This window comes from Paraburkholderia lebeckiae, from assembly GCF_050436325.1.
Lineage (GTDB): Bacteria > Pseudomonadota > Gammaproteobacteria > Burkholderiales > Burkholderiaceae > Paraburkholderia > Paraburkholderia tuberum.
Genome location: NZ_JBNDLZ010000002.1, coordinates 1,353,970 through 1,410,163, shown reverse-complemented (window position 1 = coordinate 1,410,163; position 56,194 = coordinate 1,353,970). Strand labels below are relative to the sequence as shown.

54 protein-coding genes and 2 pseudogenes (2 of these 56 running past the window's edge) are annotated in these 56,194 nt (G+C 64.1%); 38 read left to right on the top strand and 18 right to left on the bottom strand.

Translation table 11 applies throughout. The features are described 5' to 3' along the window. The 6 genes from OKW44_RS09665 to OKW44_RS09640 all read right to left on the bottom strand — a co-directional run. On the bottom strand, positions 1-895 hold the 5' portion of the coding sequence (locus OKW44_RS09665) for an ATP-grasp domain-containing protein (protein ID WP_018424607.1). Its footprint begins 77 nt before the window's first position; the window shows 895 of its 972 coding nt (coding positions 1-895); its start codon is at positions 893-895; its stop codon lies beyond the left edge, outside the window. After that, a complete protein-coding gene (gene mch / locus OKW44_RS09660; RefSeq protein ID WP_239499256.1) occupies positions 892-1,932 on the bottom strand; it encodes a methenyltetrahydromethanopterin cyclohydrolase in 1,041 nt (346 codons plus the stop codon). Before mch ends, OKW44_RS09665 begins: the two co-directional genes overlap by 4 nt. Then, positions 1,895-3,124 (bottom strand): ATP-grasp domain-containing protein, encoded by a 1,230-nt coding sequence (locus tag OKW44_RS09655; RefSeq protein WP_018424609.1) that lies wholly within the window; start codon positions 3,122-3,124, stop codon positions 1,895-1,897. Before OKW44_RS09655 ends, mch begins: the two co-directional genes overlap by 38 nt. Before the next feature lie 11 nt (positions 3,125-3,135). After that, entirely contained in the window at positions 3,136-4,062 is a 927-nt protein-coding gene (locus tag OKW44_RS09650) for an NAD(P)-dependent methylenetetrahydromethanopterin dehydrogenase (protein ID WP_018424610.1), read from the bottom strand. A 103-nt stretch (positions 4,063-4,165) separates the two neighbouring features. Beyond that, entirely contained in the window at positions 4,166-5,191 is a 1,026-nt protein-coding gene (locus OKW44_RS09645; RefSeq protein ID WP_018424611.1) for a beta-ribofuranosylaminobenzene 5'-phosphate synthase family protein, read from the bottom strand. 273 nt (positions 5,192-5,464) lie between these two features. Then, positions 5,465-5,863 carry a 4a-hydroxytetrahydrobiopterin dehydratase gene (locus OKW44_RS09640; RefSeq protein WP_018424612.1) on the bottom strand — a complete coding sequence of 133 codons (399 nt, stop codon included), beginning with the start codon at positions 5,861-5,863 and terminating at the stop codon, positions 5,465-5,467. Between the two features lie 418 nt (positions 5,864-6,281). On the opposite strand from OKW44_RS09640, the gene OKW44_RS09635 reads away from it, so the two are divergent. The 12 genes from OKW44_RS09635 to OKW44_RS09580 all read left to right on the top strand — a co-directional run bounded on the left by OKW44_RS09635 (position 6,282) and on the right by OKW44_RS09580 (position 17,956). Next, entirely contained in the window at positions 6,282-8,099 is a 1,818-nt protein-coding gene (locus tag OKW44_RS09635; RefSeq protein ID WP_018424613.1) for a methanol/ethanol family PQQ-dependent dehydrogenase, read from the top strand. Positions 8,100-8,263: 164 nt separating this feature from the next. Continuing rightward, a complete protein-coding gene (locus tag OKW44_RS09630; RefSeq protein ID WP_018424614.1) occupies positions 8,264-8,683 on the top strand; it encodes a c-type cytochrome in 420 nt (139 codons plus the stop codon). A 31-nt stretch (positions 8,684-8,714) separates the two neighbouring features. Next, the gene (locus OKW44_RS09625) at positions 8,715-9,626 is read left to right on the top strand and encodes a substrate-binding domain-containing protein (RefSeq protein ID WP_026226551.1); all 912 of its coding nucleotides are present in this window, start codon (positions 8,715-8,717) and stop codon (positions 9,624-9,626) included. Further along, a complete protein-coding gene (locus tag OKW44_RS09620) occupies positions 9,623-10,393 on the top strand; it encodes a hypothetical protein (protein WP_018424616.1) in 771 nt (256 codons plus the stop codon). Before OKW44_RS09625 ends, OKW44_RS09620 begins: the two co-directional genes overlap by 4 nt. Before the next feature lie 5 nt (positions 10,394-10,398). After that, a complete protein-coding gene (locus OKW44_RS09615) occupies positions 10,399-11,403 on the top strand; it encodes a LysR family transcriptional regulator (RefSeq protein WP_018424617.1) in 1,005 nt (334 codons plus the stop codon). 233 nt (positions 11,404-11,636) lie between these two features. Then, a complete protein-coding gene (locus tag OKW44_RS09610; protein ID WP_018424618.1) occupies positions 11,637-12,659 on the top strand; it encodes an AAA family ATPase in 1,023 nt (340 codons plus the stop codon). A 20-nt stretch (positions 12,660-12,679) separates the two neighbouring features. Beyond that, positions 12,680-13,579: a DUF58 domain-containing protein gene (locus OKW44_RS09605; protein WP_018424619.1), complete on the top strand. Its 900-nt coding sequence runs from the start codon at positions 12,680-12,682 to the stop codon at positions 13,577-13,579. Next, positions 13,576-14,499 (top strand): hypothetical protein, encoded by a 924-nt coding sequence (locus tag OKW44_RS09600; protein WP_018424620.1) that lies wholly within the window; start codon positions 13,576-13,578, stop codon positions 14,497-14,499. The genes OKW44_RS09605 and OKW44_RS09600 overlap by 4 nt, the downstream gene beginning before the upstream one ends. Continuing rightward, positions 14,496-15,482: a vWA domain-containing protein gene (locus OKW44_RS09595; RefSeq protein WP_018424621.1), complete on the top strand. Its 987-nt coding sequence runs from the start codon at positions 14,496-14,498 to the stop codon at positions 15,480-15,482. The genes OKW44_RS09600 and OKW44_RS09595 overlap by 4 nt, the downstream gene beginning before the upstream one ends. Then, a complete protein-coding gene (locus tag OKW44_RS09590; RefSeq protein ID WP_018424622.1) occupies positions 15,479-16,024 on the top strand; it encodes a hypothetical protein in 546 nt (181 codons plus the stop codon). The genes OKW44_RS09595 and OKW44_RS09590 overlap by 4 nt, the downstream gene beginning before the upstream one ends. Then, the gene (locus OKW44_RS09585; RefSeq protein WP_018424623.1) at positions 16,021-17,016 is read left to right on the top strand and encodes a vWA domain-containing protein; all 996 of its coding nucleotides are present in this window, start codon (positions 16,021-16,023) and stop codon (positions 17,014-17,016) included. The genes OKW44_RS09590 and OKW44_RS09585 overlap by 4 nt, the downstream gene beginning before the upstream one ends. A 379-nt stretch (positions 17,017-17,395) precedes the next feature. After that, the gene (locus tag OKW44_RS09580; RefSeq protein WP_018424624.1) at positions 17,396-17,956 is read left to right on the top strand and encodes a hypothetical protein; all 561 of its coding nucleotides are present in this window, start codon (positions 17,396-17,398) and stop codon (positions 17,954-17,956) included. A 39-nt stretch (positions 17,957-17,995) separates the two neighbouring features. Here the strand turns inward: OKW44_RS09580 and OKW44_RS09575 are convergent, their stop codons facing one another. After that, positions 17,996-18,970: a GlxA family transcriptional regulator gene (locus OKW44_RS09575; RefSeq protein ID WP_026226553.1), complete on the bottom strand. Its 975-nt coding sequence runs from the start codon at positions 18,968-18,970 to the stop codon at positions 17,996-17,998. A 158-nt stretch (positions 18,971-19,128) separates the two neighbouring features. Here OKW44_RS09575 and OKW44_RS09570 point away from each other — a divergent pair, with 158 nt between their 5' ends. The 6 genes from OKW44_RS09570 (at position 19,129) to OKW44_RS09545 (ending at position 23,673) form a co-directional block, all read left to right on the top strand. Next, positions 19,129-19,806 (top strand): DJ-1/PfpI family protein, encoded by a 678-nt coding sequence (locus OKW44_RS09570; protein WP_018424626.1) that lies wholly within the window; start codon positions 19,129-19,131, stop codon positions 19,804-19,806. 107 nt (positions 19,807-19,913) lie between these two features. Beyond that, positions 19,914-20,354, top strand: coding sequence for a zinc-finger-containing protein (locus OKW44_RS09565; protein WP_018424627.1), 441 nt, complete (start codon positions 19,914-19,916; stop codon positions 20,352-20,354). 264 nt (positions 20,355-20,618) lie between these two features. Continuing rightward, the gene (locus OKW44_RS09560; protein WP_026226554.1) at positions 20,619-22,025 is read left to right on the top strand and encodes a selenium-binding protein SBP56-related protein; all 1,407 of its coding nucleotides are present in this window, start codon (positions 20,619-20,621) and stop codon (positions 22,023-22,025) included. Positions 22,026-22,033: 8 nt separating this feature from the next. Beyond that, positions 22,034-22,705, top strand: a complete 672-nt coding sequence (locus OKW44_RS09555) for a hypothetical protein (protein ID WP_035471833.1) — start codon at positions 22,034-22,036, stop codon at positions 22,703-22,705. Between the two features lie 125 nt (positions 22,706-22,830). Beyond that, entirely contained in the window at positions 22,831-22,983 is a 153-nt protein-coding gene (locus tag OKW44_RS09550) for a DUF6496 domain-containing protein (protein ID WP_018424630.1), read from the top strand. 27 nt (positions 22,984-23,010) lie between these two features. Beyond that, on the top strand, positions 23,011-23,673 hold the full coding sequence (locus tag OKW44_RS09545; protein ID WP_018424631.1) for a UdgX family uracil-DNA binding protein: 663 nt from the start codon (positions 23,011-23,013) through the stop codon (positions 23,671-23,673). Between the two features lie 21 nt (positions 23,674-23,694). On the opposite strand, the gene OKW44_RS09540 is transcribed toward OKW44_RS09545, so the two are convergent. Genes OKW44_RS09540 through OKW44_RS09530 form a run of 3 tightly spaced genes read right to left on the bottom strand, consistent with a single transcriptional unit; the run spans position 23,695 to position 25,052 of the window. After that, positions 23,695-24,576, bottom strand: coding sequence for a DUF72 domain-containing protein (locus OKW44_RS09540; protein WP_018424632.1), 882 nt, complete (start codon positions 24,574-24,576; stop codon positions 23,695-23,697). Then, positions 24,573-24,773, bottom strand: coding sequence for a hypothetical protein (locus tag OKW44_RS09535; RefSeq protein WP_018424633.1), 201 nt, complete (start codon positions 24,771-24,773; stop codon positions 24,573-24,575). Before OKW44_RS09535 ends, OKW44_RS09540 begins: the two co-directional genes overlap by 4 nt. Before the next feature lie 45 nt (positions 24,774-24,818). Continuing rightward, complete coding sequence (locus tag OKW44_RS09530) at positions 24,819-25,052, bottom strand: DUF2795 domain-containing protein (RefSeq protein ID WP_026226555.1); 234 nt, start codon at positions 25,050-25,052, stop codon at positions 24,819-24,821. Positions 25,053-25,256: 204 nt separating this feature from the next. On the opposite strand from OKW44_RS09530, the gene OKW44_RS09525 reads away from it, so the two are divergent. Then, on the top strand, positions 25,257-26,195 hold the full coding sequence (locus OKW44_RS09525) for an NADP-dependent oxidoreductase (protein ID WP_018424635.1): 939 nt from the start codon (positions 25,257-25,259) through the stop codon (positions 26,193-26,195). A gap of 20 nt (positions 26,196-26,215) precedes the next feature. Here the strand turns inward: OKW44_RS09525 and OKW44_RS09520 are convergent, their stop codons facing one another. Continuing rightward, on the bottom strand, positions 26,216-26,716 hold the full coding sequence (locus tag OKW44_RS09520; protein WP_018424636.1) for a MarR family winged helix-turn-helix transcriptional regulator: 501 nt from the start codon (positions 26,714-26,716) through the stop codon (positions 26,216-26,218). Positions 26,717-26,900: 184 nt separating this feature from the next. Between OKW44_RS09520 and OKW44_RS09515 the strand changes: the two genes are divergently transcribed. Next, complete coding sequence (locus OKW44_RS09515) at positions 26,901-27,986, top strand: Rieske 2Fe-2S domain-containing protein (protein ID WP_018424637.1); 1,086 nt, start codon at positions 26,901-26,903, stop codon at positions 27,984-27,986. Further along, the gene (locus OKW44_RS09510) at positions 27,983-28,948 is read left to right on the top strand and encodes a PDR/VanB family oxidoreductase (RefSeq protein WP_018424638.1); all 966 of its coding nucleotides are present in this window, start codon (positions 27,983-27,985) and stop codon (positions 28,946-28,948) included. The genes OKW44_RS09515 and OKW44_RS09510 overlap by 4 nt, the downstream gene beginning before the upstream one ends. A gap of 43 nt (positions 28,949-28,991) precedes the next feature. On the opposite strand, the gene OKW44_RS09505 is transcribed toward OKW44_RS09510, so the two are convergent. Then, positions 28,992-31,448, bottom strand: coding sequence for a penicillin acylase family protein (locus OKW44_RS09505; RefSeq protein WP_018424639.1), 2,457 nt, complete (start codon positions 31,446-31,448; stop codon positions 28,992-28,994). A gap of 221 nt (positions 31,449-31,669) precedes the next feature. Here OKW44_RS09505 and coxB point away from each other — a divergent pair, with 221 nt between their 5' ends. The 5 genes and pseudogenes from coxB to OKW44_RS09480 all read left to right on the top strand — a co-directional run bounded on the left by coxB (position 31,670) and on the right by OKW44_RS09480 (position 37,145). Beyond that, complete coding sequence (gene coxB / locus OKW44_RS09500; RefSeq protein WP_113061995.1) at positions 31,670-32,731, top strand: cytochrome c oxidase subunit II; 1,062 nt, start codon at positions 31,670-31,672, stop codon at positions 32,729-32,731. Positions 32,732-32,759: 28 nt separating this feature from the next. Next, the gene (gene ctaD / locus OKW44_RS09495; protein ID WP_018424642.1) at positions 32,760-34,760 is read left to right on the top strand and encodes a cytochrome c oxidase subunit I; all 2,001 of its coding nucleotides are present in this window, start codon (positions 32,760-32,762) and stop codon (positions 34,758-34,760) included. A 1-nt stretch (position 34,761) separates the two neighbouring features. Beyond that, positions 34,762-35,403: a cytochrome c oxidase subunit 3 gene (locus OKW44_RS09490; protein ID WP_018424643.1), complete on the top strand. Its 642-nt coding sequence runs from the start codon at positions 34,762-34,764 to the stop codon at positions 35,401-35,403. Continuing rightward, entirely contained in the window at positions 35,400-35,816 is a 417-nt protein-coding gene (locus OKW44_RS09485; RefSeq protein ID WP_026226556.1) for a hypothetical protein, read from the top strand. Before OKW44_RS09490 ends, OKW44_RS09485 begins: the two co-directional genes overlap by 4 nt. Continuing rightward, positions 35,816-37,145, top strand: a pseudogene (locus OKW44_RS09480) (c-type cytochrome). Before OKW44_RS09485 ends, OKW44_RS09480 begins: the two are co-directional and overlap by 1 nt. A 16-nt stretch (positions 37,146-37,161) precedes the next feature. Here OKW44_RS09480 and OKW44_RS09475 read toward each other — a convergent pair. Then, the gene (locus OKW44_RS09475) at positions 37,162-37,566 is read right to left on the bottom strand and encodes a hypothetical protein (protein WP_018424646.1); all 405 of its coding nucleotides are present in this window, start codon (positions 37,564-37,566) and stop codon (positions 37,162-37,164) included. A 173-nt stretch (positions 37,567-37,739) separates the two neighbouring features. Then, positions 37,740-38,480, bottom strand: coding sequence for a 3-ketoacyl-ACP reductase (locus tag OKW44_RS09470; RefSeq protein ID WP_018424647.1), 741 nt, complete (start codon positions 38,478-38,480; stop codon positions 37,740-37,742). A 379-nt stretch (positions 38,481-38,859) separates the two neighbouring features. On the opposite strand from OKW44_RS09470, the gene OKW44_RS09465 reads away from it, so the two are divergent. Together OKW44_RS09465 and OKW44_RS09460 are read left to right on the top strand one after the other, a co-directional pair. Beyond that, a complete protein-coding gene (locus OKW44_RS09465; protein ID WP_018424648.1) occupies positions 38,860-40,560 on the top strand; it encodes a Na/Pi cotransporter family protein in 1,701 nt (566 codons plus the stop codon). Positions 40,561-40,892: 332 nt separating this feature from the next. Beyond that, positions 40,893-41,165, top strand: a complete 273-nt coding sequence (locus OKW44_RS09460) for a hypothetical protein (RefSeq protein WP_084754487.1) — start codon at positions 40,893-40,895, stop codon at positions 41,163-41,165. A gap of 264 nt (positions 41,166-41,429) precedes the next feature. On the opposite strand, the gene OKW44_RS09455 is transcribed toward OKW44_RS09460, so the two are convergent. Then, positions 41,430-41,831: a DUF3597 domain-containing protein gene (locus OKW44_RS09455; RefSeq protein WP_018424650.1), complete on the bottom strand. Its 402-nt coding sequence runs from the start codon at positions 41,829-41,831 to the stop codon at positions 41,430-41,432. 218 nt (positions 41,832-42,049) lie between these two features. Continuing rightward, positions 42,050-42,253, bottom strand: a pseudogene (locus OKW44_RS09450) (hypothetical protein); the annotation flags it as partial. Between the two features lie 208 nt (positions 42,254-42,461). Here OKW44_RS09450 and OKW44_RS09445 point away from each other — a divergent pair. The 5 genes from OKW44_RS09445 (at position 42,462) to OKW44_RS09425 (ending at position 46,952) form a co-directional block, all read left to right on the top strand. Beyond that, positions 42,462-42,608 (top strand): hypothetical protein, encoded by a 147-nt coding sequence (locus tag OKW44_RS09445; RefSeq protein ID WP_018424652.1) that lies wholly within the window; start codon positions 42,462-42,464, stop codon positions 42,606-42,608. A gap of 480 nt (positions 42,609-43,088) precedes the next feature. Further along, positions 43,089-44,447, top strand: a complete 1,359-nt coding sequence (locus OKW44_RS09440) for an MFS transporter (protein WP_018424653.1) — start codon at positions 43,089-43,091, stop codon at positions 44,445-44,447. 71 nt (positions 44,448-44,518) lie between these two features. Further along, a complete protein-coding gene (locus OKW44_RS09435) occupies positions 44,519-45,544 on the top strand; it encodes an amidohydrolase family protein (RefSeq protein WP_026226558.1) in 1,026 nt (341 codons plus the stop codon). Between the two features lie 2 nt (positions 45,545-45,546). Then, positions 45,547-46,230, top strand: a complete 684-nt coding sequence (ligK, locus tag OKW44_RS09430; protein ID WP_026226559.1) for a 4-carboxy-4-hydroxy-2-oxoadipate aldolase/oxaloacetate decarboxylase — start codon at positions 45,547-45,549, stop codon at positions 46,228-46,230. 14 nt (positions 46,231-46,244) lie between these two features. After that, positions 46,245-46,952, top strand: a complete 708-nt coding sequence (locus OKW44_RS09425) for a substrate-binding domain-containing protein (RefSeq protein ID WP_018424656.1) — start codon at positions 46,245-46,247, stop codon at positions 46,950-46,952. 150 nt (positions 46,953-47,102) lie between these two features. Here the strand turns inward: OKW44_RS09425 and OKW44_RS09420 are convergent, their stop codons facing one another. Together OKW44_RS09420 and OKW44_RS09415 are read right to left on the bottom strand one after the other, a co-directional pair. Continuing rightward, entirely contained in the window at positions 47,103-48,110 is a 1,008-nt protein-coding gene (locus tag OKW44_RS09420; RefSeq protein WP_018424657.1) for an ATP-grasp fold amidoligase family protein, read from the bottom strand. 58 nt (positions 48,111-48,168) lie between these two features. After that, positions 48,169-49,101 carry a helix-turn-helix domain-containing protein gene (locus tag OKW44_RS09415; protein ID WP_184006650.1) on the bottom strand — a complete coding sequence of 311 codons (933 nt, stop codon included), beginning with the start codon at positions 49,099-49,101 and terminating at the stop codon, positions 48,169-48,171. Between the two features lie 807 nt (positions 49,102-49,908). On the opposite strand from OKW44_RS09415, the gene OKW44_RS09410 reads away from it, so the two are divergent. The 5 genes from OKW44_RS09410 to OKW44_RS09390 all read left to right on the top strand — a co-directional run. Then, entirely contained in the window at positions 49,909-52,230 is a 2,322-nt protein-coding gene (locus OKW44_RS09410) for a polysaccharide biosynthesis tyrosine autokinase (RefSeq protein WP_026226561.1), read from the top strand. Positions 52,231-52,289: 59 nt separating this feature from the next. Then, complete coding sequence (locus tag OKW44_RS09405) at positions 52,290-53,405, top strand: glycosyltransferase family 4 protein (protein ID WP_026226562.1); 1,116 nt, start codon at positions 52,290-52,292, stop codon at positions 53,403-53,405. Between the two features lie 18 nt (positions 53,406-53,423). After that, positions 53,424-54,881 carry a hypothetical protein gene (locus OKW44_RS09400; protein WP_204357185.1) on the top strand — a complete coding sequence of 486 codons (1,458 nt, stop codon included), beginning with the start codon at positions 53,424-53,426 and terminating at the stop codon, positions 54,879-54,881. A gap of 69 nt (positions 54,882-54,950) precedes the next feature. Then, complete coding sequence (locus tag OKW44_RS09395; protein ID WP_026226564.1) at positions 54,951-55,961, top strand: glycosyltransferase family 2 protein; 1,011 nt, start codon at positions 54,951-54,953, stop codon at positions 55,959-55,961. A 16-nt stretch (positions 55,962-55,977) separates the two neighbouring features. Continuing rightward, positions 55,978-56,194: the beginning of a lipopolysaccharide biosynthesis protein gene (locus tag OKW44_RS09390; protein WP_026226565.1), read on the top strand. Its footprint extends 1,100 nt past the window's final position; only the first 217 of its 1,317 coding nucleotides appear in the window; it begins with the start codon at positions 55,978-55,980; its stop codon lies beyond the right edge, outside the window.

The window sequence follows — 56,194 nt, the reverse complement described above, 5'->3', positions numbered from 1 at the left end:
CGTCGACGAGCGCCGCCGCGACATCGAGCGGCACGACCGACTGCAAACCGCGCCACGCGGCCACGCCGTTGACTTCGAGCACGAGGGGCAGCGCGGCGTCGTCGGCATTCGGGGTCAGGTCCACGCCCGCGTAGTCGAGCCCGAGCGCGGCGGTTGCGCGCACTGCCGTCTGTGCGAGCGGGACCGTGAGCTCGGCGGGCTCGCAGCGCGCGCCTTGCGCGACGTTGTGAATCCAGCCCTTGCCGCCGCTGCGCCGCATCGCCGCGACCGCCTTGCCGCCGATCACGAGCACGCGCCAGTCGAAACCCGGCCGGTCGCTTGCAACGAAGCGCTGCAGATAAGCGACGTGCCGATAACGGGCGAGCGACGGAAGCGGCGCGAGCAGCCCGCCGCGCGCGCCGAGCCGTTTGAGCCCGTGGCCTTGCGAGCCGAACAGCGGCTTGAGCACGACCTGACGGCCGGCGGCCGCTTCGCGCATCAGTACGCGTTGCGCGAACGCGGCGGATTCGCCGGCCCAGGTGGCCGGTGTCGGCACGCCCGCGCGATGCAGCAGGAAGCTCGTCATCGACTTGTCGACGCTGCGCTCGATCGCGCGCGCGTCGTTGTACACCGGCACGCCCGATTCACGCAGCGCGTGCAGGATGCCGAGCCGCAGCGTCACCTGCTCGAAGCTGCCACCGGCGATGCCGCGTACGAACACCGCGTCCGGCAGCGTGCGGCCGAAGCCCGGAATCGCGAGGCCGTGCGGCAGCCACGTGGTGTCGATGCGGCAATCCGCGAGATCGACGCAACGCGCTTCGGCGCCGCGCGCGCGGAACGCCTTTTTCAGCCGGCCGGTGTGCCAGCCGGTTTCGTCGGTCATGATCGCGACGCGCACGCCTGATGTGATCGTCATCGCGCGACGGACTCGCCGCCCCACTGTTTGCGCAGCAGGCCGCCGTCGAGCCGGCCGCCATGATAGGTCGCGCCGCTTTCGAGGCTGCTGACCCACACCTCGGCGGGCGCGAACAGCGCGGGATCGATCTGATAGAAGTCGAAGTTGACGGCCGTGAAGACGTCCGCGAACGGCCGGCCGTAGTCGCGCGAATTGGCGGAGGGGAGGGTGTCGGAGAGACGTTGCGCGATCTCGTCGTGCTGGACGGTCAGATGCACGCGGCCGCCGTACAGGATCGCGTCGTTGGTGCGGCCCATCGCCTGAATGCCGTCGGGCGCGGGCGGAGGCAGCGGCGCCGAGCCCGTCCCCGCGACGATCTCATCGAGCGGCACGCCGAGCACGTGCACCTTGTGCAGCGCAACTTCGACCACGCGGGCGACGACCTGTACCGTTCCCGCGACAGAGTGTGTCGGCGTGACGATCAGCGTCAGGCGGTCGGGCGCGAGGCCGCAATCGTGCAGCACCTTGTCGATCACGACTTGCGGCGGCAGGCGGTCCACTTCGAGCACCAGCGCGCCGCGCTCGTGGCGGTCGCGATAGCCGAGTTCGTCGAATAGCGGCTCCTTGACCGCGAGCGCGCGCGCGGGCCCCGAGCCGAGCGAAAAGAATTTCTTGCCGCCGGTCTGCTCCCTGGTCGCCAACAGGCTCCAGCCCGCGTACTGGCTGCCCAGACAGGCGAGCACCGGCGACGATGTGCTGACCTCGAGCATCGTCGGCCACAGCGGCGCGGCGTCGAAGTTCGCGCGTACCGCGACGCGGCCGAGACCGCCCATGCAGATGCGCGCGATCAGCACGCCGGCGTCGAGGCCGCCGCGCGCGTCGACGCCGGCGTCCGCGATCACGGTGCCATCGCGCGTGCGCGTCAGTGCGACGCCGAGCTGTGCCGCTTGATCGACGAGCCGTGCTACGAGGCGCTCTGAAAGCGCGTTCACGCTCGGCAACGCGGCGGGCGGGGAAGTCTCAGCTGTGGGCGTGGAGGCAGGCATAGTCGGGTTCATCGCAGGTTTCGATTCGTTGGACGACGCGTTCGTGCTGCGCGTCGAGCGCGGTGAACACCGCGTCCACCGATGCCGCTCGCACGTGCAGCGTGCAGACCGGCTGCCCTGCGTCGATGCAGGTGCCCGGCATCGGTACGTCGCGGCACTGCGGATCGCGCACGCAGGTGTCCGAGAACGCGGCCGGGACGCTGAACGGCCGCTGCGCGAACAGCACGCGCTGACCGGCACGCCAACGCGGCGCGCGGGCGAGCGCGAGGCTCGCGGCCGACGGCGCGCGGCCGTGGCCGTGGCGGCACGCGTCGAGGTGGCAGGCGAGCAGGCCGGCCGGCCATGCATCGGGCGACGCGGTTTCGTAGAGCGCCATCGTCGACGAAGGGCGCGGGTTGATTTCGAGTACGTCGAACGAGGTGCCGTCCGACAGGAAGTCGCAGCTGTTGATGCCGACGAGGCCGGTGTTTGCGCACAGCGCGTCGAGCGCTTGCTGCGCGTGCGCGACGAGCGCTGGAGGCAAGTCGATCGGCCCGATCGAGCCCGCATGCACGAAGCGCAGATCGCCGATCGCGCAGGTGAATTGCTCGGCGAAACCGATCAGATGCGCGCTGCCGTGCGCGCCGATGAAAAGCACCGACAGCGAGCGGCCTCGGCCAATGCGCTGGAAGTAGCCGTGCGCGGAGTCGGTCGTCAAATGGAACGAGTCGGCCGCCTCGATATGCGTACCGCCACAACCATCCGCCTGCTTGAACAGCCAGCCCTCGGCCGTCGCGGGCCGCTCGAACGACACAGCCGGATGCGCAATCCGCAACGCGTCGAGCAGCGCGAAAAAACGCCGCGGTTCGCGGACGGCCGCGATCGCCTCGGCATCGTTGCCGAGAAAGCGCGGCAAGCCGGATTCGCGGCACAACTGAGACATCAAAGGTTCGAGCCCGCTGCCGCCGATCCAGCCAAGCAAACCCGGCAAGCGCGCGACACGCGCAAGCGCATCGACGAGCCGCGCCCGGTCGATCCCGAACGCGCCATCACCACGTCCGATGTCGAACCATAGCTCGGCGGCCTCGCGCGTGTCGCGGTCGCCGAAGATATCGAGCGCGGCGACATGCAGGCCGGCGCGCGCCGCGGACTGCGCGAGCAAGCGCGCGGACTGCCCGACGACAGCGACGAACGGCACATGCATGAGCGGCCGGTGCGATTTCATAATGACCGCGCTCAGCCGAGACCGGCCGCGACCGCGCGGGCCTCGTCGTAGGCTTCCGGGAAGCCCAGGTAGACCGGCTTACCACCCGTGCGCATGCGCATGAAGAGGCCATGCTCGACCTGATACTTGACGTTGCCGATCGCCAGCGCGCCGATGCCGACTGCGCCCGCGTTCGGCACGCCGTCGATCGGCTTGCCGTCGTTCATGACGTTCACGCCGGCGATGCCTTCGGGCGGCACCGCGTTGACGTCGGCGGCGACGAGCAGGCGCTTCGCATGCGCGAGGTCGTCCCTGCCGACCACCTGCGCGCCCGCGACGGCGGTGGCGAGCACGATTTCCGCGTCGGCGAGTGCGCCGCGCAATTCGTCGGGGGTCGTGGCGCTGATGCCGTTCGTGAAGATGCCGAAGCGCTCGTTGACTTCGGCCGAGGCCCCGAGCGCGCGATTGCGGTCGTGGTGGCTCGCGATCGTCACGTCGGCGCCGCGCGACGCGGCGATCGCCGCCGCGATGCGCCCGACCGCGCCCGTTCCGCCGAGAATCAGCACGCGCTTGCCGCCCAGCTCCACGCCGTGCTGTTTGCCCAGATGCCGCTCGACCAGCGCGACGAGCGCGGCGGCGGTCGTGTACGAACCGCTCGGATCGGCGAACACCGAGACCTCGAACGGCGGGACCATCGCGCGGCGCGCGGTGTCGAGCATGTCGGCGGCCTGCATGACGTCCCGTCCGCCGATGAAGATGCCGGTGCGCGACACCCCTTTCGGGCCGCGCGAGAAGATCGCGTCCTGCGTCAGATTCGCGACCATGCCCGCTTCGACGTTGCAATACGGCACGATGACCTGATAGCCGGCGTCGGCGGCCATGTTGACGTCGAACGGACTCATCTGCGGCGTGGCCGTGAACATGTGCAGGACGTAGGGCCTTTCAATGGTTTCTGACATGGCAGGGGCTCGTTTTAGTGGCAATCTCGGGGACGGCGCAAGGCAAGGCCGCGCCGCGCGTGGCAGCGTCTTACGTAGGCGGCGGCCTGAGCGGTGCAGCGCATCATGCGGCGTCGATGTGCGGCGCGCGCGCCTCGGCGCCGCTGATCGCCGCGCCGCTGTTACGGCCCGCGACGACGCTGCATTCGATATGCGGCAGCGCGCTCGCGACGGCGCGCGCGGTCGCGAGCGCGCGGTCGGCCTCGCGCGCGCTCGCGAGCACCGCGAAGCCAGTCGGGCCCCACGAGGTCTGGCCGATGCCCGCGGTGCGTTCGGCGGCGACCGCGCGCAGTACGCGCTCGACGTCAGGGCTCGCGAACACGCCGCCTTGCGCGCTCGCGAAATATTCGCCGATGGTCTGCTGCAGCTCGGTGAGGCCGTGCGCGAACGGCGCGAAGTTATGTTCGGCGGCGCCGGGCAGGATCTGCATCAGCACCAGATGGCACAGATGCGCGGCGAGCCGCCGCGGAAACGGCGCGAGCGATGCGAGCGCGCTGCGTTCCTTGGTACCGTGCAAGCCCTCGCGGCTGTTGTCGCTGACGAGCAGCACGCGCCACGGCTGCGGAAACGGCTGGCGCGACAGCAGCGGCGGCATGCTCTGGCGCAGATCGCCGGGCGGGCCGCCATCGAGCAGCAGGCCGCCGCACTCGAAGCCGAGTATGCCGATGCCGGAGCGGGCGCCGCGCCCGAGCAGACTGGCGAGCTCGGCGCTCGTCGCCGGCTGGCCGACGAGGCGCGCGAACGCGGTGCCGACCGCCAGCGCCAGCTGCGTGCCCGAGCCGAGGCCGGTGTGCGCGCGCGGCGCCTCCAGCACGTCGATCGCGAGTGTCGCCGGTCCATAGGCGGCCTGCAGCCGCGCGAGACTCAGCGCGATGCGCTCGCGCTCGGCCTCGCTGACCACGCCGCCGATCTGCTCGCGTTCGGCGAGCCGAGCTTCGATCCGCGTGCCGTGCGTATCGATGACGAGCCCCAGGCTGCCGAACGCACGCCCGAGCGACGCGTTCGGATCGAGAAAGCCCAGATGCAGCCGCGCGGGCGCATCGATCGTGATGGGGGCGCGTGGCGGCAGGCGCCGGAGTTGAAGCGGCATCTCGAGTGTCCTCAGGTGTCCTTGCGGGTGCGCAAGACCGGGTTCGGCCGCGGGGCGTCCGCAACGCGTCGCGGGTTCCAGCGATAGTGCGCCCGGCGACGTCAAGCGAAAGCCGTACCAGGCACGCGGAACGGCCGCCGCCGCGGGTTCGGCCCACTGGAACCTCTAAACGGGCACGCCGCGCCCCACGCGGTTTCGCCGCCGCATGGACGCTGTGTGACGCCGAAGGCGCACTGTGTCACGCGCTGTTTCATCCGGAGACAGGAACGCGTGTCAACTGCCTTGCGCGGGTTTGGGCGCGTCGTACTTGATATAGCGGAAGCGCTGATCGTCGGCGGGCGTGCCTTCGAGCGGGCCGTCCTCGAGGCCGGGCTGCCAGTGGACCACCGATTCGATCTTCGTCGCGAGCGCGAAGTCCTTGTCGGTGATGCCCTTGGCGGTGTGCGTCTTCAGCTTCACGGTCACGAATGCGTACGAGACCGTCAGATCGGGGTGGTGCCAGGCGGCTTCCGCGAGGTGGCCGACGGTGTTGACCACCATCAGCGTTCCCTTCCAGCCCTCGGTGCGGTATTTGCGCCGCAGCCAGCCATCTTCCAGATACCAGTGCTGCAGCGGACCGACGAGGCGCTGCTGGATCTCTTCGTCGGTATAGACGTGCTCGGTGTTTGCCATGGCTGTTGCTCCTCGAATGCGCGAATCGATCGCCGAACGAAGCATCGTTGCAAGTGACAGGCCCATGCCGCGGCGTGTGATTCGCAAAGGACACGATTCGTATCACGCAAGTGACACAGTATGTGCCGCATCGCGTGACGCAGGCCCTTCAGCTTACCGCCATGCAAGCATCGGCGTGCAACGCCCGAGTGCCGCGACACCTCGCGCGTGCCGAGTCGCTGGGCCAGCGCAGCCAATAGCGGCAAACGTTGCCGCTATTCCGGCATGGAATATGCGTCGGCCGTTCATGCGCCGCGAAGCCCGACATCGAATCGGGATAGCGCGTTAATCGTTACCTGCACTCGAGAAGGCGCGCACGATGCGATGAGGTAGCGTGGGTCATTCGTGAGTTGAACAGCAGGACAATTCTGGAGGAGACATGAACTTACGCACTGTAGTTCTTGGGCTCGCGATCCTCGCATCCGCAGCCTTTGGCTCTCTGGCTGCGCAGGCCGATTCGCAGCTCGACGGGCTGATGAAAAACCCAGCCAACTGGGCGACCCAGGCGGGCGATTATGCGAATCACCGCTACAGCCCGCTCAAGCAGATCAACGAGAACAACGTCGGCAAACTTCAGGTCGCATGGACCATGTCGACCGGCGTGCTACGCGGCCATGAAGGCGCGCCGCTCGTGATCGGCGACACGATGTATATCCACTCCCCGTTTCCGAACAAGGTTATTGCGGTCAACCTGAAGGATCAGACGTTCCTCTGGCAGTATCTGCCGAAGCAGGATGAACAGGTCGTCTCCGTGATGTGCTGCGACACCGTCAATCGCGGTCTCGCATATGGCGACGGCAAGATCTTCCTGCAGCAGGCCGACACCAAGCTCGTCGCGCTGAACGCGAAGACGGGCGACGTGGTGTGGACCGCGCAGAACGGCAATCCGAAAGCCGGTGAAACCAACACCAACGCGCCGCACGTATTCGGCGACAAGGTGCTGACCGGCATCTCGGGCGGCGAGTTCGGCGTGCGTGGACGTCTGATCGCGTACGACATCAAGACCGGCAAACCGGCCTGGACCGCGTACAGCACGGGCCCCGACAACGACATGCTGCTCGACCCGCAAAAGACGATGACGTACTCGAACGGCCAGATGGTGCCGGTGGGCGCGGATTCGTCGATCAAGTCGTGGAAGGGGGACCAGTGGAAGCTGGGCGGCGGCACCACGTGGGGCTGGTATGCGTGGGATCCGAAACTCAACCTTGTCTACTACGGTACCGGCAATCCGGGCACATGGAACCCGACGCAACGTCCGGGCGACAACAAATGGTCGATGTCGATCTTCGCGCGCGACCTGAATACCGGCATGGCCAAATGGGTCTACCAGATGACGCCGCACGACGAATGGGACTATGACGGCGTCAACGAAATGATCCTGTCCGATCTGACGATCAACGGCAAGCAGGTGCCCGCGATCGTGCACTTCGACCGGAACGGCTTCGGCTATACGCTCAATCGCGTAACCGGACAGCTGCTGGTCGCGCAGAAGTACGACCCGGCGGTGAACTGGGCCGAACGTGTCGACCTGCAAAGCGGCCTGCCGATTCGCAACGCGGCGTACTCGACGCAGGCGGCCGGGTCCGATCACAACGTGAAGGGCATCTGCCCGGCGGCACTCGGTTCGAAGGACCAGCAACCGGCGGCATACGATCCGAACTCGCACCTGTTCCTCGTGCCGACCAATCACGTCTGTATGGACTACGAGCCGTTCGATGTCGACTACGTGTCGGGACAGCCGTATGTCGGCGCCACGCTGTCGATGTATCCGGGCCCGAACGAGGGCAACGCGATGGGCAATTTCATCGCGTGGGATGCGAGCAAGGGCAAGATCGTCTACTCGAAGCCGGAGAGGTTCTCGGTGTGGTCGGGTGTGCTGGCGACCGCGGGCGGCATCGCGTTCTACGGCACGCTGGAAGGCTACCTGAAGGCGGTGCGCATCAAGGACGGCAAGGAATTGTGGCGCTTCAAGACGCCGTCGGGAATCATCGGCAACGTCTTCACGTATGAGTATCAGGGCAAGCAGTACGTCGGCGTGTACTCGGGCATCGGCGGCTGGGCCGGCATCGGCATGGCGGCGGGTCTGGAAAAGTCGACTGAAGGTCTGGGCGCGGTCGGCGGCTATCGCGAGCTCGCCAAGTACACCGCGCTGGGCGGCACGCTGTTCGTGTTCGCGATTCCGAGCGAAAAGAGCTGAACCAACGGCTGAAATGAAGGGCTGAACGAGCGGGGCGGCCTTGACCGGCATGGCCGCCCCGCCAGCCTGGCAACAGCAGTGAATCACCCCCGACCGTGCCCGTTTGGTGGATGCGTTGATCAAGCGCATCGGGGCGCGGCTTATCTGAAGATGGAGACATGTGCATGAAAGGCCGATCTATCCTGTTGCTCACCGTATTGCCTGCAGCGCTCGTCGGGCTGCCCGTCGGATACGCGCAGAACAATCCTTCGATTGCGCAGGTCGCGTACAAGGTGGTCGACGGCACCAAGGTGGACAGTAATACGCTGCTTGGCTGGAAGACGTGGCGCGCGCTCGCTTGCGAACGCTGCCACGGCGCGCAGCAGCAGGGCATGGTCGGGCCGTCGCTGATCGACGCGTTCAAGACGCTGGACAAGACCGAGTTTCATCGCACGGTGTTCGGCGGCCGGGTGGACAAGGGCATGCCCGATTTCAGCACGAGCCAGATGATGCAGAAGAACTGGGAAAACCTCTACGCGTACCTGAAAGGGCGCTCCGATGGACAGATCAAGCCGGGCGATCTGAAGGCCATCGACGCCAAATAACGCCGTGCCGTCATTCTTCCGGAGGCTCACGATGCGTGATAAGAGAAGCATGTCCGTGCATGTCAGCGTGATCGCGGCCGCGTTGTGTGGCGCGGCGCTCGCGAGCGCCGCGGTCCGGGCGGACGGCCCCGCGCTGCCGAACAACGACGGCGCGGACGGCGTGCTCAGGGTGTGCGCGGACCCGAACAACATGCCGTTGTCGAACGACAAGGGCGAGGGCTACGAGAACCGCATCGCGGCCCAGATGGCGAGCGACTTCGGCTACAAGCTCGAATACACGTTCTTTCCGCAGCGCATGGGCTTCGTGCGCCATACGCTGCGCGAGAAGGAGGACGGCAGCGAGCGCTTTCGCTGCGACCTGATCATCGGCGTGCCGAAGGGCTATGACATGACGTCGACGACGCAGCCGTATCTGCGCTCGACCTACGCAATGGTGCTGCCGAACCGCCCCGAGTTCGCGAGCATCAAGACGCCCGACGACCTGCTGAAGCTGCCGCCCGATCAACTGCACAAGCTGCGTTTCGGCATCTTTTCGCAAACTCCCGCGGTGGACTGGCTGCTCGGCCACAACCTGATCGACCAGGCGGTGTCGTACCAGGTGCAAAGCGGCGATCCGGCCGTGTACCCGGGCCAGATGATCGAACACGACCTGCGCGCAGGCAACGTCGACGTGGTGTTTCTGTGGGGGCCGATCGCCGGCTACTTCGCGAAGCGCGCCGGTGATTCGGTCAGACTCGTGCCGTTCCCGCCGGGGCCCGGCATCCGCTTCGACTACACGATTTCGATGGGTGTGCGCTACGGCGAGAAGGACTGGAAGGACAAGGTGGATCGATGGATCGGCGCGAATCACGACAAGATCGACAGCATCCTCGCGACCTACCAGGTGCCGATGCTCAAACCGGTCGACGCGCCGGCGGGCAAGCCCGGCGACGCATCGCAATGACGCGCGCGCGCGGCGCCTGGCTGCGCGCGGCACGCGCCGCGCTGATTGGGACGCTGTGCGTGCTGTGCCTCGCGCCGGCCGCCGCGCGCGCGGCGAGCCCGGCGTCGGCGCCGGGCGGCGACGAGATCACGCCAGCCGAGCGGCTGATTTTTCTGACCGATCATCTGCACGGCGTCGCCGCGCAGACCGAACTCGACTACGCGCTGATCGATTCCGGGCAGCCGTCGCGCAGCGCCGATGTCGTCAAGGTGCTGGTGCTGAGCGAGAACAACGCGAAAGGCGACGCACAGGTGTCCGACCATAGCGGCAGCGTGAACCTGCCGATCGGCGGTCTGCAGTGCAATCCGGCAATCATTTATTTTCTCGAACACGACATCGCTGAGATGCAGGGTCTCACCGGCGGGCAGCGCCGCTATTTCCAGCAGCGTCTGCGTCTCGCGCTCGCCGCGGGGCCGCAGATCGAGAGCGTGCCGAGCGAGTTCGGCGGCAAGCCGGTCAGCGCGCGGCGCATCGTCGTGCAGCCTTATCTGAACGATCCGAACGCGGCGCGCTTCGCGCAATACACGGGCAAACGCTACACGTTCCTGCTCGCTGACGGCGTGCCGGGCCAGGTCGTGCAGATCCGCACCGACGTGCCGGGTCCCAACAACGACTTTGCGCATCCGGCGCATACGGAGTCGTTGAGCTTTCAGTCCGCACTGAACAAGTTGCCTTCGGGCAAGGCGCCGGCGAAACCGTCGTCGAATGCGCCGCGAGCGAGTCGCTGAATCAAATGCAGAACGCGAGTTTCGCGACGAACCGGTTCAAGCTGAATTTCGTTCGCACGCTGACCCTGCGGCAGTTGCAGATTTTCGTCGTCGCGAGCCGCTATACGAGTTTCGCGCGCGCGGCCGAGGAGCTGCATCTGACGCAGCCGGCGGTGTCGATGCAGATTCATCAGCTCGAAGAGGCGGTCGGCCTGCGGCTGTTCGAGCGCGTCGCACGCAAGCTCACGCTGACCGAAGCGGGCGAGGTGCTGACCCATCACGCGAGCCGCATTCTCGGCGAAATCAAGGACACCGAAGACGCGATGATGTCGCTGAAGCAGGCCGACAGCGGCTCGATCAACGTGGGCATCGTCAGTTCGGCGACCTACTTCGCGCCGAAACTGCTGGCGATGTACTCGCATCTATACCCGAAGGTCGACGTGCACTTCTCGGTCGGCAATCGCGACGCGTTGCTGCGTCTGTTGCAGGACAACGCGATCGATCTCGCGATCATGGGCCGCCCGCCGCCCGAACTCGATACGACGGCCGAGCCGCTCGCGAGTCATCCTCAGGTGGTGATCGCGCCGCTCGATCATCCGCTGTGCGGCGCGCGCCGCTTCGATCTGCAGGAGTTGCGCCGCGACACCTTCCTGCTGCGCGAGCCGGGCTCGGGTACGCGCATGGCCGCCGAGGCGATGTTCCGGCAGCATCTGTTCACACCCGCGAAAACCGTCACGCTCGGCAGCAACGAAACGATCAAGCAGGCGGTGATGGCAGGCATGGGCGTGAGTCTGATCTCGCTGCATACGTTGCAGCTGGAGTTGCGCACCGGCGAGATCGCGCTGCTCGACGTGAACGGCACGCCGATCGAACGCACGTGGCAGGTCGTGCATCTGCGCACGAAGCAGCTTTCGCCGACCAGCGTGATGTTCCGGCAGTTTCTGCTCGAGCATGCGGCGGTGCATCTGGAGCAGGAATATGCGCAGTTTGCAGGGGTGTTTGCGAAACCGCCGGTCGGCGCGCAGCGGTAGCGTTATGCGCGGGTTGCGCGACTGCGCCCGTCGGCTTGCTGGTGAACATGGCACAGTCTGTACCCGGCTGTCGTGACAGGCTGCCAACTTTTCGCATTCGATTTAACTCCTGGGTCCCGTGCGCGCGATCGGCATAAACCGTGCTTGAACGGAAGGCTGGCGAGCCTGGAAGCGCGTCGACCTTCGGGCGTCGTGCAAATAAACGCCAGCCACCACGGAAGGGGATCGCAGCGATGGTTTCTGGCGAGCAGCTTCAGGACTGGCGTTCTCACGCCCAGCGGATCGAAAACGAAGTCGCGAGAGTCGTCGTCGGTCAGCAGCAAACGCTGAGGCTCATCAACGTCGCGTTGTTCGCACGCGGCCACGTGCTGCTCGAAGGCGGCGTCGGGGTCGGCAAGACGACCGTGTTGCGGGCGTTCGCGCGCGTGGTTGGCGGCGATTTCGAGCGCGTCGAAGGCACGATCGATCTGATGCCGGGCGACCTCGTTTACCACACCTATGTTGATGCCGACGGCAAGCCGCGCATCGAGCCGGGCCCCCTGCTGCGCCACGGCGAGCAGCTGACCACCTTCTTCTTCAACGAGATCAATCGCGCGCGTCCGCAGGTGCAATCGCTGCTGTTGCGCGCGATGGCCGAACGTTCCGTGTGGGCGTTCGACCGCGAGCACCGCTTTCCGCACATGACCGTATACGCCGACCGCAACAAGGTCGAGAAGGAAGAGACCTTCGAGCTCGCGTCGGCGGCGCGCGACCGCTTCCTGTTCGAGCTGAACATGCCGACGCCGACCGACGAGGACGCGCGGCGCAGCCTCGTCTTCGACACGAGGTTCCATGACGTCGACGGCCTGCTCGCGCAGCTGACTCCGTCGATCGTGCCGTGGGAGCAGTTGAACCGGATCGGCGCGGCGATCCAGCAGGGCGTGCAGGCGAGCGAGACGATCGAGCGCTACGTGCACGACATCTGGCAGGCGACGGAAACGCCGGCGCGCTTCGGCATCGCGCTCGACGGCGTCGACATGGAGCAGCTGATTCTCGCGGGCGCAAGTCCGCGCGGCATGAGCGCGCTGCTGCGGGCCGCGCGCGTGGTCGCGTGGCTCGCGGGACGCACGCATCTGCTTCCGGAGGACATTCACGAAGTGCTGCTGCCGGCGCTGGGGCATCGCGTGTTCTTCACGCCGATCTACGAGCTGCGCCGCCAGGAGCTGGCCGAGGCGCTGATCGCGCGGATCGTCGCGAACGTCGCCGTGCCTCGCTGACCGCCGGCGCGCGTACCACGATGAACGGCACCGCGGAATTCCACTACCGTCTGCCGATGCGCGCGGCCGGCGCGCGGCCCGGCTCGCATCCGGGCTCGAGCTTCGGCTCGGGTCAGCAGTTCGCGATGCACGGCCGGTTGTTCGACTACCCGGACCCGCGCCGGCTCGATCTGCGCGCGAGCTTGCGCGCGGCGCGCGACGAGTGGCTCGTGCGCGTGCATTTGCAGCGCGTCGCGGTGCCGGTGTTCGTGATCGTCGACGTATCGGCGTCGATGCGGTTCGGCAGCCGTAAAACGAAGCTGGAGGTCGCCGCCGATTTCGTCGAAGCGCTCGGCCATAGCGCGTTCCGGGTCGGCGACCGGCTCGGCATGCTGGCCTTCGATGGCGGCGAACGCGACGATCTGTTCATGCCGGCGCGCACGGGGCGGGGCACCGGCTCGCTGCTCGCGAGCATGCTGCGCGAACGCGCCGGTGAAACGGCTGATCGTCAGGCGAATGGTCAGGCAGCACGTCAGGCCGGACGCGCGGCCGTCGAAGGATTGCGGCGTTGCGCGATCCGTATCGCTGGACGCCAGGCGCTCGTGTTCGTCGTGTCCGATTTCCACTGGCCGCTCGCGCGACTGTCGTCGGTACTCGACATGCTGGTGCATGCGTGCGTGGTGCCGATGGTCGTGTGGGACGCGGCCGAGATCACGCCGCCGCAGCACGCCTCGCTGCTGGCCGTCAACGATGCGGAGTCCGGCGAGGAGCGTCGCGTGTGGCTTTCCCGCGATGTGCGCGAGCGCTGGCGCGAAGGCGTCGCGCGCCGTCGCGACGAACTCGCCGCGGGGTTCGGCGCGCGCGGCATCCGGCCGTTCTATGTCGAAGGCGCGTTCGATCCGGAAGCGATGTCGCGCTACTTTCTGGAGATGACGGTATGAGCGCGCGCGGTGTGCGCGGTGGCGTCGCTCGTCGGGCGGCGCTGCGTATGCTGATCGCGTCGCTCTGCGGCGCCGCGAGCGCGACGGCCAGCGCCGCCGTGGTGACCGCGCGCGTTCAGGAGCCGCGCGCGTTCGGCTATGTGCTCGGCGATGTGCTGACGCAGCGCGTGCTGCTGGAGGCCAACGATCGGGACATCGGCGCGGTCACGCCGCCTTCGGTCGGACGCACGGGCGTGTGGCTCGAACGCCGGCCCGTGACGCTCGAAACCGATGCCAACGGCCGCAAGTGGATGGTGATCGCTTATCAGGTCGTCAACGCGCCGCAGACGCTCACGCAGATCACGTTGCCCGCGTTGACGTTGACCTCGGCGGCGGGCACGCAATTGCAGGTCGCCGAATGGCCGGCGAGCATCGGACCGTTGACGCCGCAAACCGCGTTCGCCGCAGGGGATTTGCAGCCGCTGCGGCCCGATCGTCAGGCACCCATGCTGGGCACGGCCGGCTGGCGTCGGCAGATCGCGTGGGCGCTCGGCTTGCTGTTCGTGACCGTGCTCGCGTGGGCGAGCTGGTGGTGGGCGCGCAACCGACGCGAGGCGGCACGGCTGCCGTTCGCGCGTGCATGGCGGCAGATGCAGCGGCTGCCGGAGGCGCCCGCTGCTTCATCGAGCGATGCGTGGGTCTGCCTGCATCGCGCGCTGAACGAAACCGCCGGCCAGGTCGTGCATGCGGCTTCGCTATCCGCGTTGCTCGCGCGCGCGCCCTATCTGCAACCGCTGCGCGCGCAGCTCGAACGTTTCTATCTGGCGTCGTCCGAGCGCTTTTTCACACCGGCGCCGAAGGCCGTCGGGAATCCCGGCGAGCTTTCGTTGCACGCGCTGTGCCGTGCGTTATATCGGGCGGAGAGGCGCCATCAGCGATGACCATGAGCCTCGATTTCGCCCTGCCGTGGATGCTGGTGCTGCTGCCGCTCGCCGCGCTGCCGCTGCTGCGGCGACGCAGCGACACGCTGGTGTTTTCGAGCGTCGCGTGGCTACCCGCCGACGATCTCGGGCGCGCGGCCGGCTGGCTCGTGCGCGGCGGCGCGGCACTGGCGATCGCCGCGATCGTCGTCGGGCTGGCGGGGCCGGGGCGCTCGCAGCTGCAGGTCCTGCGCACCGGCAGCGGCGCGCAGATTTTGATCCTGATGGACCGCAGCGCGAGCATGGACGAGCCGATGGGCAGCAAGGGCGTCGAGTCGCCGCGCGGCGACTCCAAGAACCACGTGGCGCGCGCCGCGTTGACGCGCTTCGTCGAGCAGCGGCCCAACGACCGGCTCGCGTTCATGATGTTCGGCACCAACCCCGTGCTGGCGATGCCGTTCACGTACAACCATCGCGTGATCGAGGCCGCTGTCGCGGCGACGGCGATTGGCCGTGGCATGCCGGACACCGAGCTCGATCGCGGCATGCTCGCGGCGATCGCGCAGTTCGACGGGCGCCTGTCGTCGGGCCGCCGCGCGATCGTGCTCGTCTCCGATGGCGGCGCGGTGCTCGACGAAACGATGCAACGGCGCATCGAGGCGGGACTGCGACGCAACCAGATCGCCCTGTACTTCATCTACTTGCGCAGCAGCGTCTTCAGTCCCGATCTGAACGCGACGCAGCCCGTCAGCGGAACCTCGGCCGAAGCGCAGTTGCATCGCTTCTTTCTGACGCTCAAGACGCCGTATAGGCTGTTTCAGGCCGAAGACCCGAAGGCGATGATGGCGGCGATCGCGGAGATCAACCGGCAGCAGAACGCGACGACGACGTTCGTCGAGCATCTGCCTCGCCAGGACCTGAGTCTGTACTGTTTCGCGCTCGCGCTGTTCTGTTCGGCGCTGCTGGTGCTGCTGCACCAGTTGCAGGTCAGGAGCTGGGCATGAAGCGCACGCTGATCCACACGCTGTTCGGCACCGTGGCGATCTGTTGCGCCGCGTGGGCCGCGTATGGCTTCGTTCGTCTGCAGCACGCGGAGCGCGTCGATCAGGCCATTCTCGCGACGAACGCCGCTGCGCGCGACCAGCCTGCCGGCGACGACGCGCGCGAGGTTCAACTGGCCCGCGCGATAGCGCTGTCAAAAGCGGGCGCGTATGACGCGGCGGCGCGGCTCTATAACGGTCTGATCCCCGCAGGCAGCCCGCCTGACGAAGTCGGCCGCGCGGCGCTGTTCGATCTCGGCAACCTGTACCTGCGCGAAGGCAGCGGCGACACGGCGCAGACGGTCAGGTCTCTCGCGATGATCGGTGAGGCCAAGGCGCGCTACCGGCTCGCGCTGCGCGCGGCGCCCGACGATTGGGACGCGCGCTACAACCTCGAGCGCGCGCTGTGGCTCGCGCCGGAAACGCCGTCCGCGCTCGCCGGGCCCGATGTGAAAGAGCAGCACAACGTCAAGCTGCGTGACCCGCAGAGCCAGGACTTGCCATGAGCGGCGTCTCGCGCGAGCGCGGCTTCGCAAGATGGCGTCACGCGTTGACGCCGCTCGCGCTCGTCGCATTGATCGCGGCGGTTGCGATGCCGGACGTCACTTTGCCGCGCAACACGTTTAACTACATCGTGACGTTCGATATCACGCAAAGCATGGACGTCGAGGACGTGGTGCTCGACGGCGCTCCGCTCAGCCGGCTCGGATTCGCGCGGGCCGCGATGCGCGACGCGCTCGGGCGCTTGCCGTGCGGCTCGAAGGTCGGCTGGAGCGTATTCACGGGGCAGCGGGTGTTGCTGCTGATGGCGCCGGTCGAAGTCTGTGGCAACTACGACGCGCTGCTGGTGTCGCTCGAGCGCATCGACGGGCGCATGCGCTGGACCGACTGGAGCCGCATTGCCGAGGGCGGTGTGTATTCGGCCGTGCGGGTCGCGCAGGAGGTCGGCGGCGGCGCGGCCATCGCGTTCGTCACCGATGGTCAGGAGGCGCCGCCGGTATCGGCGGCGCGCCCGCTGATGGAGGGCATCAATGCCGCGCGGATCAGGGGCTGGCTGATCGGCGTCGGCGGCGACCAGCCCGCGGCCATTCCGAAGACCGACGCCAACGGTAACCGGATCGGCTACTGGCAGGCCGACGACGTGATCCAGGTGGCGCCGACGCCAGGCTCCGGTGTCGAGGCGCAAACGCACGAGGAGTTGTCCGAATTGCGCGGCGAGTACCTTGCGTCGGTGGCGGGGCAGACTGGCCTCGACTACCGGCGCCTGCTGAACGTGACGTCGTTCGGCGCTGCGCTGCTCGATGCGCGCTTCGCTCGCCGCGAACCGGTGCCGACCGATCTGCGCTGGTGTCCAGCGCTGCTCGCGTTGCTGCTGCTCGTCGCGCGCTTCATGCCGGATGCCGTTCTCGCATGGCCGCGCGCCTGGCGAAAGCGCATTCGAACGATCGTATTGCTCATCGCGCCGGCATTCAATGGCCGGCCGACACGAGTCGACTGACTCACGCGAGCGCGAACGTTGATGCTGCAACGATTGAAGGTGCAGGTATCCAATCGAGGCCGCGTAGTTGCTTGCGAAACCTCGCAAGAGTTGCCGGGATCGACCGACTCACGAGGCTTGCGCCAGAAGCTTTTGCCGGTCTTCGAGGCCGGAGAGCGTTGCCAGGAATCATTCTCAATCGTTCCACTTCGACATCGACTCCAGCGCTGAGTCGCGAAGGCGCATGCGCTCGCCACACACGCGAGATACCTCACACATTGACCTACCGGTACGCCAATGACTGACTACAATGTCTGAATGCAAGCGACGCTGCAAGGCGCTCGGTTCGACGGGAGCGCTGTGTCATGTGACGTTTCAATTCCTTCACTGGAGGCATGTGATGACGTGCCAAAACGAGAGGATTGTCGGAGCGCTGCTCGTCTTGATGAGCGGCTACGCGTTTGCGGGCGGCCCCTTCGGCGATGTGCCGCAAGCGATGATGGTCGCCAACATCGTCGCGTCGCCCGTCGAAGTCGTGCCGCCGATTCCCGAGCCTCGGCGCTACTTCGAGCAGCAGCGCTATGCGATGGAGTATCGCGGGGATCAGGGCAAGCCGTTCTACGCGCAAATGGAGAATTACTATAGCGTGGACGTGACGCGCGATGTCCAGCTCGGCACTGCGAAGGCATTGATGTCGTCCGGACCGGAGTTTGCACCGGTGTCCGAACCGGGCGCAAAGGCTGTCGGGAAAAATGCTTCGAATCCTCTGCATCTCGGTCCATCTACCGCGCCGCAATTGTCCATCGTTCAGATGAACAGTTCGGTGTTGTCGATTGGCGCGTCACCGCAGCGACGCTTGTCCTTGACGATCGACAACTGGGTGTTCTCCGGCACCGCGCGCGTCGCGATTCTGCATTCTCACGATACGGGCGCGACGCTGATCGTCAAACGTCGCTACTGAGTAATGTCGGACGGCCGCCGCGCATGTCACGTCGACGAGTCACGTCGACGAAAAGCGCTCGCGATACATCTGCGGCGCCACGCGCAGCTGGCGCACGAAGCTGCAGCGCATCGTTTCCTCGCTGCCGAATCCACATCGCGCCGCAATCCGTTTGATCGACCAGGATGTCTCGCTGAGCAAGCGCTGTGCCGCTTCGATGCGTAGCTGCTCGACCGCGCGGGCCGGCGTGCGGCCCGTTTGCGCCTTGTAGTGGCGCATGAAGCTGCGCTCGCTCATATGAAGCCGTCGCGCGAGCGCGGGGACCGACAGGTCGGATGCGAGATGCGACGTCATCCATGCATGCAATTCGCCGAAACGGTCGTCGGCATGTTGCAGCGACAGCATCGCGCTGAACTGCGACTGACCCCCCGGCCGCTTCAGAAACACGACGAGCTCGCGCGCGACATCGAGCGCCAATGCGCGTCCGTGATCTTCTTCGAGCATGGCCAGCGCGAGGTCGATGCCGGCGGTGACGCCCGCCGATGTCCAGATATCCCCGTCGCGAATAAAGATTGGATCGGCTTCGACGCGCAGTTGGGGATACGCCTGCGCGAGTTCGTCGCAACGCCCCCAATGCGTGGCGACGCGGCGGCCGTCGAGCAGTCCCGCCTCGGCAAGCAGGAACGCGCCCGAGCAGACCGAGGCGACGCGTCTGCAATCCGGCGCATGGCGCTGCGTCCAGCGGATCAGACGCTGATCGGCCGATGCCTGACGAATTCCCCAGCCGCCCGGAACGATCAGCGTATCGACTGGCGCTTTCACCGAGCGTAGCGAACCAGCGAGCACCGCGAGTCCCGACGACGACGTGACGGGCCCGGCTTCGGCTGCCACGACGCGGGGTGAGTAGAGTTCGTCGAGCCCACGCTGCGCGACGAGTTCATTGGCGGACGCAAATACCTGCAGCGGACCGGTGACGTCGAGCAGTTGCATGTTGGGGAAGGCGAGCAGCACGATGGAGGGGGGAGCGCTGAACATATCGTGTGTAAGAGGGGCTGTTAGAGAGCGCGCGCGCGTGGCAGAAAACCGGGGGTTAATGGCAGTCTTGCCAAAGACTACGCGCATAGAATCAATCCGTCCACCTGGAAGACGCGGCGGATCGCGCGTTTCGACTTCTCCCTAGATAAGGTATCCCTATGAGCCTGCAAATCGGTTTTCTGGTGTTTCCGAAAGTACAGCAACTCGATCTGACTGGCCCGCACGACGTGCTTGCATCGTTGCCGGGCGCCACGATGCATCTGATCTGGAAGACACGGGAGCCCGTGGTGTCGAGTAACGGGCTCGTGCTGACGCCGGGCACGACCTACGAAACCTGCCCGCCGCTCGACGTGATCTGTGTGCCGGGCGGAAGCGGCGTGACCGACCTGTTGCAAGACGAGCAAACGATCGACTTCGTTTGCCGACAGGCCGCGAGCGCGCGCTACGTGACGTCGGTCTGCACCGGCGCGTTGCTGCTTGGCGCGGCCGGCTTGCTGCGCGGGCGGCGCGCGACGACTCACTGGGCGTTTCACTCGCTGCTTGAACCGCTCGGCGCGATACCCACGCATGCGCGTGTGGTCCGCGATGGCAATCTGATTACCGGCGGCGGCGTGACGGCAGGCATCGATTTCGGGTTGACCGTAGCGGCCGAATTGGCGGGCGTAGAAGAGGCGCAGGCGATCCAGCTCGAACTCGAATACGCGCCAGCCCCGCCGTTCGACGCGGGCGATCCGGCGTTGGCGCCGCAAGCGGTGGTGGAGCTGGTCCGGCGACGGTCGGCCGCAGGCCTGGCCACGCGGCGTCGGGTAGTGATGGAGATCGCGGAGAGAAGCTAAGTCTTGCATGCGGGTACGGGCATTCCATTAAACTGTGTGGCTCTACCCGTTTCCGCCAGCCGGATTGATGCGATGAAGTACGGCGAATTTTCCCCGGGGCACTCCCCATGCGCGTAGGCAAGCCCGTCAAGGCACTGCCGCAGCCGTCATGCGACTACTGCGGCAACCGTGCGTTGCTCGCGCGTTACGGCGACGAGTCCTACCCCTATCGCAGCGATCAAGGGCCGCTGTGGATCTGCACCGCATGTCAGGCGTGGATCGGCGTTTATTCGCGCAGCAAGCACAACCTGCCGCTGGGCCGCCTCGCCGACGCGACCTTGCGCGAGTCGAAGAGCAAGCTGCACGATGCGCTCGAACCGCTCGTTGCCGGGAAGGTGCGCCGCGATGGCGTCAACGCGTTCGAAGCCCGCGCGAAAGCGATCCGGTGGGTCGCGACCGAGCTTGGCTTCGATCCGGTTCCGGCGAGCATTCACGCGTTCACTCCCGAGCAGTGCGAACAGGCGCTGCGTTATGTCGAGGCCTTTGTCGAGGCTCGGCGTGCGAGATAGCGTGATATCCCCAAGCGATTAGCAGCCTTTCATTCCACCAATACCAACCCGCCATACCGCCTTCCCCGCGCCTCTTCACCCCCACCAAATTGGCAGTTCTCGTGCGATGCGGCTCGGCGGTCGGATCGCACCTGCGTCGGGGTGCAAATCTCCGGTTGCGTCCGTCGCTATCGTGAACTACAAATCTAAGGTTACGCGCTGGCTCGATTTTTGGCGGGCCGGGCTTCCGTTCAGAACCGTTCGAACGACAGGGAGAGTGCCGTCATGGGAATGCGCCCCGATCCTACCTTTCATGCATCGCCGAAGCTCGCGATGGATGCGCCGGCGGAAGAATACGCGTACACGGTACTGCTAAGTCCGGACTCCTCGCAGCCCGACGCGCTGGCCGTGATCGACGTGAAGCCCGGTTCGCCGACTTATAGCCAGGTGGTCCACACGGTGCCGGTGCCGAACAAGGGCGACGAATTCCATCACTTCGGCTGGAATGCGTGTTCGTCCGCGTTGTCGCCGTTGACGGGCCACGCGTTTCTGGAACGTCGCTATCTGATCATTCCGGGCATGCGCTCGTCGCGCATCTATATCGTCGATACGAAGCCGCATCCGACCCAGGCGAAGATTCACAAGATCATCGAGCCGGAGGAAATTTTCCGCAAGACCGGCTATTCGCGTCCGCACACCGTGCATTGCGGACCGGAGGGCATCTACGTGAGCACGCTCGGCGGCGGTGGCAAGGACGGCACCGACGGGCCGCCCGGAATCTTCATCATGGACTGCCAAACATTCGAGGTGCTGGGCCGCTGGGAAATCGAGCGCGGCGCGCAGGAAAAGCATTACGATTTCTGGTGGAATCTGCCGCGCGACTACATGGTGTCGACCGAATGGGCGCTGCCGCCGCAATTCGAAAACGGCATCGTGCCCGAAGACCTGCTCGCGAACAAATACGGCCACCGCGTGCACTTCTGGGATCTCCGCGCGAGGCGCAACGTGCAGACGCTCGATCTCGGCGCGAATCATCAGATGGCGCTCGAAGTGCGGCCCGCGCACGATCCGAGCCGCGAGTACGGCTTTATCGGCGTCGTGGTCGATACGACGAATCTGGAAGGGTCGATCTGGACCTGGTGGCGCGAAGGCGGCCACTTCCACATCGAAAAGACCGCGACCATTCCACCGGAGCCCGCGCATGCCGACGAATTGCCGCCGCTGCTGCAAGGTTTCGGCGCGGTGCCGCCGCTCGTCACCGACATCGATCTTTCGATCGACGATAAATTCCTCTATGTCTCCTGCTGGGGCATCGGCGAGATGCGCCAGTACGACGTCAGCGAACCGCGCAAGCCGAAATTGACGGGCTCGGTGCGCATCGGTGGAATCGAACATTGCACGCCGCATCCGAACGGCAAGACTTTCGCCGGCGGTCCGCAGATGGTCGAGATCAGTCGCGACGGCAAGCGCATCTACTGGACCAACTCGCTCTATTCGACGTGGGACGACCAGTTCTACCCGGATGGTGTGCCCGGCGTGCAAGTGATGGCGCATGCCGAGCCCAATGGCGGTCTCGAGCTCGCCGAAGATTACTTCGTCGAGTTTCCCGCCGGCTATCGCGCGCACCAGATTCGCCTCGAAGGCGGCGACTGCTCGACCGATTCATTCTGCTATCCGTCGGTGGGCGTTTGAGCGGCGCGATGTCGCCGCAAGCGGCACTGTGGCTGGCCGTCCTCGCGAGCGGTGTGTATCACGGACTGAATCCGGCGATGGGGTGGCCGCTCGCGGTGTCGAACGCGCTGATGCAGCGGCGCTCGCAAGCGCTGGTCATAGCGCTTCTTTATCTCGCAGCGGGGCACGCGCTCGCCATATTGCTGATGATGCTGCCGTTCGCGATGCTGGCCAGCGTGCTCGCGTGGCAGCGTCAGATGCAGATCGGCGCGAGCGTGCTGGTGATCGGCTTCGGTCTGGTGTTGCTGATGCGCCGGCGCCATCCGCGCGTACTGGCGAGAATTCCGCCGTCGCGGCTCGCGCTCTGGTCGTTCGCGGTGGCGATCGCGCACGGCGCCGGCTTGATGCTGGTGCCGATCTACCTCGGTCTGTGCCGCGCCGACGCTGTGGACAGCGCGCACAAAGCCGCCCAAACGCTGATCGAAACGAGTCTGCGCATGGCGCTGTCGGTCTCCGCCGTGCATGCGGCGGCAATGACGATGGCCGGCGGCGTGCTCGCATGGCTCGTTTATCGCTACCTCGGGCTCAGGTTCGTGTCGCGCAGCTGGTTCAATCTCGATGCGGTGTGGGCGTCGAGTCTGATTCTGGTGGGAGGCGTGTCGCTGGCGTTGAATGCGGCAGCAGTGGGTGTTTCCAGTTGATTTCGACGAGGCCGATGAGGCCTATGAAGCCCCCGGGCACAGCATATGCTGCGTAGCTTCGGGCAGGGACGCCATTCCGTGCGGGTCCTGATTTTTCCTCTCGTCATCTACACCCGGAGAAGATCATGCCGCTGAAGAAAGGGACATCTAAAGAGACCGTATCGCACAACATCAAGACCGAGTCGAAGCATGGCAAGCCGAACAAGCAGGCTGTCGCGATCGCGTTGAATCAGGCGCGCAAGTCGGGCGCGAAGATTCCGAAGAAGAGTGAAAAATAAGCTGCTTCAGCACACGCGGTTGTCCCCATGACCGACAGGCCGCAGAAAAAGCGCGCGCATGGCGACTCGCAATCGGAGCCAGCGGATGTTGAACCCGATCAGCATCCGGCGAAGCTCGGCGATTGCCGCCGTTGCGCGCTCTGGCGCAACGCGACTCAGGCCGTGGCAGGCGAAGGGGAGCGGCACGCGTCGATCGTGCTGGTCGGCGAGCAACCCGGCGACATGGAAGATCTGCAGGGCAAGCCCTTCGTCGGGCCGGCCGGTGCGTTGCTCGACAGAGCGCTCGAAGAAGCGGGCGTCAAGCGTAACGACGTCTACGTGACGAACGCCGTCAAGCATTTCAAGTGGATCGCGCGCGGCAAGCGTCGCTTGCACAAAACGCCCGCTCAGCGTGAAGTGGATGCTTGCGGCTACTGGCTGGAACAGGAACTCGACATGCCGCATGTGCGCGTGGTCGTGGCCCTGGGCGCGACCGCGTTGAAAGCGGTTGTTCACGACTCGCACGCGCGCTTGCAGGACGCGTTCGACAAAACGTTCGAGCGCGGCGAGCAACGCGTGGTCGCGACGTACCATCCGTCGTTTGCGCTGCGCGCGCCGGACCCTGAAACGCGGCGCGAGGTGTACGAGCGAATCGTCGCTGCGTTGCGCACCGCACAGAAGCTGGCCCACGGCGGCAAGCGCTCAGGATGACGCCGGCGCGTGCGTCGCTCGTCATACGAGGCCTTTCATCAATCGTTGTGCGTCGAACGGCGCCCGAGCTTTTACATCGTTGTCGAAGTAGCAGTAGACGTCTCGCGCGGCTCTGCGAGGCGGCCTGAGTTGCGGCGCGATCAATCGCGCGTCGGCCGGTTGCGAGCCGCCGCGCCATGCATCGATTCGCTCGGCCCATCGTTGCAGAGCGTCGTCCCCATACGAACCCGAGTATTTGGCTTCGCTGCCGTGCAGGCGAATATAGACGAAGTCCGCCGTCAGATCTTCGGCGACGGGCCACGGTTCGGTGGAATCTGAAACGACGAGCGCGACGCCGTAATGCCGAAGCAAGGTCACGAACGCCGGATCGACAAAGCTCGCGTGGCGCACTTCGACCGCGTGACGCAACTTCCGCTTGCGATCGATGTCGACGTAAGGCGTCTTGACACGCGCGTCATGTTGCTTCGCCAGCGCCGATGCGCTCGCGATGTCGGACGGCAACACGCGCAGAAAGCGCTCCATTGCGTCGGGCTCGAATCGGAACGACGGCGGAAATTGCCATAGGATCGGACCAAGCTTTTCGTTCAACGCGAGTAGCCCCTGCGCGAAGAAGTTCGCGATGCCGACACGTGCGCTTTCATCGCGAAACCGCAGCATATGAGTCAGATAGCGCGCGCCTTTGATGCCAAACACGAAGCCGTCAGGCGTTTGCGCGTACCAACGCTGCCAGCTATCGAGCGATTGAAGGCTGTAATGCGTGCCGTTGATTTCGATCGTGCCGAACAGCGCCGACGCGTACTGTAATTCCGCGGCATGCTTGAGATCCTCTGGGTAAAAGCTGCCGCGCCAACCTTGGTAGCGCCAGCCGGAAATGCCGATACGCACATCGCCGGTCTTCTTCATTCGCGCGTCGGGTCCGGCGGAATGGGATTCTTGTCCTGCGCCGACTGCAGCTCGTTCTCCGACGCGGCGTGCTTCTGCTTTTCCTGCTCGTCCTTTCGGCTTTGCTGCGTGTCCGTCGGCGTGGCGACGGGTTTGCGCGGGCTCAGAGAGGCGTTCTTGATGCCAGAGCCAGGCGGATGTTTTGAAGTGCTTTCCATGATGCTCTCCTGCGGAGTCCGGTTCCGGCTCGACGGATCGCAGCGTCATTGAATACGCGCGATTTCCTTCGCGACCGCGGCCGGACTGTCGAAATTGTGATCGGGCAGACGGTCGACCAGATCGACGATGTCGGTATTCGCGTGATTTTTGCGCGCCTGCGCGACCAGCTTTTCGCGCGTGGTCGGGTAATTCACACCACTGAGTGCTTTTTCTACGTCAGCGGGATTCGGCTGACCGGGGTGGCGGTGATCCTGGGAATGGGCGGGGTGCTGTGACATGGTTCCTCCTTGAATGAGTACATCACGACTGTGCGCCTACCGGTACGTGTCGCATATGTCGTGCCTCGGCGCGCGGGCTCGTGATGCGTCTTCCAGCGGCGCACGTCGCGCGAATGAAAAAGAACCCTGCGATGAGGAACGCGACTTGCGCGCAGCCGGCAAAGTAGCGCCGCTGACACAGGACCTTTCGAGGAGCAGGCCATCATGAGCACGATGCTCGCATATCGCATTCACCGCTTCGGCGGTCCCGAGGTGTTGAAGGCTGAAAATATCGAGATCCCCGAGCCTGGCGCGGGCCAGGTGCTGGTGCGCGTGCGCGCGGCCAGCGTCAATCCGGTGGACCTGAAGACGCGCTCGGGCCAGTACCCGTTGATTCGCGAAGAGAAGCTGCCCTATACGCTGGGGCGCGATTTTTCCGGAGTGGTCGAACGGGTCGGCGAGGGCGTCGGGCAATGGCGCGCGGGCGAGCAGGTGTATGGCTTCGTTGGCCAGGGACAGGGTGCGTACGCGGAATTCGTCGTCGTGCCCGCGAACGCGCTAGCGCATGCGCCGGAAAAACTGGACGTGGGGTCCGCGGGCGCCGTGCCGCTCGCCGCGTTGACCGCATGGCAGGGCCTGTTCGATCACGGCTGCCTCGAAGCCGGCGGCCGCGTGTTGATCCATGCGGGCGCGGGTGGCGTTGGACATTTCGCCGTGCAGTTCGCCAAGCAGAAGGGCGCGCAAGTGTACGCTACGGCGTCCGGCGACGGCATCGAGTTCGTGCGCTCGCTCGGTGCGGATCGCGTGATCGACTATCACGCGCAGCGCTTCGAAGACGTCGCGCGGGACATCGACCTCGTGTTCGATCTGATCGGCGGCGATACGCAGCGCCGCTCGTGGTCGGCCGTCGCGACCGGTGGCGCGCTGGTCTCGACGCTCAATGAGCCTTCGCAGACCGAGGCGTCGAACCATGGCGCACGGGCCACGCGTTATACCGCGCGACCCGACGGCCGGCAATTGACGGAGATCGCGTCGTTGCTCGACAAGGGCAGCGTGCGTGTCGTGGTCGCCGAACGGTTTGCGTTCGATGCGACGGCCAAGGCGCTGGAACGGCTCGCGAAAGGCCACGTGCGCGGCAAGATCGTGGTGGAGGTGGCGTCGTAGTACGGAAAGCGCGCTGTCTGCTAGTCCGGATTCGTGTCGTCGCTCGCGCTGCGCAGCGGCGCGCGGCTCTGATCGTTATTCAGATGCACGAACTTTCTCAACAGTCTCAATAGCTCTCGCGCGTCCTCGTCTCCCATCCCGTCGAGCAGGCCGTGATTGAGCGCGTTGACGCCGGGGATCAATTCATCGAGCAACTGCTCTCCAGCCGGCGTCAGCAATAGACGACGCTGGCGGCGCGGCAGAACTTCGCGCACGATCCAGCCTTTCGCTTCGAGCCGTACCGCGATATCGGCGGTGGTCGACGTGTCGAGGCCGACTCGCTGCGCGAGCGTGACCTGATCGAGTCCGGGCAATTCCTGCAGCATCCTGAGCACCGCATACTGAACGGGCGTCACCTCGCGTCCGATCAGATCATGAAACATGGACACGGAAATCTGATGCGCGCGTCGGATCAAATGGCCGGGCTGATCGTATAGATCGATGCTGATCGCGGAAGTGCTGGTATCGGTTGAAGTGACCATATCGTTCTGAAGACCTCGCGCCTTTTCGTTGCGAATGGAAATGGCGAACCGGCGTTCGTGTTACCTGATTGAAAGTTCGTCTAGGGGAAAACCTTCATTTAATCATTAAAGATTCATTGAGTATACTGAATCTCAATGAGTAGACTGAATGTAGTGCACGAATAATCCAGGGAGTGAGACTGACATGTTTCCCAAGAATGCGTGGTACGTCGCATGTATGCCCGATGAAGTCGCGGATAAGCCGCTCGGCCGGCAGATCTGCGGCGAGCCGATGGTTTTCTATCGCAACGCGGAAGGCGCCGTGGTGGCGCTCGAAGACTTCTGTCCGCATCGCGGCGCGCCGCTATCGCTCGGTTTCGTGCGCGATGGCACGCTCGTGTGCGGCTATCACGGCCTCGAAATGGGCTGTCAGGGCAAGGCGACCGGCATGCCGGGGCAACGCGTCAACGGCTTTCCATCGATTCGCAGCTATCCAGTGATCGAGCGCTATGGCTTCGTCTGGGTGTGGCCCGGCGATGCGGCGCAGGCCGATGCCGCCAGGCTGCATCATCTGGAGTGGGCCGAGAGTGCCGAATGGGCGTACGGCGGCGGTCTTTATCACATCCGCTGTGATTACCGGCTGATGATCGACAACCTGATGGATCTGACGCACGAGACCTATGTGCACGCGAACAGCATCGGGCAAAGGGAGATCGACGAAGCCGCGCCGAAAACCGTAGCCGAAGGCGATACCGTGCGCACGAGCCGTTTCATGGAAAATGTCGCGGCCCCGCCGTTCTGGAAGATGGCGTTGCGCGGCAATGGTCTCGCCGACGACGTGCCCGTCGACCGTTGGCAGATCTGCCACTTCACGCCGCCGAGTCACGTGCTGATCGAGGTGGGCGTCGCGCATACCGGGCATGGCGGCTATCACGCGCCGGCCGACAAGAAAGCGTCGTCGATCGTGGTGGATTTCATCACGCCGGAAACGGAGACGTCGATCTGGTATTTCTGGGGCATGGCGCGCAATTTCCGTCCCGACGATCCGGCGCTGACCGCGAGCATCCGCGAAGGGCAGGGCAAGATCTTCAGTGAAGATCTGGAGATGCTCGAACGTCAGCAGCAGAACCTGTTGCGCTGGCCCGAGCGCAATCTGCTGAAGCTCAATATCGATGCGGGCGGCGTGATGTCGCGTCGCGTGATCGATCGGCTCGTCGCGCAGGAACGCGCGGAGACGGGCGCGCCGCAGGCTGAAGTGACGCGCGTCATTCCCGTGCGGACGGCGACATGAATCATCCCGTGCTGAATGTGGTGGTCGCGCGCCGGCGCGACGAAGCGCCCGGTATCGCGAGCTTCGAACTCGCGAGCGAAAACGCTCAGGCGTTGCCCGCGTTCGACGCCGGCTCGCACGTCGATGTGCATTTGCCAAACGGGCTCGTGCGTCAGTACTCGTTGTGCAACGACCCGCGCGAAACGCATCGCTATCTGATCGCAGTGCTGCGCGACGAAGGGGGACGCGGCGGATCGAAAGCGGTGCACGATCTGGTCCGCGAAGGCGATCGCCTGCAGATCGGCGCGCCGCGCAATCATTTCGCGCTCGCTGACGATGCGGCTCATCATCTGCTGCTCGCGGGCGGGATCGGCGTCACGCCGATTCTTTGCATGGCCGAGCGGCTTGCCGCCACGGGCGCTTCGTTCGACATGCACTACTGCACGCGCTCGAAGGAACGCACGGCGTTCGTCGAGCGTCTTGCACAAGCCGGCTTCGCGAAGTCGGTCCAGCTTCATCACGATGACCATCCGGGCGGCTCGACGTTCGATATCGAGCAGACGCTCAGCGATGCGCCGGCCGGCACCCACCTGTATATCTGCGGTCCGCGCGGCTTCATGGACTTCGTGCTCGGGACCGCACGTGCGAAGGGCTGGCCGGAAAACAGGCTGCACTACGAGTTCTTCGGCGCGGCCGCGAATCAGGCGGCGACGGGCGGCAGCTTCCAGGTGCGCATCGCGAGCAGCGGCGCGACGATCGACGTGCGGCCCGAATGCACGGTCGTGCAGGCGCTGGCCGCGCATGGCGTCGAAGTGATCACGTCGTGCGAGCAGGGCGTGTGCGGTACCTGTTTGACGCGGGTGCTGTCCGGCGAGCCGGATCATCTGGATTCGTATCTGACCGACGAGGAACGCGCGGCAAACGACCAGTTCCTGCCGTGCTGCTCGCGCGCGAAATCGCCGCTGCTGGTGCTCGATCTGTGATTTTCTGCGGTACGACGGGCCTGTTGCCCGTCGTACCGCTTATTTATTGCGCTTTTCCCTCAGAATCCGACGAACTTACCGTGCGCACACTCAACGCCGGATCGTGCGCAATCGCTTCTTCGGAGAACGGAATAATCGTCCAGCGTTGGGCCGCGTAATCGCGCGTCCCGTCGGCATAGTGCGGCGACGCCGGGTCATCCGATTCTGACGGTGCGAGCAGCGTGCGCGCGATCACCCGGGCGCCGGCGAACGACACTATCTGCAGATAGGTGTCGCCCATTGGTTTGACGTTCATCGAATAGCCGCTCGCATCGAAGGGATGCGCGGCACACGCCGAGGTGAAATAGCCGCCCGCGTCGCAACCCCCGAATAGCGCAATGCGCTCGTCGTTGCGTTGCACGTAGAGCGCCGCGCTGCGCGGTGCATCGATCGCGATGCCGGCGCGTTGCAGTGCCGCGAGCGCGTCATGCAGCGCGGCGGCGAGCTGCGCCGGATCGGCGGCGATGCCCGCGGGTGTGGTCAACGGCTTCGCGGGATCGAACGGTACCGCGTATAGCTGCGCGGGCGGTATCGTCAGCAGACGTCGCCACAGTTCGTCCCACAAGGTTGCCCCCACTGCGTCGGCCGCGGCCGTATCGTCCCATGCGGCGAGTACCTTGCACGCCGCGCGCTGCTGGTCGGCGTTCGGGTCGGCCGGCAGGGCCGCGAGCGTGTCGCTGCCGCACAGACGTTCGAGCACGGGTTGCTTGAACAGCAACGCCGACATCGAGCGGCTGTCGAGCGCAGCGTGACCGAGCGCATCGGCGGAAACGCCATGCGGATCGCTCTGCAATTGCGCCGCGATCATATGGCCCAGTCGCGTGCGCAGCGTCTGCGGCGTCGCGGTCGCACCGATGATCTTCGCATAGCCGGTCATCGGTTCGGCCGGGTTGCTGAGCCAGTAACTGTCGTTGAAATTGCCGACATAGTCGCGCCGAAGCAGCGACGGCATCTGCGCGACCGGCAACGCATGATGCTGTACCGCGCCGGGCTCGTCGCGCCAGTCGCAGTCGCTGCGCGAACCGTCGAGGACCGGCACGCCGGGCATGATCCGCGCCAGTGCCCGGCCGACCGGCGGCGTGCAACGCTGCGTGAGTTCGTCGGGCACGTCCGGGGTCGCGCCGATATCCGCGTACCAGACGCGCGGATCGTCACGGCCGATCGCGAGCGTGTTGACCCATGGCATCGCCGCGTTCTTCTTCTGGATGGCGATGAAATCGTCGAGCGAGGCCGCCTGATTCCATGCGCGGAAGTTTTCGAACACGCGGAAGTTGTCGGTATTGATATCGCGCAGCGCGAACGCTTGCTGCGCATTCCACGCGAGCGCGGGCGACATCGTGCCGAGATTGACCAGCGGTCCGAAGCGCGAACGATACAGCGTGCGCGACACGGTATGCAGCGAACCGTCGGCGGCGCGTACCTCGACGTTCACGCGCGTCGGCGTCATCGCTTCGCTGTCGCCGTCGACCTGATACCGGGTTGGCGCGCCAGGTTCGAGCGTCAGCTTGAAGAGGCCGAAGCGCTTCGCGGTGGAGACGGTATGGGTCCAGGCGACGTTGTCGTTGAAGCCGATCATGATCAGCGGTACGCCGAGAAACGACACGCCGCTGACGTTCAACTTGCCAGGAAGAGTGAGTTGAGCCTGGTAGAAGCGATCGGGGCCGGTCCAGAACCAATGCGGATTGCCGAGCAGCAGCGCGCTGCCGGTGCGCGTCGCGTCCGCGCCGAACGCGAGAGCGTTGCTGCCGATGCCCGCATGGCCGCCGAATTCGGCGAGCGATGGGTCAACGGGGGCGTCGTCGTGCAACGCGCTTTGCGGCGGCACCGGCATCGCCTGGGGCGGTTGCGCGGTCGCGATCGCGTTGATGAAGCGCGCCTCGCCACCGGCCAGATTCGCCGTGATCTGACGCCGGTACAAGTCCGCGTTGCTGATCTTGCCGAGCCACGGCGCCGCGCGGCAGGCCGCATGCGCCCCCGGGAAATCGCCGTGCGCGAGATCGGCGACGTAGCGGTTATAGCCGGCGACGAAGCCGTCGATCAACGCGCGCATGTCGTCGGTCTGGCTTTTGCGGTAACGCGCGACGGTCGCATCGTCGACGATGAAACGGAAGAAGAAATCCGAATTGAGATTGTCGGGCTGGCCGAACGTCGCGCCGAGCGTGGGCCGCGCGTCGGCGCCGAAGAAGCGCGAGCGTTCGCCGCGATAGGTGACGAAGCTTTCGGCCATCGTGCACAGATTGTCTTGCGCCTGCGCGTAGCCGTATCCGTAGCCGAGGCTGCCCCAGTTGTCGGCGTTGATGTGCGGAATCCCGAGCGCGGTGCGGCGGATGTCGGCGCGATACGGGCCGGTGTGCGCGACATTGTCCGCATCGGGACTCGCGCAGCTCTGCAGAGCTGCGACGAGGGGCAGGGCGATCAGCAGGGCGGCGAGGCGGCGGAGCAGAGAGACGTTCGAACGCATGGCCTTTTGTGGTTGGGCGGACGTTGAGCGGTGACGGGCGTGTCGCAATCGGGAGCTTAGCGGGGAATTGGCGGCGGGTCACGCTGGGGCTGCGAGCGGTTTCTCCGCCACGCCCGCACCCTCGGCGGACGCGGCCTGATTTTTGCTGATCTGCTCGGGCGTCGCCTCGTTCGCAGGCGACGGCGCGTGTCGAACGATCATCACTCTCAGCGGAGTCGCCAGTGGCAGCAGCGGAAGCATCCGGAACGTCAGGCCGGCGCGTCAGGGACGGCAGCTTCACGTTGTTACCGGCGCTGGCTATCGGTTTCGCCAACTCCGCACACGCGAACACGACGGCGCCGCTGAACTACTTCCTGCACGCGGCTGGCCCGGCGGCCCGTCCGACGCTGTACCTCGGCTGGGTTTTCACCGCGATCGTGACGCTGGTCACGCTGATCGTCGCTGGCCTGTTGATCGGCGCGATGGTCCGCAAGCGTCCCCCGGCGCAACCGGATGCGCTGAGCGCCGAGCCCGGCGGCATACGCTGGGTGTTCATCGGCACCGCCGTGTCGTCGGTCGTGCTGTTGGCGATGCTGGTCTATGCATTGATCACGCTCGAATCGGTGGCGTCGCCCGCGTCGTATCCGCAATTGACGATCACCGTGACCGCTTACGACTGGTGGTGGAAAGCCGATTACCGCGACGATCCGAACCCCGCCCGCGACTTCAGCACGGCGAACGAGATTCATATTCCGGTCGGTGAGCCGGTGAAGATCGAACTCAAAAGCGCGGACGTCGTGCACGCATTCTGGGTACCGCAACTCGCGGGCAAGACGCAGACGATTCCAGGCCAAACCAACGAGCAGTGGCTGCAGGCGGACCGTCCCGGTATTTATCGTGGGCAATGCTCGCAATTCTGCGGCGCGCAGCACGCGCATATGGCGTTCGAAGTGATCGCGCAGGACGCCGCGGCGTTCAACGCGTGGCGCGACGCGCAGGGACGCGCGGCCACCGTGCCCACGGGCGACGCGGCTGTCGCGGCCGGCCAGCATCTGTTCGAGGAGCGCTGCGCGGGTTGCCACACGATTCGCGGCACCAAGGCGACTGGCCTGCAGGCGCCCGATCTGACGCATCTCGGTTCGCGTCGCACGATCGCGGCAGGCGCGCTCAGCAACACGCCCGACCATCTGCTCGACTGGATCGAGCACGCCCAGCGGATCAAACCCGATGCATTGATGCCCAGTATCGCGCTGACCACCAGCGAGGCCGCCGCGTTGTCGGCGTATCTCGCGACGCTGCATTGAAGCGCATCGCACTCGAGGAGTCCGTTCAATGTCCGATCATCCCGCTTCCGCTTCGCTACCCGCACTGACCCGCACGCCGCGGCGCGGCCGTGTCGAGCCCGGCAGCGAGCAGGAAAAGCGGCTGCGCGAAATCTGGGAGTCGCGGCCCGGCTGGCGCGGCTGGTTCTCGACGGTCGATCACAAGACCATCGGCTTGCGCTACCTGGTGACCGCGTTCATCTTTCTGCTGATGGGCGGCGTCGAAGCGCTGATCATGCGCGTTCAACTGGCGCGCCCCAACGCAACGGTGCTGACGCCCGAACAGTACAACCAGCTGTTCACGATGCACGGACTGACGATGATCTTTCTGTACGCGCTGCCCGTTCTGTCCGGCTTCTCGAACTATCTGTGGCCGCTCGTGCTCGGCGCGCGCGACATGGCCTTTCCGCGCCTGAACGCGCTGTCGTATTGGGTGTTCCTGTTCGCCGGCATCTTCCTGTATGCGAGTTTTCCGACGGGCCAGGCGCCCGACGCCGGCTGGTTCAACTACGTGCCGCTGTCCGGCCTCGAGTACAGCAACGGCCCGAATATCGACGTGTACGCGCTAGGCATGGTGCTGCTAGGCATTTCGACGACGGTCGGCGCGATGAACTTCGTCGTCACGCTGCTGAGGATGCGCGCGCCGGGCATGTCGCTCGATCGCGTGCCGGTGCTCGTGTGGGGCACGCTGACCGCGTCGGGCGGCAATCTGTTGGCGGTGCCGTCGGTGAGCCTCGCGTTTCTGATGCTGTGGATGGACCGCCGCATCGGCACGCATTTCTTCGACGTGCTCAATAGCGGGCGGCCGCTGCTCTGGCAGCACCTGTTCTGGATTTTCGCGCACCCGTGGGTCTACGTGGTCGTGTTGCCGGCCATGGGCATCGTGTCGGATGCGTTGCCGGTCTTTTGCCGCCGGCCGCTGGTCGGTTACGGGCCGGTCGCGTTGGCGACGGTCGCGACGATGGTGATCGGCTTTGCCGTGTGGATTCACCATATGTTCGCGACCGGTATCCCCGCGCTCGCGCTGTCGTTCTTCGGCTCCGCCAGCATGGTCATCGCGGTGCCGAGCGCGGTCGCGACGTTCGCCTGGGTCGCGACGATCTGGACCGGTCGCCCCGTGTATCGCGTGCCGTTCCTGTTTTTCGCGGGCTTCGTGCTGCTGTTCGTGATCGGCGGCGTCTCGGGCGTGATGACGGCCGCGGTGCCGTTCGACTGGCAACTCACCGACACGTACTTCGTCGTCGCGCATCTGCACTACGTGCTGCTTGGCATCAACGTATTTCCGGTGATCGGCGGGATCTACTTCTGGTTTCCAAAATTCACCGGCAGGATGACGAACGAGCGTCTCGGCAAGCTCGCGTTCTGGGTGCTGTTCATCGGCTTCAATGTCGCGTTCTTTCCGATGCATATCGCGGGACTGCTCGGCATGCCGCGCCGCATGTACACGTATCCCGCCGACATGGGCTGGAACACGGTGAACCTCGTCACGTCGCTCGGTTCGTTCCTGTTCGCGGCCGGCGTGCTGCTGTTTCTGATCGATATCGCGGTGAGCCTGAAGCGCGGCAAGCTCGCCGGCAACAATCCTTGGGACGCGCCGACGCTCGAATGGTCGATCAGCTCGCCGCCGCCGCCGTACAACTTCGCGGTGGTGCCGACGCTCGCGAGCCGGCATCCGTTGTGGGAAGGCCGGATCGAGGAGCCGGGCGACGCGGTTCAAACACGCTCGCAACTCGACGAAGGCTATCTGCTCGCGCAAGGTCGCGAAGCGTTGGGCACGACCGCGCTCGAGGCGAGTCCCGACGTGATCCTGAAGATGCCCGAAGATTCGTACGCGCCGTTCTGGCTCGCGGTCTTTGCCGCGCTACTGTTCGCGGGGCTCGCGTTGACCGCCTGGGTGTTCGTGGGGGCGATGCTGGCCGGCTGCGCGGTCTCGATCATCACGTGGCTGTGGCCCGAGCGCGCGCTGATCCAGCGCGAGCCGGTCGCGGTCGAGGATGCGGGGGGGGGGTGAGATGAGCGATGCACTGGATCTCAATCGTTCGTCGAGCGAACCGGACGAGACCGCGCGTGCGTTGCCGGTTGGCAGCGCAGGCGAGCGATCGAGCGGCTGGTGGGGCTGCTTCACGCTGATCACGACCGAAGGCGCGCTGTTCGGCTATCTGATCTTCTCGTATCTGTATCTGGCCTCGCAAAGCCAGCAGCATTGGCCGCCGGAAGGATTGCCGAAGCTCGGGCTCGGCAGCGCGAATACGGTCATTCTGCTATCGAGCAGCGTGTTCGTCTGGTTCTGCGAGCGCTGCGTGCGTCGGCGCCGGCTGCGGCTCGGTGTCGCGTCGATGGCGGTGGGCATCGTGCTGGGCTGCATCTTCATGGGCATCCAGTTGCGCGAATGGCACAACCACCCGTATGGGTTGACCTCGCATCTATATGGCTCTCTGTACTTCACGATTACCGGTTTTCACATGGCGCACGTGCTGGTCGGGATCGTCGTGCTGACGCTGCTGGCGATCTGGACCGCGCTCGGCTATTTCGACGACAAGCGCTGCGCGGCGCTGTCGATTGGTGGGCTGTATTGGCACTTCGTCGATGTCGTCTGGCTGTTCATTTTCAGCACGCTGTATCTGACGCCGTATCTGTTCCGGGAGTGGTCATGACGACTGCGCCCAGAGACTCGCACATTTCGATGCCCTACGTGCTGATCGGTCTGCTCGCGGCGCCGTTCGCGTGGCTGTTGCAGATGATGCTCGCGGAAGCGCTCGCGGCGCAGGCCTGCTATCCGTACAGCCATCCGCTCGGCGCGCCGCTCGTGTCGTGGATGCGTCCGGCGCTCGTCGCGCTCGGCGCCGTGTGTCTGATCGCGGGCGCGTTCGGCACGTGGGTCGCGTGGCGCAATCTGCGCCGCGTCGCGCCACTGAAGTTCGGTGCGCTGAACGGCGAGCGCCGCACGCGTGCCGAACTCGACTGGTTTCTGACGCACGTCGCGGTGATGTGCAGCACGCTGTTTCTGTTCGCATTGATCGCAACGGATGCCGCGGTCGCGATCGTGTCGCCGTGCAGGTGGTGGTGATGAAGCGCGACGTTCTCAACGCGGTCAGGTTCGCCATCGCGGCCGCATGCGCGCTGACGATAGCTGCGACCGCAAACGCCGCCAGCGCCTCCACCGACGCCGCGCAGATCGCGCGCGGCGCATATCTCGCCAAAGCCGCCGATTGCGCCGGTTGCCACACCGCCGCGCCGCGCGTGCCGCATCCGGGGGCGGCGCCTGAAGCAACGCCGCCGTTTGCCGGCGGCCTCGGCATGGGGTCGCCATTCGGCACGATCTATACGTCGAACATCACGCCGGATCCGCAATACGGCATCGGCCGTTATAGCTATGACGACTTCGCACGCGCGTTGCGCGAGGGGCATCGCGCCCGGAGGCAAGCGGCTTTATCCGGCGATGCCGTACCCGTCGTTCGCGAAGATCACCGACGACGACATGCACGCGCTCTACGCATACTTCATGCACGGTGTGCAACCGGTCGCGGTGCCTGCCCCGCAAACGCGCTTGCCGTTTCCATTCAATCAGCGCTGGGTATTGATGTTCTGGGACTGGGCGTTCGCGCCGAAAAGCCAGTTCAAAGCCGATGCGAAACGCGATGCGCAATGGAATCGCGGCGCGTATCTGGTGCAATCGCTCGGCCATTGCGGCGCCTGCCACACGCCGCGCGGACCGGCTTACGAAGAGCGCGGCTATGACGAGTCGGCATCGGCCTATCTGACGGGAGGCACCAACGATCACTGGTTCGCGCCGAACCTGAGCGCCGACCCGGGCTCGGGGCTCGGCCGCAGTTCCGCGACCGACATCGTCGACTTCCTTCGAAACGGCCACGGCGGCGGACTCGTCCCGTTCGGCAGCATGGTGCAGGTCGTCGAAGACAGCACGCAGTACCTGAACGACGACGATCTTGCGGCGATCGCCGCGTATCTGAAGAGCCTGCCGCCGCGCGCGCCAAGCGGCTATTTCAACGCCCGCTCCGCCGCCGCGCGGCAAACCGTACAGGCGCTGAAAACCGGGGATGTGGAAAGACCCGGCGCGGGCATTTACGCATCATATTGCGCGCGCTGTCATCAGATGGATGGGGCGGGGGTGCCGCAAAAGTATCCGCGCCTCGCGGGCAACCCCGCGGTGTTGTCGGCGTCGAGCGCGTCATTGGTGCGGTTGCTGGTCGAAGGCGGGGGCAGTCCGCATACCGAGTCGGGACCGGAGCCGCGCAAGATGCCGTCTTTCGCCGGCAAGCTGACGGACACCGAAATGGCCCGCGTGCTCACGTTTGTTCGGACCACATGGGGAAATACGGCCGGACCGGTCACGCGAAACGATGTGTCGAGCGTGCGCGCCGCATTGCGCAAGTAAATGCCAACGCGCCTCGTCATGCGGTGTTCTCGTTGCCGTCGCAGTGGCCATTGGCGGCGCTGAACAGCGTCTTCAGCTTCGCATTGACCGCGATCAACTCCCCTACTGGTGCCGCCGCGAGTTGCTGATCGAAGAGCGTGAGAACCTGACCGAGTAGGGCGTAGGCGTCAGGATCGACCACGAAGATGCCCGTTTCGAGTCCCGCCTGCCGGCAGCGCAAAATCACGCCCTCCGCGTCGCGAAACAGCTCGGGTACGGCCGAACCATAGCCGCGCTGATTCAGCAGCATCGCCATGTAAATGGCCTGCGCCATGCTGCCGACGTGATATTGATTGGCGACGCCGCTGCGTAATGCCTCGAGCGTCATGTGATAGTCGAGCGAAATTTCGCCTGCTTTGGCAGGTACGATCGGGCGCAGCATAGCCTTCGGGTGCGTGCGCGGCGACTTCCCGGGTGCAGCGCGAGTAGGGCTCGCTTTTCTGGTCATAAGCTCACTGAGGCGGCCGGCTCGCGCCGGCCGCTACACCATCACGGAACCTGACAACGTCCATTACGGAAAACGGCTGCGCCGCGCGCGTCGCGGCGCCGTTCCCGTTAGCCCATATGCAGACCGCCGTTCAGCGAGAAATCCGCCCCGGTCGCAAAGCCCGCTTGATCCGACGCGATCCACGCGACGATCGACGCAATCTCGTCGGGCGTGCCGAGACGCCGTACCGGAATCGTCGCGACGATTTTTTCGAGTACTTCCGGACGGATGGCCTTGACCATGTCGGTGCCGATGTAGCCCGGCGACACGGTGTTGACCGTCACGCCCTTGGTCGCCACTTCCTGCGCGAGTGACATCGTAAAGCCATGAATGCCGGCCTTTGCGGTCGAATAATTGGTCTGGCCGAACTGGCCCTTCTGGCCGTTGACCGACGAGATGTTGATGATGCGCCCAAAGCCTCGCTCGACCATGCCCTCGATGACCTGTTTGGTCACGTTGAACAGGCTCGTGAGATTGGTGTCGATCACCGCTTGCCAGTCTTCGAACGTCATCTTGCGGAACACGCCGTCGCGCGTGATGCCCGCGTTGTTGACGAGCACGTCGACTTCACCGACTTCTTTCCTGACCTTCTCGAACGCTTTCGCGGTGGATTCCCAATCCCCGACGTTTCCTTCCGATGCGACGAAGTTATAGCCGAGCGCTTTCTGATCTTCCAGCCATCGGGCTTTGCGCGCCGAGTTCGGGCCGCAGCCCGCGATGACGGTGTAGTTCTCTTTGTGCAAGCGCTGGCAAATGGCGGTTCCGATACCGCCCATGCCGCCGGTTACGTATGCAACACGGTTTGCCATAAGTCCTCCTTCTTGTTTGGGGTGAGTTGAGCAGGTCTGATTGGAGGATGGACCTATTATTGGCAGCGGCCAACGGGCGGGACGATGGGCATTTTCACCTACGGGTTAACTGCCAAATCACGGGGTGGAATCGTTGCTTGACGGGGCAATGAATTACGTCGATTGCGGGTTGCATGCTTTGCGGACTCCGGGGTCGCTCGATACTGCCGGCCGCCCTTCCGTCCTTGCCTGCGCGCCGTCTTCCTCTTACCCTTAGCGTTAGCCTTAAGTACCTGCCCCGGACACCGTGCGGCAGACTGCCTGCACGGTCGTCGATCCGGGGCGCGAAGCCGTCCCTCGCTGCTGCGTCCATTCGTGTGATCATCAAAGGCACATCAGGATGACTGACTATCTTGCTGACATCGATCCCGACAGGTTGAACATCCTTGGGATCTTCGGGCTGTTGATTGGCGGCCTCGCACTGTTTCTTCTCGGTCTGGAGTTCTTGACCGGCGGCCTGAAGGCGATCGCGGGATCGAAACTGCAGTCGCTGATCGGCGTGCTGACGGCAAGCCGTTTTCGCGGCGTGGTGGCGGGCGCCGTCGTGACCGCGCTGCTGAATTCGTCGACCATCACGACCGTGCTGATGGTCGGTTTCGTGTCCGCCGGCCTGATGACGTTGACCCAGGCGGTGCCGATGATCATGGGCGCGAACATCGGCTCGACCATCACCGCGCAGATCATCGCCTTCGACGTTTCGCGTCTGACGCCGTACATGCTGTCGATCGGCTTCGTGCTGCACGCGTTTGCCCCGCGCGAGCTGCTACGGCAGATCGGCCGGGTCGTAATGGGGCTAGGACTGCTGTTCATGGGCATCCAGCTGATGGGCGAGTCCACGCATCCGCTGCGCACCTATCAGCCGTTCATCGACGCGATGCAGGACATGCGCAATCCGTTCGTCGGCGTCATCGTGGGGGCGGTCTTCACTGCGATCGTGCAAAGCTCGGCGGCGACGCTCGCGGTCGTGATTGCGTTGAGCGGCCAGGGCTTGATGCCGCTCGAAGCCGGCATCACGCTGATTCTCGGCGCGAATGTCGGGACCTGCGGCACGGCACTGCTCGCCTCGATCGGCAAGCCACCGGAAGCGTTGCAGGTCGGCGTCGTGCATCTGATCTTCAATGTGCTCGGCGTCGTGATCGCGCTCTTCCTGATTCCGCAGATGGCGGAGGTCGTGCGCTGGATATCGCCGTCGCATCCGGAACTGCAAGGGCTTGCACGCCTCGCGGCCGAGGCGCCGCGTCAGGTAGCCAATGTGCATACGCTGTTCAGCGTGGCGAACACGCTGCTGCTGATCTGGTTTGCCGGTCCGATCGCGCGGCTCGCGCAACTGGTCGTGCCGAAGCGCGCGAAGGCCGCCAAACCCGCGGGTGATCCGCAGTATCTCGACGAGACGTCGCTGGCGGTGCCGGCGCTTGCACTGCAACGCGTGCGTATCGAGCTGACCCGGCTCGGCGCGCAGGTGCTCGACGTTGTGCAACGCGGCTCGCAGATGGTGTCGACCGGCACAATGGAAGAGATCAATCAGATGCTCGATCAGGACAAAGAAAGCAACCGGCTGGCCTTCGAGATTCTTCAATATATCGGCCGCCTGTCGCAGCGGCAGCACTCGGAGGAAGAAGGTGAGCAGGTGGTCGGCTACACGCAGGTCACGAGTCATCTGGAGAGCATCAGCGGCATTGTCGGCATGACGCTGATGACGGTCGGACAACAACGAATGACGCAGCAGATCGATCTGCTGCGTCTGCGCGATGCGGCGACCACGCAGTTTTCCGAGGCGGTGATCCGCAATCTCGAGCAGGCGATCCGCACGATCGAGACGCGCGATCCGGAAGAGGTCGCGAACGTCATCGACGCGAAGGCCGGCATCGACAAGCTCGCCGCGACCGCGCGTCAGGTCGTGCTCGCAAAGCTTCAGCTGGCGGACAAGGCGGACGTGGTCACGTTCCGGATCGCCATGGATCTCATCGAGCAGGGCCGGCAGATCGCGCAGTTTGCGCGGGCCCTTGCGAAAAATGTGGCAGCGCTTCAAGAGCTGCAATAACGCGCGACGCATGATTGGAGATCGATAATATATTCGCGCAAAGTGATCGCCAGCACACGGACGTTGGGCTTGCACGAGCTCTAAACTTGTGGCGTGTCATCCTCGTGACACGCTTTCAAAGAGAGTGGGATTGCCCGCCTTTGCTGTGCGGGCTTTTTTCGCCTCGTTCGTGTTGTGGTATCAGTAGTCAAGGCGCGGCGGTGAAGTCGATCGTGCGACGACCCACAGTAGCTCGCACAATAAGCAACGCCTGAAGCGATTTAACACACGCCGCATCCATAATTTGATAGCCTTTGTCGCAGCAGAGCGTTGAACTCAAGGAGGGCTTCACCATGATAAGGTGGCTTGCTAACTGGGCTTCACAACATGCTCCTACTCCCGAGAAACAGGCCGAACGCGCGCTGAACAACTTGCGCATGGAACTGTTTCAGGCCGAACAGCTCGTGCTCGACGCACAGCTGCGTGCCGATTACTATCGGGCTCGCCTGACCTTCCTCGAAGAAGTCACGAGAAAGGGAATCGAACAGGTATCGGACGAACGCAAGGCTCCTCTGGAGTCTCCCCAGCCGTTGCGGCCGGGACTCAAGCTCACCGCGGCGCAGTAGCCGCGCGTATTCCATCGCAATGTGTTCCGTCACCCGCGTTTCGATACGTGGGCGGACGGCAATCGTGCTGTCGCCGGCGCGTGCAAGGCGCGGTCTCGACAGTCGATTGTGCGAGCATTGATTGCCGAGCGGAGAAGTTTCCGGTTGCCCGGTTTCGTGCTTCGACCGGGCAACCTGGACTGAGTGTTTGATTTTTACTGCGTGATTTTTACTGCGCGACTTCCGCTGCGCTTCGCTTACTGCGAAACGCCTGCTTCGTCCTGCTTAACTTGCCAGATCGGGCGGCAGCTTGCCGCCGTTTGCCGCGAGCGCCTGCATCACCTGCTTGTGCAGCCAGACGTTCATGCTTGCGGAGTCGTTCATGTCCCCGCTGTACTTCAATTCCTGCGCAAGTTGCTTGCGGTGTTCGAGACTGCTGTCGACGCCGAGTGCCTTCATCGTGTCGACAATCGACGTACGCCAGTTCAACGTCTGTCCGCTTTCGCTGACGAGTTGATCCATCACGGCGGCCACGTCGACGTCGGTCAGCGGCGCGGGCGCGGCGGGAGCGCTGGGCGTCGCGGCTTGCGCGGCGGCCGGGTCGGGGGTGGGTTCCGTCGCGGGGGGAGGTTGGTCCGGCTTAGCTTTGCCGAACAGCTTGTGCACGATGTCACCAAAAATACTCATTTCCGAAATCTCCGCGGTTGAATGACGAATGCGAGTGGGGGCGCTCGCAGGACATACCCCCACTATGCTACGCGATCTACCACAGTGAAAAACGTAATATTTTGTCAAACCGTCGATTGCTCGTATTAGTCCGCGCGCAATGATCCTGACACGACTCAGCCCGCGTCACGTCAACACATGACGCCGTGCATGACGCTATCCGAGGCCCAGGTCAGCCGTCACATCGGCGGCACCACGCCATCCTTTTCGACCACGACGCGTTGCGCAACATAAGTCCCCTGCGACGCGGGCGTAGCGACAATGAACGCCTTCTTGCCCGGCGTAAGGTCGCTGCGCTCCGCGGGCGTGAACGTGACGATGGGCACGTTGGGCGGCACCGTCACCACATTGCTGCCGCCCTTGTACGACAGCTTCAGATCCCGGACCTGTCCGCGTTCAATGCTGCCGGCGGCAAGCTGATCCTGTGGCACGGCTGGGCCGACCACCACATCTAGCCGCTGTTCACGATGCAGTACTACGAAGCGATGCAGAACACGATGGGCACGTCGACCGTCGACCAGTTCGCGGTCTGTATCTGGTGCCGGGCGTCGGTCACTCGGCGGTGGCGAAGGCAACCCGAATATCGACCTCGTGTCGAAGATCGCCAACTGGGTCGAAGAAGCCAAGGTGCCGACTTCCGTGATGACGTATCAGACCGATTCGTCGAACAACGTGACGGCCTCGCGTCCGGTCTATCCGTACCCGGCGCTGGGTGTCGCGGCACCCAGCGCCGGGTAGCGCACAACGGTAATTGAGTACCAGCCGGTCTCGCGAGGCCGGCTCCTTTTTCACGGGGGCAAATCCGCTACCAGCGCGGCACATCCACGCTGATCGGAAAAGCTCGGCGTCTCACTGCCGTTCTATGCGAGTTCATTCCCGCTTCATCTGTTCTGTTTATCAGGGTGTGCACCAGAAGGCGTTCGAAAAGCCCGCTTCGAAGGGCCGTGACTCTGGCTTGAACGCTTGTCCAGCGGGGCTTTGCGCGAATCGGACGGGCTTCGCCGATGCTATGCGGAACGCTGAGGATGCGGATACTCGCATCGACCCTGTGGTTAACCCGCGCTTTGGCCCGCGAAGGACGAAACGTACCTTCACGCCAGTTATTCGAGTAAGCCGTGGAGGGGCACATCGCCACGATGGTTACGGAGTCGACGTACTTTGCGAAGCTACCCGCTTCGAGCGCGCGATGAGACCAATGAAGGAGACAGGAGAGTGTTGATGACGATTACTACCAGCGGTAACAGGATTGATATCAAGAAGTTCATCGACGAACGGTCGATTTCGCCCTACCAGTGGCTATTGGTCGTGCTGTGTTTTCTGATCGTGACCGCCGACGGCATGGACGTCGCGATCATGGGTTTCGTCGCGCCTTCCATCATTCATGACTGGGCGATTTCGCGCCCCGAATTCGGGCTCGTGATGAGCGCGGCGCCGATCGGTCTCGTGATTGGCGCATTGTTCGCGGGTCCGGCATCGGACCGCATCGGCCGCAAGTGGGTGCTGATTGCGTCGGTGTTTCTGTTCGGCGTGTTCACGATCGCGACTGCGTTCACGCAATCGCCGTTTTCGATGGCAGCATTGCGCCTGCTCAGCGGTGTCGGCCTCGGCGCCGCGATGCCGAACTCGACGACGCTGCTGTCCGAATACGCACCGCAACGCAAGCGCGCGCTGCTGATCACCGTGATGTTCACGGGGTTCAATCTCGGCTCGGCATTGATCGGCTTCGCGGCCGGCTGGCTGATTCCGGTTCACGGCTGGCGCGCGGTGCTGATTTTCGGCGGCGCACTGCCGCTCGTGCTGATCCCGTTCCAGATCTGGCTGCTGCCTGAGTCGGCCCGTCTGCTCGCGGTGCGCGGCGCGCCCGCGCAGCGCATCGGCAAAGTGCTCGGCCGGGTGTGCGGCGCGCACTTCGCGGGCAATGAAGTGTTCGTGTCGAACGAACCGCCGCTGCCGACGCGCAAGCCGATCGGCGTACTGTTCTCGCAAGGTTATGGCTCGATGACGATCGCGCTGTGGGTCACGTATTTCATGGGCCTGCTCGTGATCTATCTGCTGACCGGCTGGCTGCCGACGCTGATGAAGGATGCGGGTCTGTCCGTCACGACCGCGGCCAACGTCACGGCGATGTTCCAGATCGGCGGCACGATCGGCGCGATCCTCGTCGGCTGGCTCATGGACAAGGCGCGTCCGGCGCCCGTGATCAGCTTCGCGTATATCGGCGGCGCACTCTGCGTGCTCGGGCTCGGCTACATCGGTGCGCTGTCTTCGTCGCTCGCATTGCTGGTGTTTGCCGCGGGCTTCTGCATGAGCGGCGCGCAAACCGGTCTGAACGCATTTGCACCCGGCCGCTACCCGACCGTTGCGCGAGCGACTGGTGTGAGCTGGATGCTCGGCATGGGCCGCTTCGGCAGCATCTTCGGCTCGGCGATCGGCGGCGCGCTGCTCGGCTTCGGCTGGCAGTTCGGCGCGATCCTGGCGATGCTCGCGATCCCCGCCACGCTCGCCGCTATCGCCATCCTGGTGAGCCAGCGGGTGGACGGCGCCGAAACGGTGGCGCAGCCGAATATCGCGCATTGAGGCGTGAGGCAACGCGGCGCGCGTGCGTTTCGCGGGCGCCGCTGGATAAATTCATCTACTGGGGAATCACGGTGATCATCGATATTCACGGACACTACACCACCGCGCCGAAAGCGTTGGAGACGTGGCGTAGCCGCCAGATCGCAGGCATCAAGAGTCCTTCCGGGATGCCGCAGGTGTCGGACTTGCAGATCAGCGACGACGAGCTGCGCGAGTCGATCGAAAACAACCAGTTGAAACTGATGCGCGAGCGCGGCCTCGATCTGACGATCTTCAGTCCGCGCGCGAGCTTCATGGCGCACCACATCGGCGACTTCGAAATCTCGAGCACGTGGGCCGCGATCTGCAACGAACTGTGCTATCGCGTGAGCCGGCTGTTTCCCGAGAACTTCGTGCCGGCCGCGATGCTGCCGCAAAGTCCGGGTGTCGAGCCGGCCACCTGTATTCCAGAACTCGTCAAATGCGTCGAGCAGTACGGCAATGTCGCGATCAACCTGAACCCCGATCCGTCGGGCGGCCACTGGACCAGCCCACCGTTGTCGGACCGTTCCTGGTACCCGATCTACGAGAGGATGGTCGAGTACGACATTCCCGCAATGATTCACGTGAGCACGAGCTGCAACGCGTGCTTCCACACCACCGGGTCGCACTACCTGAATGCGAATACCACCGCGTTCATGCAATGCCTGACCTCGGACCTGTTTCGCGATTTCCCGACGCTGCGTTTCGTGATTCCGCACGGCGGCGGTGCGGTGCCGTATCACTGGGGTCGTTTCCGCGGCCTCGCGCAGGAACTGAAAAAGCCCTTGCTGAAAGACCATCTGCTGAACAACGTGTTCTTCGACACCTGTGTCTATCATCAGCCGGGTATCGACCTGCTCACGCGCGTGATTCCCGTGGACAACATCCTGTTCGCGAGCGAAATGATCGGCGCGGTGCGCGGCGTCGATCCGGAAACCGGTCACTATTTCGACGACACGAAGCGCTACGTTGAAGCCGCGGATATGAATCCGGAGCAGCGCTACAAGATCTACGAAGGTAACGCGCGGCGCGTCTATCCGCGTCTCGACGCCTTGCTGAAAACGAAGGGGCTGTGATCATGTATGAAATCGGAGTCGTCTATCGCAACATCCAGCGCGCGGATGCGGATGTGGCAGCGAAACTCGGCGCGCTCGGTTCGGCCACCGTGCATGAAGCCATGGGCCGCACGGGTCTGCTCCAACCGTATATGCGCCCGATCTATACCGGCGCGCGCGCGAGCGGCACGGCCGTCACGGTGCTGCTGCAACCGGGCGATAACTGGATGCTGCACGTCGCGGCCGAACAGATCCGGCCGGGCGACGTCGTCGTCGCGGGTGTCACCGCAGAGAGCACCGACGGTTACTTCGGCGATCTGCTGGCCACGAGCTTCAAGGCGCGCGGCGCGCATGCGTTGATCATCGACGCCGGCGTGCGCGACGTCAGCGTGCTGACCGAAATGAACTTCCCGGTCTGGAGCAAGGCGATCTCCGCGAAAGGCACGGTCAAGGCGACGCTCGGCTCGGTGAACATTCCGGTCGTGTGCGCGGGCGCACTGGTCACACCGGGCGACGTCGTCGTTGCCGATCACGACGGCGTGGTCGTGGTGCCGGCGGCCGCCGCGCAAGCCGTGCTCGACAAGGCTGCGGCGCGCGAGGCCAATGAAGCCGGGAAGCGCGCGAAACTCGCCGCTGGGGTGCTCGGTCTCGACATGTACAACATGCGCGGGCCGCTCCAGCAGGCCGGACTGCGTTACAAGGACTGACAGGCGTGGTCGCAATGATCAACGATCAAGCCATACGCGCGCCGATCACCGGAATTTCGTCGATGGCCACGCGCCAGGTGCTGGCCGAACTCGCCGCGTTCTACGAGCGGCGCACGGGGCAGGGCGTCGCCATCGAATCGGTCGGCGGCGTCGAAGCGGCGCGCCGGGTCGAGGATGGCGAAGTCTTCGACATCGTCGTGCTTGCCGCCGACGCGATCGAGCGGCTCGTGATGACGGGTTGTGTCGAGGCGGCGAGCCGCGTCGCGCTCGCGCGCTCGGGCATCGCGGTCGCGGTCGCGGCCGGAAAAACGCACCCAGACATCGCGTCCGAAGCAGCGCTGCGCGACGCGATTCTTGGTGCGCGTAGCATCGGTTACTCGACGGGGCCGAGCGGCACGCATCTGCTGAAGCTGTTCGAATGCTGGGGCATTGCCGAGCAGATCGCTTCGCGTATCGTGAAAGCGCCGCCGGGTGTGCCGGTCGGCACGCTCGTCGCGCGCGGAGAAGTCGCGCTCGGCTTTCAGCAGATGAGCGAATTGATTCACGTGGCGGGCATCGACGTGCTCGGCGAGCTTCCGGCCGCCATCCAGTCCACCACGACCTTTACCGCCGCGATCTGCACGGTGGCGCGCCAGCGTGAAGCAGCGCAGGCGTTGTTGGCGTGTCTGGCCTCGCGCGAGGCCGACCGCACAAAGCTGCAAAACGGCATGTCGCCGGCTTGATGGGGGCGGCGCTCGCCGCCACGCTCGTGTCCTTCCCTTTTCCGCCTCCATCTCTTTGCGCGAGCGCATGTTCGGCTTCGAAACGCTGAAAGTGCTGACCGGCACGCCCGCTCGGATGGCGGAGGCAAAACGCTACGAATGAGAGCGGATTCACGCCAGCAGCTTGCCCCACTCGTAATCGATACTGTCCGGCGTGAAGGGCAGCACGCCCGCGCCGGGCGTAAATGTAAGTTCGCCGAAATAAACGAGGTCGTCCGGTGCATACAGGTCGACGCGCACATAGTCGAAGTCTTCGCACAGACGGGCCGCGACATCGAGCACGGCCTGTAGATGCGGCGGGCGCGGAGCGGGCAACGCGCTGCGCTTGTAGTCGCCGATTGCGATATCGAGGTGATTCCAGTCGGCGTCGTACACGTCGCCGTGCGTCGCGTTGCCGAATCGATCCGAGATCACGAGGATATAGATGATCGGCCCGCCAGGACGGCCGCCAAAGCAGTGCATTTTGAAATCCGCCGGAATCTGGCCGCGCCGATCGAGCAGCAGTTGCTCGAAGAAAACGCGCGGCTCGATCGTCCGATAGTGCCGCTCACGCCCAACGTAATAGAAGTCGGTGCGCAACCATTGGTCGGCGAGCTTCTTCAGCTTCTCGAACGAGGTCTCTGATTTGTTTCTCACCACTTCGACGTAGCTGCTGCCGTGATTGGCTTTCATTACGAAAGCATCCGGCAGTGCGTCGAACACTTCGGGCGTGAATGCATCGGGCACTGCGATCAGCGGTATCAAATGCTTGTCGCCGATTTTCCGGGCAATATATTCCCGCACCAGAAGCTTGTCGGTCAGGTCGATATAGCGCGGATCAGGATGAAGATTGCGCTGGAGGATCTTCTCATTGAACGTCACCGGACGAATCAGGTTCGGATAGCGGCCAATGCATTTGTGATGTAACAGGCTTAGGAAAAGGGCGTCCGGCAATAGCGTTTTCGCCGCTTCCTTGATTTTTCTCGCGGTAGATGTCGATTGCCCGTGCGCCGCATGCGCACCGGTGTGCGATCCCGGCTGCCCGCAGGGCGGGGCCAGAGCACTGTCACCGGACTGTAGGGAGACCATGTTTTCCGGCGCGACGGCCTCGTCCACTTCGGCGGATTTGATGATCGTCATGTTCTAATCGCTTTGCGGTCGAGTCGACGAATCGTCCTCGGAGTAACGGGAATTGAAATCAAAGCGTCAGCGGCGCTTGCCGCAACATCTCGGTCGCGGCACTCCAGCTTTCCTCCGGCGTCAGCCAACGTTCCTCCGAATCCACATGCTGTTGCGCGCGGAATTGCGTCGGCGACATGCCATAGCGCTCCTTGAATAGCCGCCCAAGCCGATTACCGTCGCCCATTCCGCAGCGGCGCGCAATCTTGTCGACCGGCAGATCGGTGTTCTTCAGCATCGAGCGAACGATCTCGAAGCGTGTGCGCAGCAGATATTCGAGCGGCGTCATGCCGAACTCGCATTTGAAGCGGCGCTGGAAATTGCGCTTGCTCATCGCCACCGATTCGGCCGCCTGCGCAACCGAAATGGCCTTGCTGTAGTTTTCCTTGATCCAGCGCGCCGATTCGCGAATCTTCTCCGTCGTCGTCGTGATGTTGCCGTCGTCGAGCTCAGAGCGGCTTTTCTCGGCGTAGCCGTTTTGCAGAATGCGGCCGATCTTGCGGGCAGTGTCGGTATTGATGTCGCGTTCGATCTGCGCGAGCGCGAGATCGGTCGGCGTCACATTGCTTTGCGTGCGCGCGGCGTCACCGCTGTCGTCGAACAGAAAAATCGGCACGATCGATTGCAGCGGATCGTTGCAGACGACCGCGAGATTCGCACCCTGTTGCATGCCGAAAGATGCAATCGATCCTTGCAGCGAGATCCACGACAGAAAGCGGTCGTTGGATTCCGCGACTTCGGTGACGTCGCGGCAGGCCACGAAGAACGCGTGGAAATCAGCGAGGCAGTAGCGTTCGAGGCCTTGCGTCCAGATCGATATGCCGGAGGAACTGGTCACCAGACCACCGCCGTCGGATACCACGGTAAATCGGTATGGCGCCTCTTCGCCAGCCGTTCTCTTGAACTCATTGGCAAGCCGGAACGCGTCGCCGATCGCGCCGGTACTTGCCATCGAACAATCCTGAAAGACGAATAGACCAATGTGCTTCATCACGCGAGCTTCTCCAGTCAGGAAAATCTACGCATTGAGATTAGCGCATCGATTTGGACGAGACGAGCTTGGCCGGCATGCGTGGGTGTTTTGGCGTAATCGTCAGGATTGAAGAAATTCTTACCTCGCTATTCGCGGAAATGCGTGCTACTAATTAACGTTGCACGGAATTTTTTCCCCATCAATTAGCGCGATTCTTGCGAGGGAAATGCTGGGGCATCGGCGGAATGCGCCGAGCGGCTTGAATTCGGCGCGATTTGCGGGATGACAACCGCATTCTTTGCACTTGCGCGGTGAAATTGGCGTTCTGTCGCGATGTACGATGCCTGTCGTATAACTCTGTTACAGCAATTGCAGATCGCAACAAGCCTTTCTGGCTTCTGTTTCATTTGTAAAGGGCTCCGCATTATCGGCCAATAGCACCCTACTTTGGGCCGCCGGCGAATGCCTCGATCGTTTGCGCACTATGCTTCACCGCAACATCGAGAGAGAAATTGTCAATCGCGGATTACGTGAATGGCGGTCTTCGCATTCCCTGATTCGTGAGAAGAACAATCGGCAATGCCGCGGTGGATAAGCAATAGGTGTGTAGCCTTCCGTGGTTCGAGAGGTCCCGAACGCGGCTCCCCGACCTAACCCGACACAGCACGTCGCTTGCCGTGCTGCCAGCCAATCGAGGGTCTGTCCGGCCGGCGGCATAAAGAGCGACGTGGCGACGCAAAGCGATTGCCGATCGTTTTGTCTCATCAACCTGCAAGGATCAGACCGGTGGATTACTATCCGCAAAACTCGCTCTATCCCGCTGTTGATACCGAGCGTAGACAACTCAGTGCCAGCGGGATGCTCACGCTAATGCGCGACCACATCTGGGAGATCGTGGTGACGACGGTCGTCGTCACCACGCTCGCGGTCGCGTATCTTCTGATTGCCACGCCTATCTATTCCGCTGACGTAATCGTTCGCGTGGACCCACCCGAGCCAAATGCCCTCGGGCTCGCGTTGCAGAACCAGGAACTGTTGCCGCCGCCGACGCCGTCGTCGATAACCGAAATGGCGGTCATGGAAAGCCGTTCAGTTTTGCAGCCGGTGATGGACCAGTTCCGTTTCGACATTTCGGTGAAGCCGCACAAGCTTCCGGTTCTCGGCGATATCGCCGAAAAATTCGCTACACCGGGACAGCCCGCGGCGCCGTGGCTCGGGCTGAAATCGTTTGCATGGGGCGGCGAGCGTGTGCAGATCGCCGCGCTCGACGTGCCGCGCGAACTCGAGGAAGAGAAGCTGACCTTGACCGCGCTCGACAATGGCGCCTTCGAATTGCACGGCCCGTCCGGGGAGTTGCTGGCGAGAGGCACGGTCGGCATGCCGCTCAAGCAGAACGGCGTGTCGATGCTCGTGAAGGAACTCGCTGCGCGGCCGGGCACGAAGTTCGAGGTGATCCGCTGGAATGAGCTCGATGCCATCAAGCGCTTCACCGGTCTCGTCAAGATTGGCGACAAGGTGAAAGACTCTGGGCTGCTGCAAATCCAGTACCGCGACAAGAGTCCGGACAAGGCCGCGGCCGTCGCCAATGCATTGGGAGAGCAATACCTCGCATACGCGGTGGCGAGCCGGCAAGCGAACGACACGCAGACGCTCGCGTTTATTAACGGCGAACTCCCGCGTCTACTCGGCGATCTGCGAAAAGCCGAGGAAGCGCTGAAGAACTTCCGCTCGAAATCGCAATCGATGCAGCCGACCAACGAGGCGCAAGCCTATTTGCAGGGCGGCCTCGATCTCGACAAGCAGATCGCGGCGCTGCAATTGCAGCGCACGCAAATGCTCGAGCGCTATACGGAACAGAGCCGCTGGGTGCAGAACGTCGACGAGCAACTGGCGCAATTGAAAGATGCGAAAGCGAAATTCTCCGACCATTTCAACGGCATGCCCGCGTCGGAACGCGCGAGCGTCGATCTGATCCGCGCGCAGAAGGTCGCGGAAACGGTGTATCTCGGCATGGTGCAGAAGGCCGAGCAATTGCAGGTGCGCCGCGCCAGCACGACGGGCGGCGCGCATATTCTCGATCGCGCGATCAGACCGCATATGCCGGTCATGCCACAGCCGATTCTCGTGCTCGGCGGCGGATTGGTGCTCGGTATCGTGTCCGGCGTCGTGTTGGTCTTCATGCGCCGCCACGTGATGATCGGCGTGACCGACCCGCGCTATGTCGAGCGCCAGATGAGCGTGCCGGTGTTTGGCGAGATTCTGTTCAGCCATCAGCAACTGCTGCTCGACCGCGATGCGACCGCGGGGCGCAAATCGCTGCCGGCAGCAGCCGGGCGCGCCCATCCGCCGATGCAGAAGAGTCTGCACGAGATTCAGTTCGATTCCGGCGTCCAGAACAGGATTCTCGCCGCGCGCTTTCCGCACGACACATCGGTCGAAGCGCTGCGCAGCGTACGGACCGCCGTCACGCGCGATCTCGCGCATGCACGCAACAACATCGTGATGATCATCGGGCCCACGCCATCAGCCGGCAAGAGCTTCGTCGCCGCGAATCTGGCGATCCTGCACGCTGAAATCGGCTCACGGGTGGTGCTGATCGATGCCGACATGCGACGCGGTCATCTCGCCTCGCTATTCAACGAGAGCAATCGTGGAGGCCTTTCCGAAGTACTGTCCGAACGCCTGCCGCTCCGCAATGCGCTGCGCTCGACCCGCATCGACGGATTGACGTTCCTGTCATGCGGCGTGCGCCCGGAGAACCCCGCCGCGCTGCTGATGAGGCCGCGCCTGAAGGATGTACTCGAGCGGCTGTCGAGCCAGTTCGATCTGGTGATCATCGATACGCCGCCTTTCCTCGCGGTCACCGACGCCTCGATCGTCGCGAACGAGGCGGGCGCGTCTCTGCTCGTGCTGCGCTCGGGCATGCAAAGCGAGGAGGAGATCGCCGACACGATCAGAAAGATGGAACGCGCGGAAGGGCGCATCGCGGGCGCGGTGTTCAACGGCATTCCGCTGCGTCGAAGCACGAAGAACTATGGCTACGAAACGAACTATGCCAGCGATTTCGGCGAAAACGACGTCGGACAGCAAGCGCCGCGAGGCGCCTGAGCGTGTGGAGACCCCAACGCGGTAAAGCGCGTTCGCGATGGCGTAAAACGGAGAACCAGATGGCCTTTGCAATCAACGGAAAGTTTACTTCTCAGTCCATCACGGGGGTTCAACGCGTTGCGTATGAGCTGACGCGGGCCATGCAGATGCGCGCCGTGCCCGGTGATGAACCGGAAGTGTTCGTGCCGCAAAACGCGGTCGAGCCGGGGGCGCTGCTCAAACCGCAACGGCGCTTTCCGTGGCTGCGCGGCACGCTGTGGGAGCAGATCACGCTGCCAATCGCCGCACGCGGCATCACGCTGCTGAGTCTGTGCAATACGAACCCGCTGTTCAAGCACAGTCAGGTCGTGATGGTTCACGACATGGCCGTCTTCGACGTGCCGCAGGGCTTTTCGAGGAAATTCCGGCTCTGGTATCGCATCTGTTTCGGGCTCTTGCCGCGCACGCATCCGATCGTTCTGACGGTCTCGACGTTTTCGAAAATGCGTATCTGCCATCACCTGAAAATCGACGAATCGCGTGTGAAAGTGGTGGCGCCCGGCGCGGATCATTTCGACCGGATCGTTGCCGACCCATCGGTGCTGCAACGGCTCGAATTGAACAAGGACGCCTATTGCGTGATCGTCGGCAGTCTCGATCCGCGCAAGAATCTGCGCGGCGTGCTCGATGCGATCGTGCGGCTCGGGCATCTGCGTGACGTCAAATTCGTCATCGTGGGAAAACAGTATCCGCGCATCTTCAGCGGTGCAGGCGTCGAGCATCCTGTGCATTCGCGGCAGGTCGTGTGGGCAGGTTTCGTGTCGGACGCGGAGCTGAAGGCACTGTACGAGAGCGCTGGCTGCCTCGTGTTTCCGTCGTTGTACGAAGGTTTCGGCCTGCCGCCTCTGGAAGCGATGTATTGCGGCTGTCCGGTGATCGCGTCGGCGCGCACGTCGATACCGGAAGCGTGCGGCGATGCCGCAATGTACTGCGACGCGACTTCCGCGGATGACATCGCCGCAAAGATCGCGCAGATGATGAGCGACGCCGATCTTCGCCAACGTTATCGCAGCGCGGGGCTGCTGCATGCGCGCGAGTTTCGCTGGGAGCGCGCGGCGCAAACGGTGCTCGAAATCCTCGATGTCAAGACTGGCGAGCGGCTGCCCGAACTGACGCCGCGCGCGTCCGCGAGCTAGCGATGGGTGGGCACGAACATGGATCGCATGAAGACCCGTGCTGGCAGAAGACGTGCATTGCGCACACTCGCCGCGTTGGCGGCGGGTGCGGCCGCGCCGTTGTCGAATATCAGGCCCGCTGTCGCATTGGTACGGGACGCACCGACCGCCAACGCGCGCGCTCGCATGATCACCGATCTGATCGGCACGAACGGCTGGGCCGGATCGGCCGCCGACATCGAGATGTGGCGAGCGATGGGCATCAGCTGGGGGCGCGACACGGTCGGCCCCGGTCAGCCTCATGGGCCCGGCGAGGCGATGCGCATCGACAAAACGGGCTCGGCGTTCCAAAGCGATCTGCCGTCGGTGTTGTTGCGAAACGAGCGCAATGGAATCGGTTCGCTGCTGCTGCTCGGCTATACGCCGAGATGGAATGCGAGTGTGCCGGGTGACAGCAATTCGGCACCGGTCGATGTGGACGCGTGGAAGCGGTATGTCGACGCGGTGGTCCGCAAGTATTCAGCGCCGCCTTATAACCTGCGCTATTTCCAGATCTGGAACGAGGCGGCCGGCAAGTTGTCCGGCGGCTTGCCGCAGTCCGTGTTCTGGCATGGCCCGGAGTTCAGCAAGGACGAAAAACGCTCGAAACCGTACGAACGCGCGATGCAGGATTACGTGGAGCGGATTCATATTCCGGCGGCCCGCATCATTCGCAGTTATCGCGCGTATGTGGTGTATGGCGGCTGGCCGGACCAGGGCGGCCTCGATAACTTCCACCGCTGGCTCGAATATCGCAGTCCGGTCTTGAAAGAGCGCATGCTCGATTGGGTCGACTACATCGACACGCACTACTTGCCGGTTGCCGATATGGAATCGCTGTACCAGCGATACGTGAAGAGCGGTCCCGCGCGCGGCATCTGGCAAACGGAGATCGGCAACGAGTACATGAAAGACCCGCACTATTTGCCGCGTTATTTCTTCGACTTCGCGGTGTGGGCGCTCGGCAGAAATTGGGACGACCCGAACAAGTACCTGTCGATGATCTATCACTGGGACGGCTATGAACCTTTTCGTCTCACGCATCCCGGTCCGCCTGAACGAACCTACAACGTTTCCGGTCGAAGCTTGGTCGTGTTGCGTCAAACAGCGGGCGGGCATCTGGCGAGTTTTTCGAAGCCGCTGCAATGCGGTCCGGGGGTTGCTGCGAACGCCTTGCTTTCCGGCGGCGACCTCGTGATGCAGGTGAGCAGCAGCGCCGGCTGGCAGAACATTTCCATCGGCGGGCTGCAGGCGCTGCGCTCACGCGCGGTACACGCCGATTTCATCGATGCACTGAGCGGCGAGGCGAGCACATCGGGCAATTTGGCATTGAGTTGGGACAACGATTTGATGAACGTGCGATTCAAGGTACCCGACCGGGTGAATGGCGCCGGTAATAATCCGCCCAAACATCTGGCTTATCTCGTGGTACGTGGTGTGACGCAGGCAGTGGCATAGCGATATTTCGCGAGCGTGACGACCGCCGGGAGCCGGCGGATCGAACTTGACGGGTAGCGTTGACACATGATGAAACAGGTCACCATTGCGATTTGCAATTACAACTACGAGCGCTATCTGGCCGCGGCGATCGACTCGGCGCTCGCGCAGGATTATCCGGCGACCACGGTCATGGTCGTCGATGATGGCTCGACCGACGGTTCGCGCGAAATCATCGCAAGCTATGGCGATCGCGTGCTGTCGCTGTGCAAGAAAAATGGCGGACAGGTATCCGCCTACAACTATGCAATCGCGTCGCTCACCACGGAGTATGTGATCTTTCTCGATTCCGACGACGTGCTGTACCCCTCCGCGGTCACCGAAGTGATGCGCTTTTTCGAGGACGCCGAGTGGGCCAAGGTGCAATTCCGGCTCGACGTGATGGACAACGAAGGTGCATTGACGGGGGCCTACGTGCCGCATAGCGAGCCGCCACACGACTGTGGCAGGCTGTTGCGCGGCGGTTGGCTTTATCCGTCGCCGCCCGCCTCCGGCAATGCGTACCGGGTGAGTGCGCTCAAGCAGATCTTCCCCGTCCCCGAAGAGGGCGTGAATCGCTATGGCGCGGACTTTTATGCAATCTATGGCGTTGCGCTGGCTGGACCGATCGCAACCGTGTCGAAGTCGCTAGGCGGCTACCGAGTGCATAACGCGGGCAGTAAAACCGTGTCGTTCGCGAACTCGGAAGAACTGACCAAAGCGCCGCGCGCGTTCAACATGCGATGGGCCATCTTGCGCAACATTGCCAACGTCCGGCTCGACATCGAACTACCTGCGACGTTTCTCGACTTCTCGCATGAGAAAGCGACGTTCTGCTCTTCCGTTTATCGCGCAACGCTTTTCAGGCGTTGGCATTGGATGCTGCTCGATTCGCGCAACTATCTGCACACGATCATTGCAAATCCGTTCTGGAGCCTGAAAAAGAAGCTCGCCACGCTCGTACTGTCGAGCCTGTGTCTCCTGCCTTACTCGCCGCTGTCGGATTTCGCGGTGCGTTATATCGCGAATCCGCTTGCGCGCCGTCGCGTCGCAGGACGCTGAGGCGAAGGAGGACGGCATGGATAGACGAACGAGCGCCAACCTGATCGTATTTGTTTACGCCGGCTATTTCATGAGGTACATCTACCTCATGATCGTCGTGCCGTTCTATGGCCGAGTGCTCGGCGTGGCCGAATACGGCCGGGTACTCGCGTCGATGTCGCTGATGAACGTGATATGGATGCTCGTCGGCTTCGGCTTTACCTTCGTCGGCATGCGCGAGGTGGCGAAAGCGC

Coding starts and splice junctions, on each gene's coding strand:
- mch (WP_239499256.1), bottom strand. CDS start 1,932: ATGAACCCGACTATGCCTGCCTCCACGCCCACAGCTGAGACTTCCCCG.
- OKW44_RS09610 (WP_018424618.1), top strand. CDS start 11,637: ATGGTTTCTGGCGAGCAGCTTCAGGACTGGCGTTCTCACGCCCAGCGG.
- OKW44_RS09400 (WP_204357185.1), top strand. CDS start 53,424: ATGGATCGCATGAAGACCCGTGCTGGCAGAAGACGTGCATTGCGCACA.
- OKW44_RS09655 (WP_018424609.1), bottom strand. CDS start 3,124: ATGAAATCGCACCGGCCGCTCATGCATGTGCCGTTCGTCGCTGTCGTC.
- OKW44_RS09600 (WP_018424620.1), top strand. CDS start 13,576: ATGAGCGCGCGCGGTGTGCGCGGTGGCGTCGCTCGTCGGGCGGCGCTG.
- OKW44_RS09620 (WP_018424616.1), top strand. CDS start 9,623: ATGACGCGCGCGCGCGGCGCCTGGCTGCGCGCGGCACGCGCCGCGCTG.
- OKW44_RS09545 (WP_018424631.1), top strand. CDS start 23,011: ATGACCGACAGGCCGCAGAAAAAGCGCGCGCATGGCGACTCGCAATCG.
- OKW44_RS09645 (WP_018424611.1), bottom strand. CDS start 5,191: ATGCCGCTTCAACTCCGGCGCCTGCCGCCACGCGCCCCCATCACGATC.
- OKW44_RS09575 (WP_026226553.1), bottom strand. CDS start 18,970: ATGTTCAGCGCTCCCCCCTCCATCGTGCTGCTCGCCTTCCCCAACATG.
- OKW44_RS09590 (WP_018424622.1), top strand. CDS start 15,479: ATGAAGCGCACGCTGATCCACACGCTGTTCGGCACCGTGGCGATCTGT.
- OKW44_RS09650 (WP_018424610.1), bottom strand. CDS start 4,062: ATGTCAGAAACCATTGAAAGGCCCTACGTCCTGCACATGTTCACGGCC.
- OKW44_RS09490 (WP_018424643.1), top strand. CDS start 34,762: ATGAGCGATGCACTGGATCTCAATCGTTCGTCGAGCGAACCGGACGAG.
- OKW44_RS09625 (WP_026226551.1), top strand. CDS start 8,715: ATGCGTGATAAGAGAAGCATGTCCGTGCATGTCAGCGTGATCGCGGCC.
- OKW44_RS09605 (WP_018424619.1), top strand. CDS start 12,680: ATGAACGGCACCGCGGAATTCCACTACCGTCTGCCGATGCGCGCGGCC.
- OKW44_RS09475 (WP_018424646.1), bottom strand. CDS start 37,566: ATGCTGCGCCCGATCGTACCTGCCAAAGCAGGCGAAATTTCGCTCGAC.
- OKW44_RS09440 (WP_018424653.1), top strand. CDS start 43,089: ATGACGATTACTACCAGCGGTAACAGGATTGATATCAAGAAGTTCATC.
- OKW44_RS09470 (WP_018424647.1), bottom strand. CDS start 38,480: ATGGCAAACCGTGTTGCATACGTAACCGGCGGCATGGGCGGTATCGGA.
- OKW44_RS09595 (WP_018424621.1), top strand. CDS start 14,496: ATGACCATGAGCCTCGATTTCGCCCTGCCGTGGATGCTGGTGCTGCTG.
- OKW44_RS09550 (WP_018424630.1), top strand. CDS start 22,831: ATGCCGCTGAAGAAAGGGACATCTAAAGAGACCGTATCGCACAACATC.
- OKW44_RS09510 (WP_018424638.1), top strand. CDS start 27,983: ATGAATCATCCCGTGCTGAATGTGGTGGTCGCGCGCCGGCGCGACGAA.
- OKW44_RS09465 (WP_018424648.1), top strand. CDS start 38,860: ATGACTGACTATCTTGCTGACATCGATCCCGACAGGTTGAACATCCTT.
- OKW44_RS09455 (WP_018424650.1), bottom strand. CDS start 41,831: ATGAGTATTTTTGGTGACATCGTGCACAAGCTGTTCGGCAAAGCTAAG.
- OKW44_RS09560 (WP_026226554.1), top strand. CDS start 20,619: ATGGGAATGCGCCCCGATCCTACCTTTCATGCATCGCCGAAGCTCGCG.
- OKW44_RS09415 (WP_184006650.1), bottom strand. CDS start 49,101: ATGGCAAGTACCGGCGCGATCGGCGACGCGTTCCGGCTTGCCAATGAG.
- ctaD (WP_018424642.1), top strand. CDS start 32,760: ATGTCCGATCATCCCGCTTCCGCTTCGCTACCCGCACTGACCCGCACG.
- OKW44_RS09395 (WP_026226564.1), top strand. CDS start 54,951: ATGAAACAGGTCACCATTGCGATTTGCAATTACAACTACGAGCGCTAT.
- OKW44_RS09635 (WP_018424613.1), top strand. CDS start 6,282: ATGAACTTACGCACTGTAGTTCTTGGGCTCGCGATCCTCGCATCCGCA.
- OKW44_RS09505 (WP_018424639.1), bottom strand. CDS start 31,448: ATGCGTTCGAACGTCTCTCTGCTCCGCCGCCTCGCCGCCCTGCTGATC.
- OKW44_RS09615 (WP_018424617.1), top strand. CDS start 10,399: ATGCAGAACGCGAGTTTCGCGACGAACCGGTTCAAGCTGAATTTCGTT.
- OKW44_RS09405 (WP_026226562.1), top strand. CDS start 52,290: ATGGCCTTTGCAATCAACGGAAAGTTTACTTCTCAGTCCATCACGGGG.
- OKW44_RS09580 (WP_018424624.1), top strand. CDS start 17,396: ATGACGTGCCAAAACGAGAGGATTGTCGGAGCGCTGCTCGTCTTGATG.
- OKW44_RS09520 (WP_018424636.1), bottom strand. CDS start 26,716: ATGGTCACTTCAACCGATACCAGCACTTCCGCGATCAGCATCGATCTA.
- OKW44_RS09530 (WP_026226555.1), bottom strand. CDS start 25,052: ATGTCACAGCACCCCGCCCATTCCCAGGATCACCGCCACCCCGGTCAG.
- OKW44_RS09555 (WP_035471833.1), top strand. CDS start 22,034: ATGTCGCCGCAAGCGGCACTGTGGCTGGCCGTCCTCGCGAGCGGTGTG.
- OKW44_RS09460 (WP_084754487.1), top strand. CDS start 40,893: ATGATAAGGTGGCTTGCTAACTGGGCTTCACAACATGCTCCTACTCCC.
- OKW44_RS09420 (WP_018424657.1), bottom strand. CDS start 48,110: ATGACGATCATCAAATCCGCCGAAGTGGACGAGGCCGTCGCGCCGGAA.
- OKW44_RS09540 (WP_018424632.1), bottom strand. CDS start 24,576: ATGAAGAAGACCGGCGATGTGCGTATCGGCATTTCCGGCTGGCGCTAC.
- OKW44_RS09425 (WP_018424656.1), top strand. CDS start 46,245: ATGATCAACGATCAAGCCATACGCGCGCCGATCACCGGAATTTCGTCG.
- OKW44_RS09485 (WP_026226556.1), top strand. CDS start 35,400: ATGACGACTGCGCCCAGAGACTCGCACATTTCGATGCCCTACGTGCTG.
- OKW44_RS09585 (WP_018424623.1), top strand. CDS start 16,021: ATGAGCGGCGTCTCGCGCGAGCGCGGCTTCGCAAGATGGCGTCACGCG.
- OKW44_RS09535 (WP_018424633.1), bottom strand. CDS start 24,773: ATGGAAAGCACTTCAAAACATCCGCCTGGCTCTGGCATCAAGAACGCC.
- OKW44_RS09565 (WP_018424627.1), top strand. CDS start 19,914: ATGCGCGTAGGCAAGCCCGTCAAGGCACTGCCGCAGCCGTCATGCGAC.
- OKW44_RS09640 (WP_018424612.1), bottom strand. CDS start 5,863: ATGGCAAACACCGAGCACGTCTATACCGACGAAGAGATCCAGCAGCGC.
- OKW44_RS09570 (WP_018424626.1), top strand. CDS start 19,129: ATGAGCCTGCAAATCGGTTTTCTGGTGTTTCCGAAAGTACAGCAACTC.
- OKW44_RS09525 (WP_018424635.1), top strand. CDS start 25,257: ATGAGCACGATGCTCGCATATCGCATTCACCGCTTCGGCGGTCCCGAG.
- OKW44_RS09515 (WP_018424637.1), top strand. CDS start 26,901: ATGTTTCCCAAGAATGCGTGGTACGTCGCATGTATGCCCGATGAAGTC.
- ligK (WP_026226559.1), top strand. CDS start 45,547: ATGTATGAAATCGGAGTCGTCTATCGCAACATCCAGCGCGCGGATGCG.
- OKW44_RS09630 (WP_018424614.1), top strand. CDS start 8,264: ATGAAAGGCCGATCTATCCTGTTGCTCACCGTATTGCCTGCAGCGCTC.